This is a genomic window from Chitinophaga niabensis (assembly GCF_900129465.1).
GTDB classification, from domain to species: Bacteria; Bacteroidota; Bacteroidia; order Chitinophagales; family Chitinophagaceae; genus Chitinophaga; species Chitinophaga niabensis.
In genome coordinates, this window is the sequence record NZ_FSRA01000002.1 from 2,705,885 (window position 1) to 2,763,555 (window position 57,671).

A 57,671-nucleotide genomic window follows, 5' to 3' on the forward strand; every position below is an offset into this window, starting at 1 on the left:
GAGTTGGATATCTTTTTTCATGATCTCAAACTCCAGTTCATCATATAAAAAATCTCCACCCCGCGGGCGAATGATCGGATATAAAGCAATGTTCACTTTTTCCCTTGCGAGTGCAATAGTAGCATAACTCGGTGTGGTGCCACCTTCCAGCAGGTTATCACATAACTCTATCCTGTTTGCCCCGCCTTCCTGAGCAGCCATGCAGGAAGCTACCGAGGCTGCACATATTTCCAGTGTGATCTTTTCCATTATTTGAAGTAATGTTTCCCTTTGATGAGTTGTTCCTGCTCAGGTGTTTCGCCTGTTGTAACTGCATAACTGAAACCCTGTTGTAAGCAGAAAGCACCGTGTTCACCTTTCTTGTTTAAGGCAAGGAAACCGATCTGGATCTCTTTTGCTTTTTCCGGTTTCTTTTTCACAATGCGCATCACTGCTTCTTTGCAGGCTGCTTCAGGAGAATAACCCTGGCGCATTAGTTCCACTACCAGGAAACTTCCTACCACGCGGATCACTTCTTCTCCTACACCGGTAGCTGTTGCCGCACCTACTTCATTATCTACATACAAACCGGCGCCAATGATAGGAGAGTCTCCCACACGGCCATGCAGTTTAAAAGCCATACCACTGGTGGTACAGGCACCGGATAAATTACCCTGTGCATCCAAAGCTACCATGCCAATGGTGTCATGATTATAAACGTTGCCCGGTAGCTGTAAAGGATTGAAGGCAGTGGTGCCTTTGCTGTCGTAAGATTTATTTTCGATGTTGATCACGGGTTTGTATTCCGCTTTCTTCAGCCATTCTTTCCATGCTTTTTCTGATTCCGGCGTGAGCAGGTTTTCTTTCTTAAAACCATTTTCCAATGCAAATTGCAATGCGCCATCACCTACTAACATCACGTGCGGTGTTTTCTCCATCACTTTACGGGCTACCGAGATAGGGTGTACGATATGTTCCAGTGCAGCTACAGATCCGCAATTCCCGAATTCATCCATGATGCAGGCATCTAATGTTACACGCCCGTCCCGGTCAGGAAAACCACTGAAACCTACAGTATGATTATTGGGATCAGATTCCGGAACATGTACACCAGCTTCTACTGCATCCAAAGCGCGACCGCCTTTTTTCAATACTTCCCAGGCAGCTTTGTTGGCTGCAATGCCAAAATCCCAGGTGGATACTACGATGGGTTTCTTTACTTTACCGGTTGCTTTTTTGGATTGTGCGATGGCGGATGGCCCATCCAGGGATAATACGGCGGCGCCTAATGCTGCGGTCCTGAGAAAATTGCGTCTGCTACTCATTGTTCACTGTTTTAAAGAAGAAAGTCAATTACAAGATACCAATTTTTACATTCGTACTTCGTAATTGACTTTCACTATACTAAGATAAGAGATCTGTTATGCTTCTTTCATTTCCCAGGCTAATGCGCTGGCGCCTAAAATGGCAGCATCGCTTTCTTTCAGCTCTGAGAAAACGAGTTTTACCTTGTTCTGGAAGATCGGTAAAAGATTAAGTTCCATGTGATGACGTACGGGGCGCATGATCAGATCACCGGCCTGTGTAAGGCCACCAAACAGCACAATGGCTTCAGGACTGGAGAACATCACGAAGTTAGCCAATGCTTCTCCCAATACTTTGCCGGTGTATTCATAGATCTCCATCGCCAGCTTATCCCCTTTGATAGCGGCTTCATAGATCATTTTAGAGTCAATTTCTTCCCTTGTATGGTTACGCAGCAGGCTGGGTTCATCCGGGCGGGCTTCCAGTAACTCAAGGGCTGTGTTGGTTACACCGGTAGCAGAAGCATAAGCTTCCAAAGAGCCACGGGCACCTGTTCCAGGGTGATAACGGCCACCAGGGATAACGATCACATGGCCGAGTTCACCTGCAAATCCATCATGACCATAGATCAACTGTCCGTTGGCAACAATTCCGCTTCCCACACCTGTTCCCAGTGTGATGGTAATGAAATCCTTCATGCCACGGGCGGAGCCGTAAGTCATTTCACCAATAGCAGCTGCATTGGCGTCGTTGGTTAATACGGCCGGGATACCAAAAAGGTCCTGCAGCATCTGTGCTAAGGGTACAATACCTTTCCAGCGCAGATTTGGTGCGTATTCAATATTACCGGTATAAAAGTTCCCATTGGGCGCACCTACACCTATTCCTTTAATGTTCGATATTCCCCCAACCTGGTCTATCAGCTTTGATAAACGCTGATGAAGTTCTTCCAGGAACATCGTTACTTCTTCGTGAGCTTTGGTCGACATCCTGTCCTGGCACAATATATTACCACGACGGTCTACAACTCCAAATTTTGTATTAGTACCTCCAATATCAATGCCCACCGCTAATTGCTGACTCATAGTCTATTCCTTGGGATTTTAAGATTGATTTTACACGAATTGCGAAAAACGCTAAATAAGCAAAACAGATAACCGGCACAATATAAGACATATGAATGCCTATTTCTTCAATATCTACCAAACCACCCTGAACCGGAGGAATTAATGCACCGCCGAGGATCATCATGATGAGGAAGGAAGAAGCCTGACCGGTGTATTTCCCAAGGCCTGCAATAGACAGGGAGAAGATACAAGGCCACATTACAGAACAGAAAAGCCCCCCGCTGATGAAAGCGAAAGTGGCTACCTGGCCTTCGGTGAATAAGCCAATCACCATAGCTGCCGTACCCATGATACCAAAGGTCATCAGGGTTTTTGCAGGTTTGTCCTGGCCATAGAAGAATCCCAGGATCTGGATCACGATGCAGATAGCAAAGGGATACAGTTTGGAAATATCATTGCCTTTAAAATGATTCACGCTTAGGATGACGCCGTAAGCCACAAAAGGTACTATTACAGATAAGATCTGGCGGGTACTTTTAGAGATGTTGAAAACACTGATGGCACCAGTCCACCTGCCTACCATCAATCCTCCCCAGAACAACGCGATGTAAGGATCTATTTCAGATTCCTTCAAACCATCAATGGTAAGGAAGCCCGGTTTCTTTAACAGTTCTCCCATGTTACTGCCCACACTCACTTCCACACCTACATATACAAATATGGCAATCATGCCCATGATCAGCTGTGGATATTTCATAGCGCCCCAGCCTTCTCCGGAAGATTTACGGGCAGAGATCTGAGAGTAGAAGAGGATGCCCAGGATACCAACAATGCCTGCAATGAAGAAAGGCAAAGGTTTTTCCCGGGAGATACCTACTGTGATCAGGATGAACATGGCTGCGATACCGATCAGGGAGCGGGTAGCTTTGGAAGAGTTTTCGAAATGATCATCTTCTGTGCCTTTGGGCATTTTAGTGATGGCAAAGATACCGGCGGCGGCCAGGAATAAACATACCAATACTATATAGAGAACGTTGATCTTACTGATATCTGTATCCCCAGTGCTGGCGGCTGCGTCAGCAGCTCTGCCGAAGAGGAGGATACTGATCACCAATGGGCCGATAGTAGTACCAAAAGAATTTACACCGCCTGCAAAGTTCAGCCTGTGCGATCCTTTGGCGGGGTCTCCCAGCAAAATAGCAAAGGGGTTTGCTGCTGTTTGTTGCAGAGAAAACCCTAAGGCAATAATAAAATAAGCTCCTAGGAAAAGATAGAAAGCACTGGTTTTGTCTTCCATTCCTAAACCAACGTTCACGGCAGCAATGGTGATACCAGCGCCGATACCTGAAAGGAGGAGACCATATATAATACCTTTCTTGAAACCTATCCTGTTCAGGATGTCTACTCCTTTTAAAGCAGACAGCAGGTAGAGGATGAGGGAACCAACAAAGTAAGCACCATAGAATGCAAAGTCAACCAACTGAGATTGGATCTGGGTGAGGTCGAAATGTTTTTTACAGAAGGGAATTAAGATACTGTTAGATGCTGCAACAAATCCCCAAAAGAAGAATACGAGAATGAGTACAAAAAACGTGGGATGGGTGCCTTGCTTAGTTTGCTGAGACATATTCCTGTTAAATTTTGGTTCTAAATGTATAATTTATTTTTTGACAAAAGGATAAAAAACCGAATAAATGTCCTGATTTTTTTCACTGCTCAAACGTTTTAGCTAAAATATTTAAAAAATATGAGAATTGTTGATTAAGTTCGTGGCATTCTTGAACAAATCAACCCTTGCAGCTCATGACAAGTAAAACCGCTACTCTGGCCGCTCCGCAAGAAGGAGGGTATAAGCAGGCTATGATCATTATCGGAGGTTTATTCTTCGTGTTTGGTTTTGTGACCTGGCTTAATGGCGCACTTATTCCATTTCTACAGATTGCCTGTGAACTAACTGTATCCCAGGCCTTAATGGTTACTTTGGCCTTTTACATGGCTTATTTCTTTTTATCTATTCCTTCTTCCTTCATCCTTAACAAAACAGGATTCAAGAACGGGATGGCCCTTGGTTTGGTGGTGATGGCCGTAGGCTCACTTATTTTTATTCCAGCAGCCAATAGCCGTAACTTTACTATGTTCCTGACCGGATTATTTGTTCAGGGAGCAGGACTTTCCTTACTGCAAACGGCTTCCAATCCATATATCAGCGTAGTAGGGCCAATTGAAAGCGCTGCTAAACGTATTAGTATCATGGGGATCTGCAACAAAGTAGCAGGTGCCCTCAGCCCGTTAATCCTCAGTACCATCGTATTGAAAAATGCGAGTGCGTTGGAAGAACAGATCAAGGCTGCAACAGATGCTACTTTAAAAGCACAGTTACTGGACGATCTGGCCGGAAGGGTTATTCCTCCTTACATCGTAATGGCTGTTGTGTTATTGGTACTGGCTTTCTTCCTGAAACGTTCTTCTTTACCTGAGATCAATACAGATGGTGATGATGGCGCTGTTGGTGCAGCTCCTGCAAGAAGCAGCGTGTTTGCTTATCCTTACCTGTTCCTGGGTGTGCTTTGCATCTTTGTATATGTGGGTGTGGAAGTAATGGCGGGTGATGTGATCGGTACTTATGGTAAGGCACTGGGTATGAGCCTGGATAAAACCAAATACTTTACTTCATTCACCCTGGTAGCGATGCTGGTAGGATATATAATAGGTATTGCCACGATTCCTAAGATCATCAGCCAGGATATGGGACTTCGTATCTCTGCTATCCTGGGTGTGATATTCACCTTTGGTGCTTATTTCACTGATGGCAACCTGGCGGTAACTTTCATTGCATTGCTGGGTTTAGCTAACGCATTGATGTGGCCTGCAATCTTCCCGCTGGCAATTGACGGCTTAGGCAAGTATACAAAGATCGGTTCCGCATTCCTGATCATGGGTATTGCGGGAGGAGCTATCCTGCCACAGATCTATACAGGGTTGTTTGACTCTCACGGGATGTTCAACTTCCTGTACAGCAGCAGCATTGATTTCAGACATGCCTTCCTGTATTGCATGGTGCCCTGTTATGTGTACATTTTATTCTTTGCCCTGGCAGGCCATAAAATAGGTAAAGCACGCGCAAAATAATTGTTTTCTATAATGTGAAAAGGCGCTCCGGAAGGAGCGCCTTTTTTTATTAAATTGGGAATACTCCCGCTTTTTTATATTTTTAGGTGTAAAACATACGCTTAAAGATGATCGCGCAAGTTAAGGAACAATTCCACCGTTTATTTGGCAAGGACCCACTGATCGTAAGCTCTCCCGGCAGGATCAACCTGATAGGAGAACATACCGACTATAATGAAGGCTTTGTATTACCCGCCGCTATTGATAAAAAAATAGTGTATGCCATTGCCCTCAACGGCACCAATACCTGTAACGCATATGCCCTTTTCAATGATGAAAAGGTGTCTTTTTCCCTGGAGAACATCAAACCTACGAAGGGTTGGATCAACTACCTGCTGGGTGTTGTTTACCAGCTTCAGCAGCTGGGGCATCAGATAAAAGGTTTTGACTGTGTGATCACAGGCAATATTCCCATCGGCGCAGGCATGAGCAGTTCTGCTGCTGTGGAAGGAGGCCTGGTAGTGGGTTTAGATCATTTACTGGGTTTAGGCATTGACCGGATGGCAATGGCCAGGGTAGGCCAGCTGGCTGAGCATACCTTCCCTGGTGTAAAATGTGGGATCATGGACCAGTTTGCCAACCTGCATGGTCAAAAGGACAGGGTGATGCTCCTGGATTGCCGCAGCCTGGAATTCCAGTATTTCCCCTTTGAGTTTTCCAGGGATTATAAGATCGTGCTGGTGAATTCCATGGTGCACCATTCCCTGGCTTCTTCAGAATATAATGTACGCCGGGCACAATGTGAGGAAGGGGTGAAGGTCCTCCAGGAGTTTTTCCCGGATATCAATAGCCTGCGTAATGTAACGCCGGAGCAGGTGGAGCAGTATAAGCACAAATTATCTCCCAAGGTATACGACCGCTGCCTGTATGTAACCCAGGAGAACGAGCGGGTAACGAAAGCCTGTGCACATCTTCAAAAGAATGAGCTGAAGGAAGCCGGGGCTTTAATGTATGCTTCTCATGAGGGGTTGAGCAAACTGTATGAAGTAAGCTGCCCTGAACTGGATTTCTTAGCCAACCTGGCAAAAGAACGGGAAGAGGTAGCTGGTGCCCGTATGATGGGAGGCGGTTTTGGGGGCTGTACCATTAACCTGGTGAGGATGGATAAGGTGGATGAGTTTATCTCTTTTGTGCAAACCCGCTACCAGGAGCATTATGGCAAGATCCCTGAGGTGTATGTGACTTCCATTGAAGATGGAACGAAAGTTGAAGCATAAGGAATGCTAACATACTAATATAAAGGGCCGTTCTGTGAAGAACGGCCCTTCTTTACTTATAGGAATACCCTATGTTGAGCCTATGTGAAGCCTATGTTTGGTATTAGATGACAGTACTATCATAGAAAGAGGGTGCCCCTTTGAATATGATGTTTTCTGCTAGTATTCCCCGTCCAGCGCAAAGTTTGGCTTACGGTTGATCCACCGGCCTCTTGTGAAATCAGGGATATATTGAACGGTACCACCTTCCTGGATGGATTGTTCACTCAGGGGAGTGATGGCATACCAGGTAGCCAGGTCGTACACATCCATTTGATAAGGAGTGCCGCGTTTGATGGATTCTATGAAGGAGTTGATCACAAACCAGTCCATACCTCCATGGCCTGCGCCGGAAGCGTCGTTGGCATATTTCTTCCAGAGCGGGTGGTCGTATTTAGCCATGTAGCTGCTGGCATCGTTGGGCTCACCGGCTTTTTCCCATGTATGGGCCTTGCTTTTTCCTTCGATGTGAATGGAATCAAAATCATCCATCCAGAGACCGTTGGTGCCCTGTACGCGGAAGTTCAGGGAATAAGGGCGGGGGAGATTGGTGTCGTGAGACAGCAGGATGGTTTCGCCGTTGTTGGTTTTGATGAGGGTGCTCACCACATCGCCGAGCTTGAATTCTACTTTGGCGTTAGGGTGGTTAGGCCCACCCTGCGGATGTTCCACAATATATTTATGCAGGCCGCGGGATTTGGTAGCTACTGACGTGAGGGACAGTAAACGGTTGCCACGGTTTACGTTGATCATATTGTTCACCGGGCCGAGGCCATGGGTGGGATACAGATCGCCATTACGATGTACGGAATGGTTGGTGCGCCATTTGGCTTCAGAGAGGCCTTTTTCGCCAAACTCCACACCACCGCCATAGAGCTGTTTGCCATCGTTGAATTTAACGGCACGGAGGTCGTGCTGATAACCACCCTGCAGGTGCAGCAATTCTCCAAACAGTCCCTGGCGTACCATGTTTAGTACGGCCAGTACATCCCTGCGATAGTTTACATTTTCCATGCCGAATAAGGGAATACCAGTGGCTTCGGAAGTATTCACCAGCTCCCAGCATTCCTGGATGTCTGCAGCGCCGCAAACTTCCACAGCAGGCGTTTTGCCGGCTCTCATGGCGGCAATGGCCTGAATACTGTGCCATTCCCATGGAGAGGCAATGATCACGGCATCGATGTCTGAACGTTTTAACAGGTTGCGGAAATCTTCCGGACCGTTGGTGTATTCTGCCACTTTTCTTTTAGCCCCATAATGTTTCTGGATCAGGTCCCGGCATTTTGGGATGGCATAATCAGTATCCGGGTCTGCAATGGCCACTACGTCCACATCACTGCGGCGGAGACAGAGATCGAGGTGATCAATGCCGCGAGCGCCGACGCCTATCAGGCCAACCCTCACTTTTTCTTTTTTCTCAGCGGCAAAAAGCATGGCAGGCGAATTCAAAAGAGAAAGGCCTACACCTGCTGCTACGCTGTTCCTGATGAACTTTCTACGATGCAAGTGCTTATTCATACGATAACAATATTGAGATTGAGTTAAGAGTAAACTGCTTTAAATGTAGGGCTTTAACTATGTTATCCGCAACCACTTTTTATGAATTTTGACATTTTTGTGATAGATGGGTATTATTTTACCATTCTCTATCCTGATATTACCAAAGTGCGGATAAATAAACGACTGTAACTTATTTTTATGAGTACACGTCGCAATACAGTAACTATGAGAAAAGTAGCTTTATTCCTCCTGTTATGCAGCTTTACAAAAGCATGGGCACAACCAGAGATCAAGCCCTATGGCGCATTACCTTCCGCTGCACAGCTGAAATGGCAAAAGCTGGAGTATTACATGTTCATTCACTTTGGCCCTAACACCTTTACAGATAAGGAATGGGGGCATGGTGATGAAGATCCGAAAGTTTTCAATCCTACCCAACTGGATGCCCGCCAATGGGCCCGCACAGCAAAAAATGCCGGTATGAAAGGTATTATCATCACGGCTAAACACCATGATGGCTTTTGCCTCTGGCCCAGCGAATACAGTAAACATACCGTAAGGGAAAGTGCCTGGAAGAACGGGAAAGGAGATGTGCTGGCTGAATTGTCTGCTGCATGTAAGGAGTATGGACTGCTCTTCGGGGTTTACCTGTCTCCCTGGGACCGGAACCACCCTGCATATGGTACGCCGGAATACAACCAGATCTTCGCTAACCAGTTGAAAGAAGCACATACTAAATACGGGGATGTTTTTGAACAATGGTTTGATGGTGCAAATGGAGAAGGCCCTAACGGCAAAAAGCAAGTGTACGACTGGCCGCTGTTTGAAGGCACGGTTACGAAGATACATCCAAACGTGATCTTCTTTAGCGACGCTGGTCCCGGTTGCCGCTGGATCGGTAATGAGGACGGATTTGCAGGAACTACCATGTGGAGTACGCTCAACAGGAAAGAATTTGCGCCGGGGATGAGTGGTATCCAGGCAAAATTGAATAAAGGACAGGAAGATGGAACAGACTGGGTTCCGGGAGAAGCAGATGTTTCTATCCGGCCGGGATGGTTCTACAGTCCTTCTACAGATGATAAAGTGAAAACATTGCCCTGGCTGCTGGATATCTATTATGGTTCCGTTGGCCGTAATGCCAACCTGCTGCTGAATGTTCCGGTAGATCGCCGCGGGCTGATTCATAAGAACGATTCTTTGCGTTTGATGGAGCTGCGGAAAGTGCTGGATGAATCCTTCAAAACCAACCTGGCAGTGCGGGCGCGTACTTCCGCTACCAACACCCGTCCACTGAGTCCTTTAACCAGTGCGGCTTACCTTACAGACAATAATCCCAATACTTATTGGGCAACTGCTGAAGGTCAATTGCAGGGAGTGATCACGCTGAGCTTTGAAAAGGCAGTTACTTTCAACCGGGTGGAGCTGCAGGAGTTTATTGCGCTGGGCCAGCGGGTAAAGGCTTTCAGCGTGAGCGTACTGGATGGAAAGGAATATCGTGAGATCGCAAATGAAACAACTATTGGTTACAAACGTATCTTAAGATTACCGAATACAACTACTAAAAGTGTACGCATCAGCATCCTGGATGCTAAGGCCAGTCCGGTTATCAGTGAAGTGAAACTCTTCAGGGCACCAGAGTTACTGGCTGATCCCGTTATTAAAAGGGATAAAGCAGGCATGGTAACAATCACCAGCGCTTCCACTGATCCTGTATTTTACTATACACTGAATGGAACAGAGCCTACCACGGCATCTGCCAGATTCACGCAGGCATTTTCTTTCCCGCAAAGCGGCACTATTAAGGCCAAAGCCTTTATTGAGGGAGGAAAGAAGTCCGGCGCTACTGTAACCACCACATTTGATCTGGCACCCGCTTCCTGGACCAGTGAGGCTGCGAAAGCCATAGATGGAGATCCCAGGAGCTTCTGGGTCAGCAAAGAGGGAAGTGCTTATCCGCAGGAAGTGCTGGTGGATATGGGCACAGCTACTAAAGTGAGCGGATTTACCTATACACCAAGGGAAAGAGGTGGCATTATCTATACTTACGAGTTCTATCTGAGCCAGGATGGCAAAAGCTGGGGCAGCCCTGTGGCCAAAGGCAGTTTTGCCAATATCCTGAACAGCCCGGTGAAACAGACTGTGAAGCTTTCCCAGGCAGCGCAGGCCAGATACTTCAAGCTGGTGGCCATCGCTCCGGCTGATGAGAAAGAAACCCGTGCAGCTGTAGCAGAGGTGGGCGTATTCTAAAATTTAACAAAAGCTATGCAGAAGCTGCTTTCAGCCACATTTTAACTGAATAGCAATCACTTCTGGTAAAAGGGAGGAAACACCGGCCGGTTCGGGTTCCTCCCTTTTTTATCTCCTCCAAAAAAAATGATTACCATATTTAAATATGTTATAACTTTGCAGATACTTTAATGGAAAAAGACTGAATTTTTATAACAATTTAACTACGAACTGAAGTTGGAATATCTCACAACCCATACCAACATCTCCGCTTATCATCCTTCTTTTGAAGAGGGTGTGTACGCTATTGGGTTTCCTGTCCTTAGATATCTCTCCCGACGACCTCGTATTTGATAGCGCCGTCACAGACCCGCTATCGCAACCATGATTCCCCATCATTGGTAGTTCCGGCAACGGATTTCAAATTAACTTATTGAATCACAATTTTCAATTTTAACAAGTTGGAAAATAAGGATATAATCGTTAGGGCAGCTACTGCCGGCGATAAGCATTATGCTAAAACCATCACTGACGAAATGGAAGCTTCTGCAAAAGCCCGGGGAACCGGCATTGCAAAACGTTCTCCTGAATATGTGCAGCTGAAGATGGATGAAGGTAAAGCAGTGATTGCACTCACCGCATCTGGCGACTGGGTTGGATTCTGCTATATTGAGGCCTGGGGTCATGAAAAGTTCGTGGCCAACTCCGGTCTTATTGTGAACCCTGCTTTCCGTGGCCATGGCGTTGCCAAAGCTATCAAGGAAAAGATCTTCGAACTCTCCCGTAAGAAGTATCCGGATGCCAAGATCTTTGGTCTTACTACAGGACTTGCTGTAATGAAGATCAACTCCGATCTGGGTTACGAGCCGGTGACCTATTCCGAACTCACAGATGATGAAGAGTTCTGGAAAGGCTGCCAGAGCTGTGTGAACTTTGATGTACTCACCAGTAAAAAACGTACGAACTGCCTTTGTACCGCTATGCTGTATGATCCCGTGGAAAAGGAAAAAGAAGCACAGCAGAAAGCAGAAGCAGAAAAGAACAAACTGGTGGTTACACTAAATGGTAACATACACGAACAACGGAAGAAGCGTAGATTTAAGGAGAATTTTTCGCTGTTTGAAAGATGGCTGCGGTTTAAAAAATATGTACTGTTAAAAGCTGTCAGGAAAAATGGAGGAAGCGGTGCTGCCGGTACTTCTAAAAAGCGGTTTTTCTTTGGATGGTTGTGATCAATAACTGAATTAATTACGAATAACGAATATGAAAAAAGTTGTACTGGGTTTTAGCGGCGGGCTTGATACCTCTTATTGTGTAAAATATCTTTCTGAAGAGAAGGGGTATGAAGTGCATTCCGTGATCGTGAATACGGGTGGTTTTTCTGCTGAAGAATTGCAGGAGATCGAGAAACGCGCCTACAGTCTGGGTGTGAAAAGTCACAAGACAGTAGATGCGGTTCGCTCTTATTATGATAAAGTGATCCGGTACCTCATTTTCGGAAACGTGTTAAAGAACAATACTTATCCGCTGAGCGTAAGTGCTGAACGGATGAGCCAGGCCCTCGCCATTGCAGAATATGTAAAGGAAGTAGGAGCGGATGCCGTAGCACATGGCAGTACCGGTGCCGGTAACGACCAGGTTCGTTTCGATATGATCTTTCATATCATGATCCCCGGGGTAGAGATCATCACCCCGATCCGTGATCTGAAACTGAGCAGGGAAGAAGAGATATCTTATCTCCAATCCAAAGGTGTGCAGGTGAACTTTGAAAAGGCGATGTACTCTATCAACAAAGGTATCTGGGGTACTTCCGTAGGTGGTAAGGAAACACTCACCTCGAACGGTATGTTGCCGGAACATGCATGGCCTACACAATTAACGAAAAATGAACCTGAGCAGGTAGAACTTTCTTTTGAGAAAGGAGAGCTGCTGGGTGTGAACGATAAAAAATTCTCTCATCCCGCAGAAGCGATCCAGTACCTGCAAACACTGGCAGGTGCATTTGCTATCGGCAGGGATATACATGTGGGCGATACTATCATTGGTATTAAAGGCCGTGTTGGTTTTGAAGCCGCAGCACCTATGGTGATCCTGAAAGCACACCATGCGCTTGAAAAACATGTACTCACAAAATGGCAGCTGAGCTGGAAAGATCAGCTGGCACAATTCTATGGTAACTGGATGCATGAAGGCCAGATCCTGGACCCTGTGATGCGCGACATCGAAGCATTCCTGGAAAACAGCCAGCAGCATGTAACCGGTAAAGTATTTGTAACCCTGTTGCCATACCGTTTCCAGGTAACCGGTATCTCTTCTGCCTTTGATCTGATGAGCAGCAAGTTTGGTAAATACGGAGAGATGAACCAGGGCTGGAGCGGAGAAGATGTACGTGGTTTCAGCAAGATCTTTGGTAATCAAACAATGATCTGGAACCAGGTGAACGAAGAAAATAAATAAACTAATGGGAACTTCAAATAAGAAAAGGGCAGGCATTATTGGCGGGGCAGGTTATACAGGCGGAGAAACCATCCGGTTACTGTTGAACCACCCTGATGTGGAACTGGCATTTGTGCACAGCCGCAGTAATGTTGGCAATCCTTTATACGCTGTTCATAGTGACCTGCTGGGTGAAACAGATCTGCAATTCACAGGAGAGGTCCTGGAAGATGTGGATGTGATCTTCCTCTGCCTGGGTCATGGTGAATCTGTGAAGTTCCTCGAAAACAATGATATTCCTGCTGCTGTGAGGATCATCGATCTCAGCCAGGATTTTCGGTTGGGTGAAAGCGTGAAAGGCAGGACCTTTGTATATGGTTTGCCGGAGTGGCACAGGGACGACATCAAAAAAGCATCAAACATTGCTAACCCGGGTTGTTTTGCCACAGGCATTCAATTAGGCCTTTTGCCACTGGCGAAAGCAGGTTTGCTGAATGAAGTACATACTACCGGCATTACCGGTTCCACAGGAGCAGGACAAAGCTTACAATCTACCTCCCACTTTACCTGGAGGGCGAATAATATTTCTACTTACAAAGTGCTCACGCACCAGCATCTGAAGGAGATCCGACGAACCTTGCAGGCGCTCCAGCCTGCCTATTCAGGAGCGCTCAACTTTGTACCCGTACGGGGAGATTTTCCAAGGGGTATCTGGGTCACTTCATATCTGGATTGCGCATTGTCACTGGAAGAGGCTTACGATCTATACACTAAGTATTACGAAGGCCATCCTTTCACACATGTGAGCCTGAAACAAATTGATCTGAAGCAGGTGGTGAATACCAATAAATGCATCATCCAACTGGAAAAAGTGGATGGCAAACTGGTGATCCACACTATTGAGGACAATCTGATAAAAGGTGCATCAGGACAAGCAGTACAGAATATGAACCTGATACTGGGGCTGGAAGAAACAGCCGGGTTGAAGCTCAAATCCATCGTGTTCTAATCTTCTTTTTATCATTCTATCATTTCTCTTTGTATGAAATTATTCGACGTATATCCGGTTAACGATATCACTATTACAAAAGCACAGGGTTCTAACGTATGGGACGATAAAGGCCAGGAGTACCTGGACCTCTATGGTGGTCACGCTGTAATTTCTATTGGTCATACCCATCCTCATTACGTTAAACGGTTAACAGATCAGTTAAGTAAAGTTGGATTCTATTCCAATTCCATTCATATTCCTTTGCAGAAAGAACTGGCGGAAAAGCTGGGCAAGGTTTCCGGTAAGGAAGATTACCAGTTGTTCCTGGTGAACTCCGGTGCGGAAGCTAATGAAAATGCCCTGAAGCTGGCATCGTTCTATAATGGCAGGAAAAAGATCATTGCATTTAAGAAAGCATTCCACGGCAGAACTTCCCTGGCAGTTGCAGCTACGGATAATCCCAAGATCGTAGCACCGGTGAATGAAACGGATAACGTGATCTTTCTACCCTGGGAAGATCAGGCGGCATTGGAAAAAACATTCCAGGAAAACGAAATTTCTTCCGTGATCATTGAAGGTATCCAGGGTGTGGGCGGCATCAATGTTGCCTCTGCAGCTTTCCTGCAAAAGATCAGGAGCCTGTGTGATCAATACAATGCTGTATACATCGCGGATAGCGTGCAGTGTGGTTACGGCAGAAGCGGTAAGTTCTTCTCTCATGACCATGCCGGTGTGAATGCAGATATTTATACCATGGCAAAAGGGATGGGCAATGGTTTCCCGATCGGAGGCATCATCATCGCACCAAAGTTTAAACCCGTGTATGGCATGCTGGGTACCACCTTTGGTGGCAACCACCTGGCTTGTGCGGCAGCACTGGCTGTACTGGAAGTGATAGAGCAGGAAGGCCTGATGGCGAATGCAGCGGCTATCGGTGAATACCTGATCACTGAACTGAAGAAGATACCACAGGTGAAAGAAGTAAGAGGAGTGGGGCTGATGATAGGTATAGACCTGCCTGATGAGTTGGCGCATGTAAAAAAGGAATTGTTATTTAAACATAAAATATTCACCGGCGAAGCGAAACCTAATGTGATCAGGTTATTGCCTTCACTGGCTTTGAATAAGGAACAGGCAGACCATTTTTTAAATGCATTTAAAAAAGAACTAGCAAACTAACGCCGCCGATGAAACAATTTATTTCCGTGGAGGATGTTCCGGGTGTCCCGCAAATCGCGGACATAGCACTGGACTACAAGAAAAATCCTTTTAAAGATAAAGGACTGGGTGAAAACAAAACCCTGGGAATGATCTTCCTGAACCCAAGTTTGCGAACACGTTTAAGTACGCAGGTGGCAGCCAGGAACCTGGGCATGGAAGTAGTGGTGTTTAACATCGACAAAGAAGGCTGGGCGCTGGAAATGAACGATGGTGTGGTGATGAACGGAAGTACTACGGAACATGTGAAAGAAGCAGCAGCAGTGATGGGTCAGTATTTCGATATCATGGCTATCCGTACATTCCCCGGTTTGAAGGATAAGGAAGAAGACTATACGGAGAAATATATTAATCAGTTCATTAAGTATGCAGGCAAGCCGATTGTGAGCCTGGAAAGTGCTACACTGCATCCTTTACAGAGTTTAACAGATGTGATCACCATCAGGGAACGCTGGAACCAGCCGCGTAAACCAAAAGTGGTGATGACCTGGGCTCCTCACGTAAGAGCACTGCCACAGGCTGTGCCTAACTCTTTTGCACAGTGGATGAATGCATGGGGTGAAGTAGATTTTGTGATCACACATCCGGAAGGATATGAGCTGGACCCTAAGTTCAGTGGTAAAGCACCTATCATCCATAACCAGAAGGAAGCATTGGAAGGAGCGGATTTTGTGTATGTAAAGAACTGGTCGTCTTATAAAGATTATGGCAAGATCACCTGCACAGATCAAAGCTGGATGGTGACGAATGAAACATTGAAGGATACAAACAACGCATCTGTGATGCACTGCCTGCCTGTAAGAAGGAATGTGGTGATTGCGGATGAAGTGCTGGACGGACCACAGTCGATTGTGATCCAGGAAGCGGGTAACCGTACCTGGGCTGCGCAGGCGGTGTTAAGCGAAATATTAAAAGCAAGATAAAGGAGACAATGCCCGCTTGCGGGCATTGAGAAACTAAAAGCAAAGCGATAATGATGGTATATGTGATCAAAGTAGGCGGCAATGTGATCGATAATCCTGTTTTACTGGAGCAGTTCCTCGCGGACTTTGCCAAGGTCCAGGGAAAGAAGATATTGATCCATGGCGGCGGAAAGATTGCTACACGCATCGGAGATAAATTAGGCATTACAGCCAATTATGTAGATGGCCGGCGCATTACAGATGCCGCCACAATTGACGTGGTAACGATGGTGTACGGTGGCCTGGTGAATAAACAGATCGTTGCAAAGCTACAGGCTGTTGGCTGTAATGCCATTGGATTAACGGGGGCAGATGCGAATAGCATACCTGCTTCTAAACGCCCTGTGAAAGAGATCGATTATGGATTTGTGGGGGATGTGGTTGCTGAAGAACTGAATATTTCCTCTGTGAAGTTATTGCTGGATGCAGGCCTCACCCCTGTATTCTCTCCACTGACGCATGATGGGAAAGGGCAGATCCTGAATACAAATGCAGATACCATTGCCTCTTCACTGGCTATCGCTCTATCCGGCAGTTACGCAGTACGCCTGATCTATTGTTTTGAGAAGAAGGGCGTGTTGCGAAATGCAGCAGACGATGATTCCGTGATCAACCTTATCAACCGTGATATCTATCAAACGCTACTGGCAGAGGGCGTATTAACAGACGGTATTTTGCCGAAACTGCAGAATGCTTTTAACGCCATTGAAAGTGGTGTGAAAGAAGTACTGATCGGCCATGCTGATGATGTGCGGAAGAATACCACCGATGCTGTAGCGGGTACTTTAATATGCTAACTATATGTGTATCGAAAAACACTATGAAGATGCAGTACAGCTTTTAAAACAACTGATCGCCACGCCTTCCTTTAGTAAGGAGGAGCAGGGCACTGCGAAGATCCTGGGCCAGTTTATGACAGACAAAGGGGTGGCTTACAACCAGCACCTCAACAACATCTGGGCACTGAATAAACATTTTGATCCGGCCAAACCCACTATTCTGCTAAATTCTCATCACGACACTGTTAAACCCAATCCACAATATACCCGCGATCCATTTGCTCCCACCGTGGAAGATGGTAAACTTTTCGGTCTTGGCAGTAATGATGCAGGTGGCTGTTTAGTAAGCCTGCTGGCTGCGTTCCTTCATTTTTATGAAAAGAACGATCTGCCTTATAACATTGTTGTTGCCATCACGGCAGAAGAAGAGATCAGCGGTGTGAATGGTATTGAAAGCATCCTGAACGTATTGCCTGAAATAGACCTGGCCATTGTAGGGGAACCCACAAAAACAGATCTTGCGGTTGCAGAGAAAGGATTGATGGTGCTGGATTGTGTGGCACATGGTAAAGCGGGGCACGCAGCAAGGGACGAAGGGGAGAATGCTTTGTACAATGCCATGGACGATATCAACTGGTTCCGCACTTACCGTTTCCCTAAAGTATCGGAATCCCTGGGCCCTGTGAAAATGAGTGTAACGGTGGTGCAAACTTCCAATAAAGCACATAACGTAGTACCTGCTGAATGTTCCTTTGTTGTGGACATTCGTGCAACAGATCAATATACGCTGGAAGAAATGCTGGAGGTGATCAAACAGCACGTGAAATGTGATGTAACACCCCGCTCCATGCGGATGCGGCCATCCTTTATTCCACGTGATCATGCATTGGTGAAAGCGGGATTATCTTTGGGCAAACAACTGTACGGTTCTCCCACTACATCGGACCAGGCATTGATACCAGCTACTTCCGTAAAGGTAGGCCCTGGTGATTCTGCCCGTTCGCATACAGCAGATGAATTCATTTACCTGGAAGAGATCAGGCAGGGGATAGATACGTACATTAAATTGCTATCCATTGTGAATGGCGTAAATTAGCGGATCATGGATACTTCACCCATACTGGAAAATAAACGTGTGCTATTACGGCCTTTGCAAACATCCGACGTGGATGCATTGCTGGAAGTAGCACTGGAACCTTCTCTCTGGGAAGTGGGCCTTACGCGCGTGAGCAATCGTGAGGAACTGGAACAGTATATAGCTATCGCACTCAAAGAGCGGGAGCTGGGAACAAGTATCCCTTTTGTGGTGATCGATAAAACAACAGGCAAAGTAGCCGGCAGCACACGTTTCTGTGCGCTGGTGCCACAACATAAACGTTCCGAAATAGGGTATACCTGGATCCATCCTTCTTATCAGCGTTCCGGCCTTAACAGGGCCATGAAGTTTGAAATGCTTCGTTACGCATTTGAAGTGATGGGCCTTAACCGGGTAGAACTGAAAACGGACGAACGTAATTTGAAATCGCGCAATGCCATGCTGGCTATTGGCTGCAAGGAAGAAGGTATCTTCCGCCATCATTGCATTACCTGGACCGGCTGGTTGCGTAATTCTGTTTATTTCAGCATGTTGAAAGAAGAATGGCCGGAGATCAAAGAACGTGTATTTGGTAAGTATGATCTTTAAACTGATGCAGTATGAAATTATGGCAAAAAGATAAAGCAGCACTGGCTGCAGTTGAGCAGTTCACCGTTGGCCGGGACCGTGAAATGGATGCCTACCTGGCGCCGTTTGATGTGCAGGGCTCACTGGCACATATTGCCATGCTGGAATCTATCGGCCTGCTGGAAAAAGAAGATCTCAGCGTATTGCAAAAAGAACTGAAGAATATCTACGGTGAAATACTAGACGGGAATTTTGTGCTGGAAGACGGCGTAGAAGATATTCATTCCCAGGTGGAATTATTGCTTACCCGCAGATTGGGTGAGTCCGGTAAAAAGATCCACAGTGGCCGCTCCCGCAATGATCAGGTGCTTGTTGATCTAAAGTTGTTCTTACGGAGTGAGCTGGAATCCATTGTTGCTGAAACTAAACTTTTGTTTGATCTGCTTCAGCAGCAAAGCGAGAAATATAAAACCCATCTTTTACCTGGTTATACCCATCTGCAAATTGCCATGCCTTCCTCTTTCGGATTGTGGTTCGGCGCTTATGCGGAAAGCCTGGTAGATGACCTCACCATGTTGCATGGCGCTTATACCGTAGTGAATAAAAACCCCCTGGGCTCTGCTGCCGGTTATGGTTCTTCCTTTCCCCTGAACCGTACCATGACCACTGAGCTATTAGGTTTTGAAACACTCAGCTATAATGTGGTATATGCACAAATGGGCCGTGGTAAAACGGAAAAACTGGTAGCCTTTGCACTCGCGGGTATTGCCGCTACACTTTCCAAAATGGCCATGGATGCCTGTTTGTTCATGAACCAAAACTTCGGGTTCATTAGCTTCCCGGATGAACTGACTACAGGTTCTTCCATTATGCCGCATAAAAAGAACCCGGACGTATGGGAACTGATCCGTTCGCATACTAATAAACTACAAGCTTTGCCTAATGAGATTGCTATGATGACGGTGAATTTACCTTCCGGTTATCATCGTGATCTGCAATTGCTGAAGGAAAACCTCTTCCCTGCATTTACCACGCTGCGGAATTGTTTACAAATGAGCCGCCTGATGCTGGAGAATATCCGTATCAAAGAAGATATCCTGAAAGATGAAAAGTACCAATACCTTTTCAGTGTGGAAGTAGTGAACAGGTTAGTGCTGGAAGGCACGCCTTTCCGGGAGGCTTATAAACAGGTAGGCCATGATATCGAGAATGGGGTATTTAAACCGGACACGAACATTCAGCATACACATGAAGGGAGTATTGGGAATTTGTGCACTGCAGAGATCAAAGCACAGATGGAGGCGGTTTTAAAGCAGTTCCCCTTTGATAAGGTACATAAAGCTATTGAAGCGCTGGTGAAATGATAGTATTTTAACCAGAACAAAAAAAATCCCTCACCAGGCAACAGGTGAGGGATTTTTAATTTATACTTAATACGGGATTTAAGATTATTTAGCTTTCTTTGTTCTTACATGAAAAGCAGGCCTATAATGAATGAAAGAGAATTGCTGCTGCAGCTCCGGGCTGGAGACACAGGTTCTTTTGCACAATTGTACGGTCTGTATAGCCCCCGGATGTTGGGGTTCCTTCTGAAACTCACAAAGAGGGAAGAAGCTGCCCGGGAAATATTACAGGAGGTATTTATCCGGTTATGGGAAAAGCGCAATACGCTCGACCCCGATAAATCTTTCCGCTCTTACCTTTTCCGTATTGCAGAGAACTGTGTGGTGGATTTCTTCAGAAAAGCCGCACAGGATAAAAAGCTGGGTAAACAGTTGATGGACCTCGCTTCTGAGCGTTACCTGCATGTGGAGGAGAATATCTATGAACGGGAGAAGAGCGCTATCCTGAACCAGGCCATTAACCTTTTACCGCCTCAGCGCAAGCGTGTATTTGAACTTTGCAAGGTGGAAGGGAAGAGTTACAAGGAAGTGAGCCTGATGATGGGGATCTCCGTATCCACCATCAGCGACCATCTCCTGAAAGCTACCCGTGCTATCCGCCAACATATACTCCTTTCCGATCATATTGCCACCCTGCTTTCCTTTTGTATCATTCGTCTTCTCTTTCCCTGAAATATTTTTTTTACAGCAGCAGGGAATAAGGTCAATAACCCCGTATTAGCTATTAAAGCAAAAAATTGGAGGATAAGAACTACCTGGAAGAACTGTTTAAACGGTATCTGAATAATGAATGCTCTCCGGAGGAGATCGCATTTTTATTACAGCACTTTGATTCCAGAAAGGGCGAAAGCGATCTCAGGAGATTGGTGCGTAATGAATTGCTGGCATCCACCACGTCTGACACTGGGCAGGAAGCTATGAAGGATACACTGAAACAGGTATATCAACAGGTGGCAGATAAAACCTTCCTCAAAGAAAAACCTTCAGGCGGCAAGGTAGTTCGTATGCCCAGGCGTACTATTATCACCTTATCCATATGTGCTTCACTGGCGCTATTAGTGACTACGCTTTACCTGGGCCGCGGCTATATGACAGGGATATTTAATCCTGAGATACAAGTATCAACATTAAAAGGAGAAAGGAAACAATTCCAGCTTGCAGATGGTACAAGCATATGGCTTGCACCCGCCAGTAAATTGAACTATCGGGAGAATTCAAGGGAAATAACGCTCCAGGGGGAAGCTTTTTTTGATGTAGCCAAAGATGATGCGCATCCTTTTATTGTACATACAGGTAAAACCAATACTACCGTACTCGGTACCACTTTTAACATACAGGCTTATAACGATCGTGCAGATATTGAAATAGTGTTGCTGACAGGTAAAGTGAAGGTAGATGCGAATCATAACAACGTATTATTATCTCCTTATCAACGAGCTGTTTTTAATTCGGTAAGCGGTATGCTGAAGAAAGAAGATTATCCCGATGCATTTGCAGCACTGGCGCGTAAAGAGGGGAAATTCAAATATGAAGGGGAAGTCTTAAAGAATGTGATAGGCGATATCGAAAGGAGCTATAACACAACTATCAGGCTTAATAAGCAACTTCAGGGAATCACCTACTATGGGGACTTTGATCAGAAAAAAGATAAACTGGAAACGGTACTGCAGCAAATAAGCCTAACATATAATGCGCGTTTAAAACAAACCTCCACGGGATGGGAAATACATAAATAGATCTTTCACTAAAACTATTCCACCATGATAAGATAGCGCCAGATAAAAATCCCGGCGTGACCGGGATCATTATGCATTGACATTAAAAGAATAACTGCTGTACTGTATATACAAGCAGTAATTACTAATTACGTAACGAAATAAAGGTATGAAAAAAAATATACCTAACGCAGGTTTTTTGCTTTCGGGAATGAAAAGCAGGTTACTTCCTGCACTAATTATTATATCGCTTTTTTCCTTTCGTACCGCTTTTGCACAAGATGTATTGAATAATCCTGTTACGATTAACCTGAAACAGGAAACACTGAAAAATGCGTTGGACAAGATTGCCCTGCAGGGAAAAGTTTCATTTACATATGGAGGGAATGTGCTGCAGAACAGGAACAAAGTAAACCTGTCTGCCAGTAACAAACCGCTCAAAAGTGTACTGGATGAATTACTTCGTCCGTTTCCATTAAAATATACTGCACTTGAGAACAAGATCATCATCCGTGAAGATGAAAGCAGAGCGGCATCATCACCTGCGGACAGCCTTTTTAAGATAAACGGACGGGTATTCGATACTGGGGAACCACCCATACCCATACCTGGTGCCACCGTAATTGTAAAAGGAGAGAACCGGGCGACCACTACGGATGATAAGGGAAATTTTGAACTAAGGGTACGTATTGGTGAAGTACTCATCTTTTCCCATACCGGTTACAAACCTTTTGAATATCCCGTTATCAATAACAGGGATAACCTTACCATTGCATTACCGGAAAATGTTTCCACACTGGACCAGGTAGTGGTAACAGGTTATTCCGAACAGAAGATGAAACACCTGGCCAACTCCATCAGCGCCCTGAATGTAAAGTCTAATATAGAGGGGAAACCAATCACGCAATTGTCCCAGGCTTTGCAGGGAGGTATTACAGGACTTACCGTAACACAAAGCTCCGGCCTTCCAGGTGGGGATGCTGCTGCCATAAAAATACGTGGTATATCCACACTCGGTACAACAGCTCCACTGGTGTTGGTAGATGGTGTTCCCACCAATATCAACGATGTGGACCCGGTAACTGTGGAAAGCGTAACGGTATTAAAAGATGCAGCAGCAGCAGCTATCTACGGATCAAGGGCTGCCAATGGTGTGATCATCATTACTACCAAACGTGGTCAGGCAGGGCAGGTACATATTGTGTACGATGCATTTGCCGGTTTTCAGAAAGCAGCATACCTGCCTGAATTTGTAGATGCTCCTACCTATATGGAAATGGTGAATGCCGCGCAGGCCAACATCGGTGGTAATCCCATTTATACAAACGACGTTATCCAGAAAACACGCGATGGTGTAGATCCATTGCTTTATCCCAATACGGACTGGAAAAAACTGGTGCTTAAGAACCAGGCATTTTCCCAGCAACACTCCATTGGTGTAACGGGAGGTAACAGCCAGGCCCGCTTTGCGGTGAATGGTACTTACCTGCAGCAGGATGGCATCATTAATCAAACCTCCGCCGAAAGATATTCCCTGAGAGCAAATACAAGTGTTACCCTGCGGAAGAACTTATCCATGTACCTCGATCTGTCCCTTTCAAGAAAAGAAACTAATCGTCCTATTAACCGCTATACCAATTTCCAGGACGGTGACGGGGCAGGATATATCCTGTACGAAACATTCAGGGTCCCACCGAATATTGTATCTAAATACCCTTTGCGGGCAGATGGCTACCAGGCTTATGGCAACTACGCAGAGATGCTGAATCCTGTAGCTGAACTGGAACAGGGCGGCTTTACCAAATCCCGTGAAGATAATATCTCTATCAATTTCCAACCGCAGTGGGAGGTGCTTCCCGGATTGAAACTAAAAGGACAATACCTGTTCCGTTTATTGAGTACAGGCAACATCACTTCCCGTGATGCCTATAACTTCCTGGATTACTATACCAACGCTTTGCTTTTTCAATATGGTTCCACGCATACTTCCGCTATTTACAAACGGAACTATCAATACATGGCGGCTACGCTTGATTATACCAGGACCTACAATAAACACACGATCTATGCAGTGGGTGGTATTACACGCGAAACGGATAATCCTGATCAGTCCAACCAATTCGCTGAAGCTACGCTGGCTTCCTATTTCGTAAAGGTCAATTATATCTTCAATGATAAATACCTGTTTGAAAGCACCTTGCGGACGGATGGTTCATCTAAGTTCGGGCCAGGCAAAAAGTGGGGATATTTCCCATCTGTAGCAGCTGGCTGGAATGTGCATAAGGAACCATTTATGCAGGGAGTGAAATTCATCAGTAACCTCAAGCTGCGTGCATCTTATGGTCTTTTGGGTAATAACCAGGGCATCGGATTGTACAAATATCAGAGTACTACTAATACCAACGGTACCGAAGCCACTATCGGTAACCCGGACCTCACATGGGAAAGCGTAAAAATGCTGGATGCAGGGGTAGACATCGGGTTGCTGAAGGACAAATTGAACTTTACTTTCGACTGGTACAACAAACTCACAGAAAATATCCTGCTGAACGCTCCGCTTTCTTATTCCTCGGGTATCGGCCCTCAGCCTATCAATGCAGGTAGCGTCCGGAACAAGGGATGGGAGCTTGCACTGAACTATGCTACTAATATCAAAGCAGTTTCCCTCGGCTTTAATGCAGGTTATTCTTATTATAAGAATTCCATCCTGGCCCTTAAAGACGGGCCCTATTACGATAAGAATACTATCCAGAAAGAAGGCTTGCCGATCGGAAGTGCTTATGGATACCGTACTATGGGCCTTTTGCAACAGAAAGACGTGGATGCAGGTGTGCCTATGATAGGATCAAAAACACCTTCAGGACCAACACAAACGGCGGGAGATATCCGGTATATGGACCTGAATAATGATGGCACTATAACAGAAGCAGATCAAACCGTAATAGGTAATACTAATCCGCAGGGTAATTACTTCCTGAACGTACGTGTTGGATTCAAAAATTTTGATGTAGAAACATTGCTGAACGGGTTTACGGCATCGGATGTGTTTTATACCGGCAGATACATTACCCCACTAAACCTCAGTGGTGGTGGCGGAACGCCCATGGTGTGGCAACAGGATACCTGGACACCTGCTAATACAGATGCAGCCTATCCACGCATAACACCCAGCCCTACAGATAATGCACGCTTTTCAGATTACTGGCGTACAAATGGTGCTTTTATACGGGTGCGTTTTATACAGATCGGCTATACCATTAAATCACCACTTTTCACAAGGGCAGGCATTTCTAATGCCCGTATCTATTTCAACACCCAGAATCCTTTCACGATTACAAGTATGAAATATCTTGATCCGGAAACGAAAGGAACAGATAATACTTATCCGCTCATGCGATTCTATACACTAGGGGTGAATATTAAATTATAAAGTAATTTTTTATGAAAAAAACATGGTTACTGTGCCTGTTACTGCTGATCAGTGTTACTTCCTGCGATAAAGATTTTCTTACCAGGGACAACCCAAGCGATACAGTAGACGAAAAATTCTGGCAAACGGATCAACAACTCATCGCGGTAATGCAATTCCTTGCGGGGCAGCTCCCTACCGGTGGCTTTCAATATGGGCCTAACAGCCGGATCTCGATCAGTGCGTTAACGGATGATGCCGTATGGACGGCCAACTTTTTGCCTGAGATCAACCAGTTTGCACTGGGCAATGGCAACTCCAATCCACCATCTTCTGCTTACATGCTGATATTCCCATTTTGGCGGGACGGCTTCCTGAAGATACGCACCTGCAACAGGTTCCTCAAATATGCGGGTAAGGCTTATGTAGATCCGGATAAACTTGCACAGTATATGTTGGAAGTAAGGGCGTACAGGGCATTATTTCACCTGGAACTGTTCATGTATTATGGAGAAATTCCTATCGTAAAAGACGATGTAGCGCCTGCCAATTCTTACCTGAAGAGAAATACCAGAGAGGAGATCATTAACTTTATTACCGCTGAACTTACAGAATGTGCTGCAGGCCTTCCATACAGTTATAGTGGCGACCTCCCTTACCGGGTTACAAAAGGAGCAGCCCTGTCTATTAAAACATTTGCCCTCCTGAACGCATTTAAATACCAGGAAGCAGCAGCAACAGCGAAGGAAGTGGTAGATCTTACTGATCCCGCAGGTGGAAAAATGTACGAATTGTACAAACCCGCGGCTACGGACAATTACCTGAACCTTTTCCTGTATAAAGGGGAATTTAATAGAGAAAGGATACTTTCCAACCAGTTGCAGCAGGGTGTTTATCTGCGGCTTGCACCTCCCAATGCAGCCGGTACTGCCAACGTGAATCCCACACAAAGTTTTGTGGACGAATATGAAACGAGGCAGGGTAAAACAATCTTCGAACTGGGGGCAGACAGTGTAGCAGCCTACAGAAAGGACCCCAATTTTAAAAATAACCGGGATCCCCGCATGGCTGCTACAATTGTTTATCCCGGCGCCACTTTTTATACAGTTGTGAATCCCTTTGCCCCTGCTCCTAATCCATGTGCGATCGGCGCTGTAAACTCATCACGTACCGGATATTTTGTGAGGAAGTACTGCGATGTGTCTATGGACAGAACTAGGCCATCCACCGGAACACTGGATTTTATGATCTTCCGTCTTGCAGACCTCATGCTGATGAGGGTGGAAGCATTGGTAGAAAGTGGTCAATGGAATCATCCTGATGTAATCGATTATCTTAACCAGATCCGTAATCGTTCCAATATGCCTAATGTGGATGCGGCTGTTTACAACAGTGAGGCAAAAATGCGTGAACTGTACAGGCGTGAAAGAAGAATAGAACTGGCCTTTGAAGGAAGCCGCTGGTTTGATATCAGAAGATGGAAAATAGCAGATAAAGTGATGGGTGTAACGGTAATGGGCGCTACTAATCCTGCTACGGGGCAAGCCGTGGTAGTGGAAACCCGCAAGTTTAACAAAGACCGTGATTATGTGTGGCCAATTCCTATCCAGGAAATACAGGGTAATAGTAATATAGTGCAGAATCCCGGATACTAGATTGAATTATTGACAGACCGGCTGCTTTCACCAGGCAGCCGGTTTTGATTTAGGTACTGTTCGTGTTGATGAAATAATATTTATATGTAGTTGGTTGAGATAGTAGTTTAACTGTTGTTGCCCCGGTAGATATTTTACTAATTGGGAAGTAAATACTACATTGTTTTATATTATATAAAAATGAAACCTTCTGTTAAGTTACACTCCTTTGCTATAGCCATTTCAACAGTTATTGTTTTCACAATTTGGGTACAGATAAATGAATTAGGCACAATCAACAATTATTTAAAAATAATTTTGGGTGGTCTTATTTCACTAGGTGTTTATAGAGCTATGGTATCCCTGATCATTACTGCTACAAAAAACTCAACTTGGTTCAAAAAGAAATTCCTTGGTAAATATTACATGGGGGGCACCTGGGTAGGTTTTTATATAGGTTTTTTAGGGAAGGAACGATTTATTATTGAACGCTTTGAACAAGGAATAGATGGTTTGGTGATCAGGGGTAAATCATTTGATGAATTGTCTAAGTACCATGCTGCCTGGTTTTCCACTTCTGTAAATATAGATGTTGAAAAGGGGCGGATAATGTACATGTATGAGTGTCTGCCAATAAATGCACAAACTAATAATGATGGAATAGCCTCTTTTGGATTTATACGTGATGATGAAGATACCGCACCCACGCAAATATCCGGCTTTTCTGCCGATATGCATTTGGGGAAAAGGGTGAGAGCATTTGAGATCAAAGTTTCAGATAGATGTGATTATAAAGAAGATGAGGCTTTAAAACGGGCGAAAGAAGTGTTTCTCGAAAAGAAAGATCTCTTTTAGCAGAGATATTGCATTGTTTCTTAAAAACTGAACCTTATGTGTAGTCTTGACCATTTTGAAAAGATTACATCAATTGTACAGCCTGCAGTTACAGCTTTAATCTATTATAATTGCCGGATGGCATATGGCAGTAAAAACAATTGCCTTCAGGAAAGACAGGAGGCAATTGTTTTTACTAGGCTTTAATCATTTCAATACTTCTTCCAGTTTCTTTTCCAGTTCTTCTCCTCTCAGGTTCTTTGCGAGTATCACGCCATCAGGTCCCAGCAGGTAATTCGCCGGGATAGACCGGATATCATACTGTCGTGAAACAGCATTATCCCACCAGTTCAGATCGGATACATGGGTCCAGGCAAGCCCGTCATCATGAATGGCTTTCAGCCATTTCTCCTTTGCACCGGGTTGATCAAGAGATACGCTAAGAATGGTGAAGTTCTTATCCTTATAGGCATTGAAAGCTTTTACAACGGCAGGGTTTTCCTGGCGGCAGGGTACGCACCAGCTTGCCCAAAAGTCTATCAGCAGGTATTTCCCTTTGAAATCTTTTAAGGAAACGGGTCTGCCAAGGGTATCATTCTGCGTGAAATCAGGGGCCGGTTTGCCGATAGCGGTTGCCTTGGCTGCATCAATGCTATGCTGCATTTTTTTACCCAGTGCATTCTTTCTGGCTGCAGGTTTTAAAGTGTTGAGCTGCTGTTGTAATGCGCTCATATCTTTTTCCCGCAGATAGAAGGAGAGGACCATGGCACTTACAGGAGAGGCCGGATGGTTTTTCACCCAGTCTTTGTACCAGATATTTTTGATGGAATCTACGCGGCCGTATTTTGCTTCTAATGCTTTTAGTTTAATAGTATCCTTTACTCTGTAAGCCTCGTTCATTTCTTTACCCAGTGCACTGGCTTCAATAAAAGCCGGTTCGGTCTTAGTGGCTTTATTAAGGCTGTTCAGATCGCTGGCGTAACTGCTGCCGCTGTATACGGCATCCGTTAATAATGGGCCTTTAGCGGTAACTTTTAAGCTGCCTGGTTCCAGGTAGAAGAAAGTAAGATATCCCGTTGCATTCCTGTCTTTTCCGATCCTGAGCAGGTACATATCCCCTTCTTCCAGGTTAAGGCTGAAACGGAAATTGCCGGCACCTGCAATTACGGAATCTGGTTTTCCGGAAGAGCTCATCTTTGAAAGATAAACGAACGTGCCTTCTTTCAGATCAGGAAGATTACCTTCCAATGTAGTGTTGGATTGTGCAAACAAGGTTGTGCCTGATAATAGCAACGCTATTGATAGCCATGTGTTTTTCATATTACATAATTTATTGACCGAATACTGCTTTTAGTTTTTTGTCCATTTCCGCTTCATCTTTTTCATCCCCCTCATAACGCGCAATCACTTTGCCTTGTGGATCGATCAGTATTTTTGTAGGAAGTGAATAGATGCCATATTTCTTAGAAATATCTCTTTCATTATAGATGCCGGCTCTTAACTTATCCATATCCAGGCCGCGCAGAACATGTTTCCACATACTGATCCCATCTTGTTCTACTGCTTTTTTCCAGGCATCTGGTTTCCTGTCGTCGTCAGAAACGCCGATGATCTCAAGACCTTTATCCTTATATGCAGCATAGAGTTTCTTTAAGTGAGGGTTCCCTTTCCGGCAGGGTAAACACCAGCTTGCCCAGAAATCTATCAGCACATATTTTCCTCTGTAGTCGGAGAGCTTTAGCGGCTGGTCATTGATATCAGGTGCTGAAAAATCGGCCGCTACAGTGCCTTCCACACCCAGTTTCCTTCTTTCCAGTTCTTCATTGATGGTTTTACCGGCGGTTGCTTTTACGTTTTCGGGAAACTGCTTATAATAAGCCGTTAGTTTTTCCGTGCTGATGGAATGGAGATACCCTCTGAGTAAATGAGCGCTCAGGAAAGAAGTTGGGTGTTTGTCGATATAAGCAAAATCGATCTTCTCCATTGCTGCGTAATATGGCTTCAGCCCGCTCTTTGCTTCCTGGAACTTAAAGTTGTCTATCTTGTTCACAGAATCCAGCATTTTGAAAAAAGGTTCCCATTCTTTCTGGATAGGGGCTTTCAGCTTCTTTAATTCATCCATATCTGCCTGGGTGGCGGAGCCTTTGATCCGGCTATTGTTAACTTCATTCTCTTTCACCTCTGCAGTAAGTGTACCTGGTTCCAGGAAGAAAGAATAAAGATTGGGATCTTCACTGCGCCAGGTAACAGGATTACGGTAGAGATAGGCATTTGTTGGACCATTGATTATTCCCTTAAAGGTGAACCCGCCATTTTTAATAACAGTACTATCCAACACATTATTATAACGGAGATAAATATAAGGTGTTGCAGCGCCGGAGAATTTTCCGGACAGGGTGAAATCCTGGGCCATACATGTACTATACATACATCCTGTTAACCCAATGATAGCAAGAGCTTTTCTCATTGTTCGTTCTGTTTAAGATTAGGATTACCGATAATTTCATCTGATGGCAGACGTAATAATATTTTAGGGTTTGTTGCCTGGATGGTCATTGGGCCTGAGCTGTTGGAGGTATAGTTACGTACCATGGGTAGACCATTACGGAAGTAGTCATAGCCCACATGGCCTTCAAAAGCCAATTCAAGCCGCCGTTGTTTTACTATTTCACTAAAGAGTGCTTCGCCGGTGATACCTGTAGTATCACCAATGCCCGCACGGGAACGGATGGCATTCAGACTAATGATGGCTGTATTATTATCACCTGCTTTTACCGCCGCTTCTGCTTTATTCAGGTACATTTCTGCCAGGCGAAGATATCTTGCAGGAGAAGGGCTGTACAATGATACATAGCCCATCATATATTTTATACTGGCCAATGAGTCATTGGGATTACCCGGTGTTACATTCTTAACATAGAATTTGCTGCGCAGGTCCTGTGTTCTTAGCTGACCCAGCAGATCAGGAGAAGGACGGTAAAGCCCTCCGGAATAATTGATCTGCGAAGGCATGGCGTACAGATTACTGATCAATCCATTTTTATACTGCGTGTTCACAGCAAAAATATCTTCCTTATTACCCGGGTTATCTGTGTTGTAATAACTGGTATACGCAGTTCCCTGTAATAAAGCATATCCGCCATTGAGGATAACAGAATCTGCATATTCCTTTGCCTTGGCATTGGCTGCATTATCCGGTTGGGTAAAGGTGCCGCCCATATACAGATATACCCTTGAGAGTAAAGCATAGGCCGGGTACTTTCCTGCGAAGCTGTTGGTCCGGGGCTGCGTCAGGAGCGGAATCGCGGCCAGCAGGTCTTTTGTAACCTGCTCATACACTTCTTTTACCGTAGCCCTCGGCGGTGCAAATCCAAGCCCGTTATTGTCTGTGATGATCAGCATTACACCAGGGCTTGTTGCAGCATCCTGGTAATAGGGTTTCCCATACAGGCGGACCAGGTTGAAGTACACATATGCCCGCAGGAAAAGGGCTTCTCCTTTTGCCTGTAAGATCTCAGGATTGGTTTCTCCATCTTTTACATTTGCCAGGATCTTGTTGATCAGGAGGATGATATTGTAACTTCCCCGCCAGTAGTCGTAAGAATAGGAGAGATCTTTCTCGGCTGAATTGAGGTAGTTGAAGGCGTCTGTATTTTTGTTGATTCCTGCATCAAGGGCTTTGATGGTATTGCCGTGTGCCTCGGAAAGATAAAGCTGCAGGTCGTTGTAGTTGAAAGAACTGGCAACGGCGCTGCCGGCTACGGATGCATACACCCCCCATACTGCTTTTGTGAAACCGGTGGGTGAGGAGAACTGCTGGTCCTCATACGTTACGTTATGCGGGCGTAATTTATCCAGCTCTTTGTTGCAGGCAAACATTCCTGTCAACAGCGTCAGTCCTAGTATATTTATAAGTTTCATCTTCGCTTTTTTAATGATTAGAATGCTACATTAACACCTGCCAGGAAACGCCTGGGGTTGGCAAAACCTGTTCCTACACCACCGTAGGAAGTACTGGTATTGAGTACGGCGCCTTCAGGATCTGCTCCCACAAAATCTTTATGTTTGATCACCGCCAGGTTATCACCACTTACGTAAGCAGTGACATTCTGCAGTTTCCATCGTTGTGTAAGGGCACGTGGCAGATCGTAGGATAATCTTATGTTACGCAACCTGGCATGACTGGCATTTCCCCATAGACGGGAAGAACGGTAAGTAAGTGCAGACCATGCATTGGCGTTGGTACTGAACACATCCGGATAGTTAGCTTCTGTATCACCTGGGCCCTGCCATACATGCTGGTTATCGCCGAATAATACATTGTTCCTGCCCAGCCTTGGTGCGCTGGGAGACTGGAAGTTACTTACAAGGGACATCATCACATAGTTCCCGTACTGGAACCACCATTCCATGCTCAGGGTGAAATTCATATACTTGAAAGTATTGGTGATACCGCCAAAGAATTTCGGAGTAGCAGAACCTACCACCTGCCAGTTGGCCAGGTTAGTGGTATTGCCGATGCCTTCCACATTGGTTACTTTGCCGGAAGCGTCTACATTCTGATGTATCATATTCCCATTAGCCGGATTGATGCCTACAAATTTGATGGCTTTGATCACATTGATATCTTCACCGATCTTGCGGTAATAGGAACCGGAATAGCTATCCCTTAATGAATCCTGGTAAAGTGCGGAGATGTGGTTCTTGTTGAAGCTGATGTTGAAGTTGGTGTACCAGTTAAATTTCCTGCTTTTCACCGTATGGGTATTGAGCATGATCTCCAGCCCTTCATTGATGATCTCTCCAATGTTCTGATATTGACTGAGGGAACCCTGGGCGGATGTTAGTGTTACATTCTGCAACAGACCGGCGCTTCTTTTATGGTATGCATCAACCGTGAGCTCGATCCTGTTCCATACACCCAGATCCAGGCCTACATTGCTGTTATACATGGTTTCCCAGGAAATACCTGGATTAGCCAATTGTGAGATGGTAGAGCCAACATTGGTTTGTGTACCATATCTTAATCCATCTGTATAGAAAGTGGTATTCAGATAACCATCTCCCAGATCACGACCGGAAGTTCCATATACTGCGCGTAATTTCAGGTTATTGATCACGCTGTTCCCTGCCAGGAATGCTTCGTTGGATAACAACCATCCACCGCTGACAGAATAGAACGTACCATATCGTTTATCCCTTCCGAAATTCGTTGTGGCATCTGTACGGATGGCAACGGAAGCGTAATAACGCTGATCATAATTATAGTCAGCCTGTCCGAAAGTGGAAAATGTAGCACGTTCCTGGTAACTACCGGCAGGTGCGTAGGGAGCCGTAGTAGGGGTAATGTAAGCAAGATATACTGCTGTGCCATATCCTTTGGCAGCACCCATATTCCTTTCGCCCGGTAACAGGTTGTACATATCCGTAGTCATTACTTCGGTTGTACGTTTCCCCCATTCCTGACCTACGAGTGCGAATACGGAATGTTTGCCGAAGGATTTGCGGAAGTTCAGCGTATTGGAAGTAAGATAGTCGGTGTACTTCGTGTCTCTGATGGATAAAGTACCGTTAGGGATCACCAGGCTCGCCGCTGTGAACAGGTAAGGATATCCGCCATATTTGCCGGAATAGGAACGAGGGTCGAAATAGGAGTTGAAGGAAGTGCCCATATAGTTCAGCGAGTTTGAACTCTGGATATACAGCCAGGGGAAGATATCATACCTCAACCGAAGTGAGCCCAGGTGATTTTGCACATTGGTAATGGCCGTATTGTCATATTGCGTTTCCGCCAGGAAGTTCTGCGTCCAGGTGGTGTAGGCAGGGCCGTAGTTGTTGGATTGTTTAACGGGAAGGCTATCCGCCAGTTTACCATTTGCGCCGTAGGGGTTCTGGAAAGGCTGGATCATATATAATTCCGGAACACCATTGCGCTTCACTGTTTTGTCCAGGATGGAACTGATGCCAATGCTGGCAGTAAACTTGTCCGAAAGCGTCTGGTCGATGTTCAGGCGAATGCTTTTTCTGTCGAAGGTATTATCATACAATGCGCCGTTTTCTTTATACCAGGCTACACTGCCATAGAACTTCGTTTTATCTGAACCGCTGCTGATGCTCAGCTCTGTGTTGCGGAAATTACCGTTACTGTAGATGGCGTCTTCCCAATTGAAGTTATTATTACGGTCTGCATCTGAATAAGTTCTGCGCTGGTTGATGAAGTCTGCTACGTTAGGGAAGGTTGCCTGGATAGATGGTGTTTGCTCCCAGTAACGTTGCATTTGCTTATCCATAAAGGAGATTAGCTCGGTGGTGTTCATGAAGCGGATATCACGTACCGGTTGCACACTACCATATTGCATGGCCAGGTTCACACCGAGTTTCCCTCTTTTGCCTCGTTTGGTGGTTACAACAATTACACCCTGAGCGGCACGGGAACCATAAATAGCCGTAGAGGATGCGTCTTTAAGTATGGAGATATCTTCCACGTCGGCGGGATTCACGGCATCCTGTAATGATTGATAGTTGGTGATCACACCATCTACAACATACAGTGGGCCATAATAACTATTGGTGGCAGTGGCCATGGAGGATTGGCCGCGTTCTATTACCTGTCCTTTAGCACCGGCTTCGCCGGTTGTTTCCGTAATGTATAAGCCGGTAGTTTTACCTTTCAGCATAGATAATGCATTCGGCGTGCTAACGCTGCTTCTTAACTGATCACCTGTAACTTTCTGAACGGAGCCGGTGAGTTCTTTGGCACTTTTGGCGGTATAACCCGTGATCACCAGTTCGTCCAGCTTCGCGGGAACTATTTCCAGTACTACGTTGTAACGGCCACCGGCTTTCACGGTGATGTTTTTTGACTGGTAACCAATAAAGCTGAATTCCAGGTTGGTGTTATCAGCTACGTTAATCTTGTAATCACCATTCTGATCGGTGTTAACGATCTTTGTTACGCTGGTGGCTTTGTATGCAGTTCTTACAGTAACACCTTCCAGCGGCTGATCTTTTTCATCTGTAACGCGGCCTGTAACTTCAGTTACCCGGGTAGGTGTGGTTGTAGTTACATTTCCTCTATCGCTGATATAACGTTCCCTGTTGATCACAACTATATATTTCTCATCTCTTATATAGTACCGGAGTTCCTGGTTCATGAAGCAATAATCAAGTGCCACTCTCAGTGGTACTTTTTCAACCGTAATGTCTACTGTTTTTGCATTGTCCAGTTGTGTTTTTCCATAGATAAAGGTGAGGCTGGTCTGTTTTTCTATCTCTTTAAAAACTTTAGCAAGCGGTTCATTGTGAAGCTTCAATGTAACCACTTGCGCATGGCCGGCTAACCCGGAAAAAACAAGCAGTAGTAACAGGCCTAATTTTTTGACTTTGGTTGGCAGGCATAAGGTACCTTGCTTCGTTTGGCACCAAGCAGTTAAAATCATACAATTGATTTTGGGTGATTAAAAATTGATATCCCGATCCGGTTTTTCTAAATAACTGATCTGCTCCCGTTAAAGGAAGTCTAATGTCTAATGTTTATAAATGGTTGATCTTTGCCTGATAGTTTATTTATCAGGATGTGACTATTATTCTTTTCCCCTCGATTTTAAAATGTACAAGACCGGTCAGTTCCAGCAATTCCAATACTTTTGATACCGGAACATTCCTTGGAATAGTGCCGTTGAAATATTCTTTTACAGGATTACCTTCGTATACGATCTCTATGTCATACCAGCGGGAAAGCTGTTTCATCACGGTTTCAATTTCCGCATCATTAAATTTGAACACACCTTCTTTCCAGGCCGTTACAGCAGCTATATCTGCGTTCTTTACCAGTTTCAGGGTATTATCATTTTGGCCGGCCAGGCTCTGCTGACCTGGTTGCAATACATTGGCTATTTCCTTATTCTTTACCAGCACAGCGCCTTCCACAAGGGTAGTGGCAATGTTCTTTTCATCGCTGTAGGCATTGACATTGAATTGTGTGCCTAATACCCTTACTTCCACACCATTGTTCAGCATCACATAAAACGGCATGGTGGCGTTTTTCGCTACATCAAAATAACCTTCCCCTTTCAGTTCCACTTTCCTGTCCTTTCCTGTGAAAGCAGTGGGATAGCGGAGGGAGCTACCGGCATTAAGCCAAACGCTGGTGCCATCCGGTAAAGTGATCCGGTATTGTCCGCCAAGCGGTGTGGTCAGTGTATTATATTGGATCTCTTCACCCGGCAGCCCGTTTTTATTATAAGCCAGTTCTCCATCTGCTGATTTGATCACCTGCGAACCTCCCTGTTGTGCAAGGGAGCCTTGCTGAGCATCTTCCAGGCTGATGGTGCTGCCATCACTCAAAGTCAGCATGGCTTTATTTCCTCCTGGTTGCACATCATCCTTATACCGTTTAACGGTTATCCGTTTTTCAGCAGGTGGAATTAAAAGAAAATATCCTCCTATGCCCAGCATTAACAGTACTGCGGCTGCAGCCGCGATCCGGGTAAATGACAGCCGCCTGATATTATCGCTATCACTGGAAACCTCTTTCACATTACGGATCAAACGCTGCATATCAGCCATGTCAACTTCCGCCGGAGCAACTTCCGCAGACAGACCTGTCAGGACCTGCCGGATGGTATCGTTGTTCCGGTCATCCTTCAGATAAAAGGATAACTCTTCTGCATCGGCTTCCGCCAGGTTACCCTTATAATAACGGGTAAGCAGGTCGGAAAGCCTTTCCTGTTGCTGTATGCTCATAGTAGTGGAATAATTGCGCTGTACATATATAACTATCGAACCGGTCTATCGTACTAGTCCGGTTAAAAAAAAATTGTGGTAGTGCGCCGGATAAAGACGCGGATGGACTGAATAGCCTTTACCAGGTGGTTTTTAACGGTATTGGGAGAGAGTTTCAGTCTTTCAGCTATTTCCGGATTGCTCAACCCTTCCTGGCGGCTGAGTTGGTAAATGAGTTGTTGCTGGGGTGGGAGGCGTTGAACCGCCTCGTGGATCAGCAGGCCGCTTTCTTTCCAGTTGAGCCTTTCTTCTGCATCCAATGTGCTCTCTGCCTGGCTGAGTTGTATTAGTTTCAGGAGTTTGCCTTCCAGGGCCGCTCTTTTAATATAGGTAAGGGAAAGATTGGAAGCGATGGTGAATAACCAGGAGCTGAGATTATAAATACGCTCATGCTCATGGCGATGTTGCCAGAGGCGCAGGAATACTTCCTGAACTATTTCTTCGGCTGCGTATTTTGTTTTTGTTATGTTAATAACAAATGGGAGCAGCCGGGGGTAATAATGATGAACGATCTTTTCGAAAGCTCTCTCATCTGCCCGTGCCACACTGGCCAGCAGCTCCCTTTCATTGTTTATCTTTTCGCTCATTCTCCCTCCGGCAGTTGGATTGGTTGATTTTAGACTAAAAGTAGTAAAAAGATCAATTAGTTATGCCTGCCGGAGGGATAGGAACATTGCTTTAGCAATTTCTGGGGCCTTCCCGGACCTTTTAAATGGTAGCGTTGGAACAACAGATTGTTTACGGAATTATTATATGTTATATTAAAGAACAAATTACCTGTATCCGGTGTTTGTCTTTCATATAAGCAATATAAATCCAGGTCTTCATGCATACACTTTTGCCTTTTCTGCTGGCCATGATAGCCGCCATAGTGCTGTTGAATATGTGGGCTGCCAAACTCAAGATTGCTTATCCCATATTATTAGTGGTTGCAGGATTGTTAGTTAGTTTCATTCCCGGCCTGCCAGCAGTTAAAATTAACCCCGATCTTATCTTCCTCATATTTCTTCCACCCTTGTTATTTGCAGCAGCCTGGTCTGTCTCTTTTAAGGAGATGAAGAAATGGTGGCGCATTATCAGCAGTTTTGCTTTCCTTGTAGTATTTTTTACGGCATTCTCTGTAGCATTGGTTACCAGTTACTTCATTCCCGGGTTTACAATGGCCCTGGGGTTTTTATTGGGTGGAATAGTATCCCCACCCGATGCAGTAAGTACGGGAGCCATTACCAGGTTTGTAAAGATCCCTAGATCCACTTCGGCCGTACTGGAAGGGGAAAGCCTGCTAAATGATGCATCTTCACTGATCATTTTCGGTTTTGCATTGGTGGCAGTTAATACCGGGCAGTTTATCTGGTATGAAGCAACGCTTAGCTTTTTATGGATGGTGATTGGTGGTGTAGGTATTGGTTTGCTGTTAGGCTGGGTATTTGTGCAGGCACATAAGCGCCTGCCTACAGATCCACCCTCAGACATAGCACTTACACTCATTGAGCCTTACTTATTGTATTGGATAGCCGAGCAGGTTCACAGTTCTGGTGTATTGGCGGTGGTAAGCGGCGGTTTGTTTATGTCTGGAAGAAGGTTGATCTTTCTGAACAGCGCCAGCCGCATCAAGGGCTATAGCGTGTGGGAAAGTTTTGTATTTATTTTGAACGGTATTGTTTTCCTGATAATAGGGCTGGAGCTTCCGGAAATTGTAGAAGGGCTGCGCTCGAAAGGCATTCCCCTAAGTACCGCCATTGGTTATGGCTTGTTGGTCACAGGCGTGCTGGTTGCAGCCCGGATCCTGAGTTCTTATGCTGCTTTGGTGGCCACACTTGTTTTCCGTCCGGGTGCATTGCCCCGGGCCTCTTCCAGGAGAAGGCAATTGCTGATGCCGTTATTGCTTGGCTGGACGGGTATGCGTGGCGTAGTATCATTGGCTGCGGCATTAGCTATACCGGTGGCTATGGATAACGGTACAGCCTTTCCGCAGAGGAACCTTATATTGTTCATCACTTTTGTTGCGATATTGCTTACACTCGTAGTGCAAGGGCTTACACTTCCCTATTTTTTAACCCGTTCCAGATCATTGAATGGGATATTTGATGATGAAGCAGAAGAAGCAGTCAGGCAGAAAATGAAACAAGGTCTGAAGCAACATGTCTATCAGTTTATTAAAGGTAAATATGATCAGGAACAGATCGATAACGCAGCAGGCCTTGAAAAATTTATGAAGCACTGGGAAGAAAAGGCCAAGGCCGCAGACGATAGCTGGATGAATGAAAGAACGAAGGCCATTTTCTTTGAAGTACTCGAAATCCAACGGCAATACCTTTCAGAACTCAATAAAGATCCGTCGGTTGATGAAGAGATCATCCGCCAGCAATTGTATCAGATTGACCTGGAAGAAGAAAGGTTAAAGATCATGTAACCAAAGCAAATAAAAAACCCGCTGTAGTAGCGGGTTTTAATATTATAAACCGATCCTTATTCCGGCCATAAAATTGAAGCCTGCCATGGGGAAATAAGTGTTCGAAGATTTTACGGTTCCCCCTTCCAGGTAACCATAAGTATAGCCGTTCGGTTCGTACATTTCATTGAACACATTGTTCAGCATCAGTTGCAAACCTAATTCCCTAAAGAGCTTTTGCGGAACGATATAATTGATACGTATGTCGTTTACGAGGAAGGCATCCAGGGTACGTGCTTTATCAGAAGAGTTATCCAGGAACTGGCGGCTCACGTATTTGCCAACCCAGTCAACTGCTAAGCCTGCCAAAGGTTTGAAGCTGGCTGTATAGCCTGCCACCAGGTTAGGGGAGAAGGAAATATCAGATTCTTTATGCGTAACAGGTTTTTGTCCGCCATTGTCCCAATCGTCCAGGAACTCTGTGTAATCGAATACGCGGTTGCGGCTCAAAGCAATGTTCCCTGCCAGAGTGAGCTGGGGGCATAGATTGTAATGCCCATCCAGCTCAAGCCCAAGGCGGTAGCTTTTCGGGATATTGGTTCTGGCGTATGCGCCTACATCGTTGATCTGGCCGGTGAGGACCAGTTGATTGCGGTAGTTCATGTAATATACGTTTGCCTGTATGCCACCTTTCTGGCTGCGAAGCACGTAGCCCGCTTCCAGGTTACGCAGGGTTTCGTGTTTAGGTGCCTGTAATAAGCCTACTTCAAAATCATCCCTGTTTGGCTCTTTATTGCCAATGGCATAGGAAGCATAAAGATGTTGTTTGTCATTCAGCTGGAAGGTAAGGCCTCCTTTAGGATTGAAGAAGTCATAGCGTTCCTTCTGGCGGATCTCCGGATTCTTGCGGAAGCCGTTCAGTTCGTAGACTACATGCCTGTACTGCATGTCTGCAAAGGCTTTCAGTTTTTCTGTGATGGCGTATTCCCCCTTCCAGTAGAAGTTGAGATCTGTTTTGAATGAATTCAGGTTATACCAGCGGTAATCTTTTTCAATGGCTTGTTCTGCCCAGATGATCTTGCCGTAATGTTTGCCGTCATAACGGTTCCAGCCACCGCCTGCACTCCAGTTGAACTTGCCGGTATTGTGATTGACAGAGAATATGCCGCCATAGAAATGATTATCCAGCCATAGCTGACGGATCAGGTCTGTTTCGGTAACAGGGGCACCGTTGATGATGGGTTCCGGCAATCCATAGGTCAGATAGCTCTGGTCCGCAAGATAATTCTCATAATATCCGCGGCCGCGTGTGTAATGCAGGGCTACGTTGAAGTTCAGGTTATTATGAATGGCATGATTAAAGAACAGTTGATAATGGTCCTGCTGGTAGTTATCCGTTTCATTATCATATGGAGTACCTGGTTTTTCGGTACCGCTTGAGTTATATGTTCTGTTAGTTTCCAGGTCTTCTTTTGAAATACCATTCCATGCCTGGTAGGTTTTTTCCTTTCCGGAGAATACGTTCAGGCGGATAGCTGTTTTTTCGGAGATGTATGCAGCAGAGGTATAGAAAGAACGTAAGTCCGATGCAGCTCTGTCAACATACCCGTTAGAGGAGATCTTGGATAAACGCGCATCTACGGTGAAATGCCCGTTGATCAGACCGCTACCGGCTTTCACAGTATGTTTCCAGGTGTCGAAAGAGCCGTAACTGTTATCAATTTCTGCATACGCTTTATCATTGAACTGATTGGTGCTGAGGTTCAGCGAAGCTCCGAAAGCCCCGGCGCCATTGGTAGAAGTACCTACACCGCGTTGCAGTTGTATGCTGTTTACAGAAGAAGCAAAGTCGGGCATATTCACAAAAAAAGTACCCTGGGATTCCGCATCGTTCACCGGAATACCATTAACGGTAACATTGATACGGGTGATGTCGCTGCCACGTACCCGCAATCCTGTGTAACCTACGCCGGCACCTGCATCCGAATTAGTTACTACGGAAGGGAGTTGATTCAGTAGCAGTGGCAGGTCCTGCCCGAGGTTCTGCCTGGTAATATCTTCTTTACTCAGTTCTGATTTGGTAAAGGGAGCATTCCTGCCTGCACGCAAACTGGAGATCTCTACCGGTTTTACAAAGAGGCCTGTTTCCTGCAAAGCAATATTTAACTCCGTTGTTTTCTGTTGTACTTTAATGCTTTCCTGTATAGTAGTGAAGCCCAGGAAGCTTGCCTGCAGTGTATAAGAACCATGCCCGGGAACAGTGATGCGGTATTGCCCTTTGGGATCTGTATGTGTACTGGAGCCGTTGTAAATGGAGATGCTGGCGCCTTCCAGCGGTTTGCCTGATGTTTTGTCTGTTACTACGCCGGTGATAACAACCTGCGCCTGTGTAAATACAGACACGCACAGCAGTACTAAAAGCATGAATTTTTTCATGGTAGATCCTGTTTGTTCAAATAATTCAAAATGATGCATAGCCATAGTAGCACAGTGTGTGCTGCAATGGTCAAACTATCGTAAACAGGTAAGGAAAACGTCACTTACCTTTCCTAAACAGCATTACCTGGTCAGGTTCAACGGGTGTAATCTCAGCCTGATAGTAAGGCACCCCGAGGTGAAAAGGATAAGCAGCGCTTATCCGGTTTCTGCTGCAAAGGTAGACACACAGCAGGAATTCTGCGCAATTTTTTTTTGAAATGTTTTTTTCCATTATCTTCATCCCGTTAATCCAGGAACAGTACTCCCCATATATTTCCAGCAGAGATCATTTTGAGAAACAATTATTGTTAACCGAAACAATCATTTATCAAATGATCAAACTTCAAATCATCGGCCACCTTGGCAAGAATGCTGTGCAGAACACAGTGAACGGAAAACAGGTCCTGAATTTTAATGTCGCACACAACGAAAGGTACAGGAACGCGCAGGGCGTTCAAACAGACCGGACGGTCTGGGTAGATTGTGCCATGTGGTATCCCAATGCGGTGGGACCTTATATGCTGCAGGGTACTTATGTATTCGTGGAAGGCGTTCCTGTGGTGGACACGTATAACAACAATGCAGGAGGGGTAACCGCGGTACTGAAATTAAGGGTTACAGACCTGAAATTACTGCCGGGTGGTTCGAGAACAAATGGAAGCAGAACGGTGGAACCGGAGGTGGAAAATCCGGCAGATGACCTGCCGTTTTAAACAGTGGCCCGACTGTGATCTCTTTACATATTATACTTACTCATTATTACATGTTGTAAAAGACTTCCTTTGTAAGGCCCGGCTGGCAAGCCTCTTCACGGATACGGCTGAATTATTTTTCGCCAAAGGATGAAAAATATTTGGTGAGTATTAAAATTCGTTTACCTTTGCACCCACATTGCGAGGTAGAGCAGAGGTAGCTCGTCGGGCTCATAACCCGAAGGTCAGAGGTTCGAATCCTCTCCTCGCTACAAAAAAGTAAAGAGGAAGGCTGAAACGCCAACGGCGCAAAAAGTTCAATCCTTACAAAAGTAAAAGAGATCACAGTCTCCAAACTTCTAAAAAGTTAAAAAGCCGAAGCAATTCGGCTTTTTTTATTTGTACTAAATTGCACCCACAGCTTAGGTCACACGTAAAAATCAGATAGTATGCATCGTGCTGGATTTGTAAACATCTTCGGTAAACCGAATGCCGGAAAAAGTACCTTGCTCAACGCATTGTTGGGCGAAAAGCTGGCTATTGTAACCCCGAAGGTGCAAACTACCCGGCACAGGATCATGGCTGTGGTAACAGAACCCGGCTACCAGATCGTATTCTCTGATACCCCCGGTATCATTGATCCCAAGTACAAGATGCATGAGAAAATGATGGGTGCCGTACGTTCTGCATTGGAAGATGCGGATGTAGCCCTGCTGATGATGGAGGCAAAAGATAATGTGGAAGAATGCCTGGCGATGTTTGATTCCCTTAAGCTGAAAGCCACCTGCCTGCTGGTGATCAATAAAATGGATGTGCTGGAACAGGCTGAACTGGATGCATTGATCGAACGCTGCAAAGCATGGGGCAAAGCCAAAGCTGTGATCACCATTTCTGCCCTGCAGAAAAAGGGACTGGATGTGCTGTTAAAACAGATCCTCGAATTCCTGCCGGAAAGCGAGGCTTTTTACCCGGAAGACACGCTCACAGATCGTTCTACACGTTTCTTCGTGGGAGAGATCATCCGTGAAAAGATCTTTTTACTCTTCGAAGAAGAGATACCATATCATACGGCAGTGCTGGTAACACAGTTTGAAGAAAAGACCACGCTGACCAAGATCTCCGCAGAGATCATCGTTACCCGCGAAACACAAAAGGGAATCATCCTTGGCGAAAAAGGGAAGTCTATTAAAGAAATAGGTTCCAGGGCAAGGGTGGATATAGAAAAGTTCCTGGACCGTAAAGTGTTCCTGGAATTACATGTGAAGGTGCGCCCCAAATGGCGCGACAACGATCTGTATCTGAAAGAATACGGATTGATTTAAGTACAATTTAAATAGTATAATATGCCTGGTTTTACAGTAGCAATTGTAGGCCGCCCGAACGTAGGGAAATCAACTTTGTTTAACCGTTTGCTGGAGCAGCGGAAAGCTATCGTTGATGACTCCAGTGGGGTAACCCGCGACCGGCAGTACGGGATCGCTGAATGGAACGGTAAGTCCTTCAACGTGATAGACACTGGTGGTTTTGTTGCCAAAAGCGAAGATATATTTGAACGTGAGATACGTAAACAAGTGAAGATCGCCATGGAAGAAGCCAACCTGGTGCTTTTCATGTGTGATGTTACAACCGGTATCACAGACCTGGATGCTGATGTAGCAGATCTGCTGCGCCGCTCCAATAAACCTGTTTTCCTGGCAGTGAATAAAGTAGATAACCATGAGCGCCAGCTGGAGGCATCAGAGTTCTATGGACTGGGCTTTGAACACGTGCATTTCCTTTCTTCCATGAGCGGAAGCGGCACGGGTGAGTTACTGGATGAAATAACCGCGCTGATCAAAGAGGATGATGAACAGGCGGAAGGCCCGGACAGCGATATTCCAAAGATTGCTATCATCGGTCAGCCGAATGTAGGTAAATCCTCCCTGCTGAATGCACTCATAGGAGAGGAGCGGAACATTGTTTCAGACATTGCCGGTACCACCCGCGATACTATTCACACCAGGTATAATCTCTACCAGAAAGAATTTATCCTGATAGATACCGCCGGTATCCGTCGTAAGAATAAAGTGCATGAGGACCTGGAGTTCTATTCCGTGATCCGTGCCGTAAGGGCTTTGGATGAAGCAGATATCTGTATGCTGCTGCTGGATGCCGAAAAGGGCATCACCGCACAGGATATCAGTATCTTCAGCCTGGCCGCCCGTAAAGGAAAGGGCATTGTGATCCTGGTAAATAAATGGGACCTGGTGGAAAAACATACCAATTCCGCCCGCGATTACGAAAAGGAACTTAAAGAACGTATTGCTCCCTTTACGGATGTTCCCATCGTTTTCACCTCCGTACCTGAGAAACAACGGATTTTCAAGGCGATAGAAGTGGCGCTGGACGTGTATGAGAACAGGAAGCGTAAGATCCAGACCTCCAAGCTGAACGAGATAATGCTCAAAGCCATAGATGCGTTCAAACCACCAGTGGTAAGAGGCACCCCTATCAAGATCAAATATGTAACGCAATTACCTACGCATACCCCTGCTTTTGCTTTCTTTGCCAATTTGCCGGACGATATAAAAACGCCCTACAGGAACTACCTGGAGAACAAATTGCGCGAAAACTTTAATTTTCAGGGGGTTCCACTGAAGATTTTCTTTAGAAAGAAGTAGTTCAGTGCATATTATATAAAATTATATTTTGTATAATAAGAATTTTGCATAACTTTGCGGCGATTTAAAACACAAAATCAACATGAAAAAATTATTCGTATTAGCTATCGCTACCGGTATGTTTGTTGCTTGTAACAATGCTTCAACTTCAACTACTGATTCAACTACAACAACAACTGATTCTTCAGCGCTGAACGCAGCTCCTGCTGTTGATTCTGCTGCAACTGTTGATTCTGCTGCTCTGGCTCCGGTTGATTCTGCTGCTGCTCACGCTGATAGCACTCACAAGCACTAAGCTAAGCTTACAGAAAGTATATGGTCCTCCCGGTGCAAACCGGGAGGATTTTTTTTTGGCATACCTCTTGTTTTATGGGAGCAAATTTTACCGTTTGAATGAAAAAGCTCCTGATTACCTTTTTACTGCTGGCTGGTTTCCAGTCTTTTACAACAGCACAGGAAACAGCCCCCGGCCACCCCGACAAAGATTTCAAGTTTCAGTTCCCGGGCACAAACCTGCATGGCCTGGCACAACTTCCCCAGCCGCGCAGGGATAGCATGCTCCTGGCCTTTACTAAATTCGATCCAGCTCAGATCTCCTTTTCCGGTACCGGTATTTCGGAATCCCTGCAAAAGCAGTTCAGGTCCGTGTTATTGGAAATGATGGAAGTGGTGAAGAACGTGATCAAAGAGCCGGCTACCGTATCAGATATGGAAAAGAAGATGAATGCCCTAAGCCGGAAAATGGAGGGCTTACAGGAGGATATGGCGTATGAAATGGAACTGGTTGAACTGAAGAAAGAGTATGAGGAGGATGTAAAACAAAGAATGAAGGAATATGAGGACGGAAAATATGAAACGAAAAAGGAGAAAAAGGTAGCAAAGAGAGAATTGGACCAGGAGCTGCGGGACAGGAAACATGAATTTGAGGAAGACAGGATAAGACTACGCAAAGAGCGATAAAAAAAGCGGGTGCATCGTTTGATACACCCGCTTTTTTTATTTCAGTTTCTTTACTTCTTCTACTGCTTTTAAGATCACCGGATCATCTGTATTACTCACCATATAGAATCCTTCACTTCGCCATAATTGCCTTGCCAGCAGGGCTTTGATCCTTGTTCTTATTTCTGTCTCATCCTTTGCATTCATTTTAGCAGTGCTCACCTTTGCAGCTTCGGCATGTGCCTTGAAGGCATTAAGTAAACTATTATCTACCTGGAATTGCTGATTGAAAGCCGGAGCATCCTTGTATTGTTTGAATGATGCTGCATTGGCAGTATAATATTCATAGATAAAATCACCAAAGATATTACGTGTGTACAGTTCCGTTAGGAAAGGAGAGTAACGTGTAGTATCAAAAGGCAGGAATACATCCGGCATGATCCCTCCGCCTGCATACACTGTTTTACCACCCGCTGTTTCATATTTGATGGTATCTACCGGGCGGATGCTGTCGCGGTTCAGGAATTCACCATGATTAAAGCGGTTGGTGATATCTTCGTCATAAGCTTCGCGGCCGTTCTGGTAGCTCTTTTGAATACTCCTGCCGGAGGGGAGATAATAACGGGCAATGGTCAGGCGCAAAGTGCCGCCATTGCTGAGGTCGAAAGGTTCCTGCACCAGGCCTTTGCCAAAAGTACGGCGTCCGATGATCTCTCCGCGGTCCCAATCCTGGATAGCGCCGGAGAGTACTTCACTTGCAGAGGCTGAACCTTCATCCACGAGGATGGTGAGGCCGCCTTTCTCAAATAAACCGGGTTTGCTGCATTTATAATCCTGCCTGGGTGAGCTTTTGCCCTGGGTGTAAACGATCAGTTTATTACCATCCAGTAGTTCATCTGCTATGCGGGTAGCCGCATCCAGCAAACCACCGCCATTCTGGCGAAGGTCTATGATCAGTTTGTCCATGCCTTCTTTCTGCAACTTGCGCACAGCCTGTACAAACTCTGTGTAAGTGGTAGCGGAGAATTTATTGATCTTGATGTAACCGGTGCCGGGAGCAGTCATATAAGCTGCATCCACGCTGTATAAAGGAATAACCCCTCTCTTGATATTCACGTCCACCTTTTTGCTTCCACGCAGCATGGTAGCTTTCACGATGGAATTACGTGGGCCGCGTAAGAGTTTCCGGATCTTATCGTTGGTTATATTTTTACCTGCAACCTGGATAGTATCGTCCACCAAAAGTATCTTATCTCCGGTGAGCACACCTGCCAGGTCTGAAGGGCCGCCGCTGATCACATTCATGATATTTACCGTGTCGCGGATAATATTGAATTCAACGCCTATCCCTTCAAAATTACCGTCCAGGTCTTCATTCACAGCCTGCACTTTGGCGGGCGGGATATAAATAGAGTGGGGGTCCAGGTGGCTGAGCAATCCTTCAATGGCTTCTTCCTGTGCATCACCAAGGTCCAGCGTATCCACATACTTATACTTCAAAAGGTCCATAACCTCCTGTAATGATCCCCGTTTATTGGCGAAAAAGATGGCGGAATCGCTATTGCGCGCGGCCGGCATCTTATGCCCCAGGTACATACCCAGTGCTAACACCAGGGCAAATAACAACGGCAGGAACACTTTTAACTTTCTATTGTCCGACATATGATTTTTTAAATCGTTGACAGGGAAACCCCTTTTGCTTAACTTGTGACAAAAATAGCACATTCATAAGCAAAACATCTACATCTATTCTTTAATTTCATAAACGATCGGATATGGCTTCTAAAGTTAAGCTGGTAGCGGATAGCGGTTCAACAAAAACGGAATGGTGCCTGATGGACGGTAAGGAACGCCGCACGTTCTTTACACAGGGTATGAGCCCTTATTTCCTGACGAGTTTGCAGATTGAGGAACTCGTACGGGCGGAACTGTTACCACAGCTGGGTGATACCATGCCTGATCTTGTTTTCTATTATGGAACAGGCTGTGGTACGGAACAGAACCGTAAGCTGGTACACAAAAGCCTTCACGGTATATGGCCTCATGCTAAAATAGAAGTGAATCACGACCTGATGGCAGCAGCCCGGGCGCTTTGCGGCCATAACAGTGGAATAGCCAGCATCCTGGGAACCGGTTCCAATTCCTGTTATTACGATGGAAAGGAGATCGTGAAGAACAATCCCGGCCTGGGTTTTATCCTGGGAGATGAAGGCAGTGGCGCATTCCTTGGCAAAAAAGTAGTACAGTACTACCTTTATCAAACCTTTGATGATGAAATGCGTTTCCGCTTTGAGCAGAAATTCAATGTCACGCAGGCAGATATACTGGAGAGTGTTTACCGCCAGCCACTCCCGAACCGTTACCTGGCTTCATTTACCCCTTTTCTCGCAGAGAACCGCGGGCATTATATGATTGAAAATATACTGGAAGACGGATTGAATGAATTCTTCTTCACACATCTTTATAAATACAGTGAAAGCTGGACGAGCCCTTTACATTTCACCGGAAGCATCGCATGGCACTTCCGCGATATCCTGGAAGAACTGTGCCAGTTGTACGAATTGCAGCTGGGCAGGATCCTTAAAAATCCTATGGATGGGCTGGCCGTTTATCACGAGGAATAAAATCAGATATGGCATTTACTAAAGTAACCGAGCAGGCAAGCAATTATCATCACCTGGAAACTATGAGCATCCGGGAAGTATTGACCAACATTAATAGCGAAGACAAAACCGTTCCCCTGGCTGTTGAAAAAGCCATTCCACAGATCACCGAACTTACTTCCGCCATTGCAGACAAAATGCTGGCAGGAGGCCGTTTGTTCTACATGGGTGCCGGTACCAGTGGCCGCCTTGGCATCCTGGATGCTTCCGAATGCCCGCCCACATATGGTGTGCCGCAGGGATTGGTAGTAGGATTGATAGCAGGTGGGGATTCCGCTATCCGCAGAGCAGTAGAGAATGCGGAAGACGACAGGGAACAGGGCTGGAGAGATCTGCAGCAATGGGCCATCAGCGATAAAGATGTAGTGGTAGGCATTGCTGCCAGCGGGAGTACTCCTTATGTACTGGGTGCGCTGGAGGCCTGTCAGAAACATGGTATTATTACAGGCAGCATCAGTTGTAACCCCGGATCGCCCGTATCCCAATTTGCAAATTTTCCCATAGAAGTGGTGGTAGGCCCTGAATTCGTAACCGGCAGCACCCGTATGAAAAGCGGTACGGCGCAAAAGCTGGTATTGAACATGATCTCAACAACCGTAATGATCCAGCTGGGCAGGGTGGAAGACAATAAAATGGTGAACATGCAGCTCAGCAATGAAAAGCTGGTGGACAGAGGGGTAAAAATGGTAATGGAAGAGCTGGAACTGGCTGACTACGATGCTGCTAAAACCTTACTGCTGGAGTTCGGCAGCGTAAAAAGGGCAGTGGATAGCAGACAATAAAAAAATTCCTAAATTGCCCTCCGGTAAACAGCTTTTGAACGATCATGCAGGACATAGAACCATTCTATAACTGGCGGCATTTATATACGGCCGAAGAGGATGAACTCTCTCCATTTTATGGACGGGAGTACAGCGAATTTGAATATTCCAATACCATATATAATTATTACATCCATCCCCAGTGGGATGATTTTGGCGCCCCTAACCTATACATGAAGATCCTGTTTGTAGATTATCAGTTCAACTATGCCATCATAGAATTGATGGGGGAATGGAACGATGCGGTGGAAAATAATATCATGACCCTGAAAAGGGATATTATTGACCTGATGACTGCCCAGGGGATCTATAAGTTCATATTCATAGGGGAGAACGTACTCAATTTCTATTCCTCCGATGATTGTTATTATGAGGAATGGTGGGAAGATATCCGTGATGAAGGTGGCTGGATAGTACTCCTCAATACCCCTCGGCAAACCCGGGATGAGTTCGAGAGCGCCCGGCTTTACAATTACGTACATCTGCTGGATGAGCCCAAGTGGCGAACTTTTTTACCACAGCACTTGTTTAATCTGGTAGATAACAGCATGATGAAGCTACTAGAATAAGCCTTTTTAGTGATAAATATCATTTTGTTTTAATTTTTCATCTATTAAATTTGCCCGACATTTCACTTATTTATTCATACTAAAGGAAGCTTAGAACGTATCTTATGAAATGGTCGCAATTCTTCAATACCTCTATTGGTAAAAAATTGCTGGTAGGTGCTACCGGTTTGTTCCTGTGCTCGTTTGTGATCGTGCACCTGGCCGGAAACATCGCATTGCTCAAAGAAGACGGAGGTGAAGCCTTCAACACGTATGCGGCCTTCATGGGTCATAATCCCTTAATTCAGTTCATCGCATGGGGGTTAAAGATCATCATCATCGTGCACGCATTCCTGGCTATTCAGCTTACTATTCGTAACAGAGCAGCACGCCCAGTTAAATACGCGGTGAAGCCCGGTAACAAAACTTCTTCCTGGTATAGCCGCCAGATGGCTGTCATGGGCAGCATCCTCTTTATCTTCATTGTGATCCACCTTGCTCAGTTCTGGTGGAGGATGCATTATGGGGAAATGAACGTTGCGCTCTATGAGGGCAAAGAGTACGGCAACCTCTACGAGGTGGTGTGGTTTGCTTTTAAAGAATCCTGGATCGTGGCGCTTTATGTGATCGGTATGTTCGCATTGGCTTTCCACCTTATCCACGGCTTTAAAAGTTCCTGCCAGACCTTTGGCCTGAATCACAAAAAGTACAATGGTATCATCAACTTCATCGGGGTTTGGTTATTTGGTGTATTGATCCCGCTTGGTTTTGCTGTTATCCCTGTAGTTATTTACATTAAACAAATCTGATAAAGCTAGGATATATGTTAAACGCAAAGATTCCTGCAGGCCCAATGGAAGCTAAGTGGGCAGACTATAAAAGCCACGTTAAACTGGTGAATCCGGCTAACAAACGTAAGCTGGAGGTAATTATAGTAGGAACCGGTCTTGCCGGAGCCTCTGCTGCTGCTGCTTTGGCTGAACTGGGGTATAAAGTAAAAGCGTTTTGTTTTCAGGATAGCGCCCGCCGTGCACACAGTATTGCTGCACAGGGAGGTATCAATGCTGCAAAGAATTACCAGAACGACGGGGACTCTGTTTTCCGTTTGTTTTATGATACAGTGAAAGGTGGTGACTATCGTGCCCGTGAAGGAAACGTTTATCGCCTGGCGGAAGTGAGTGCTGCCATCATTGACCAATGCGTGGCGCAGGGTGTTCCCTTTGCCCGTGAATATGGCGGATTGCTCAGCAACCGTTCTTTTGGTGGTACACAGGTACAACGTACTTTCTACGCCGCCGGCCAAACAGGTCAGCAATTATTGCTGGGTGCCTATTCTGCACTGCAGCGCCAGGTAGCATTAGGTAACGTGAAATTATACAGCCGCCACGAAATGCTGGATGTGGTAACGATCGACGGAAAAGCCCGTGGTATCATTGCCCGTGATCTGATCAGTGGTAAACTGGAAAGGCATTTCGGCCATGCCGTATTGCTTTGCACAGGTGGTTATGGTAACGTGTTCTACCTGTCTACCAATGCCATGGGTTCAAACGTAACAGCAGCCTGGAAAGCGCACAAACGTGGCGCGTACTTTGGCAACCCCTGCTTCACACAAATTCACCCAACCTGCATACCCGTTTCAGGAGATCATCAGAGTAAACTCACCCTGATGTCTGAATCCCTGCGGAACGACGGACGCATCTGGGTTCCAAAGAAAAAAGACGACAACCGGAAAGCTGTTGATATTCCCGAAGAAGAAAGGGATTACTACCTGGAAAGAAGATACCCTGCGTTTGGTAACCTCGTTCCCCGCGACGTGGCTTCACGTGCAGCAAAAGAAAGATGTGATGCCGGCTATGGTGTAGGTACTTCTAAAATGGCCGTATACCTGGATTATGCAGATGCTATCGTACGTTATGGTCAGATCGAAGCCAGTAAGAAAGGCCAGGATCACGCCAGCAAAGAAGATATCATCACATGGGGTAAAGCAGTAGTAGCCGAGAAATACGGTAACCTGTTCGACATGTACGCCAAGATCACCGGCGAAAACCCATATGAAATGCCCATGCGTATCTACCCTGCGGTACACTATACCATGGGTGGCCTCTGGGTGGATTATGAACTGATGACCACTGTGCCTGGTTTGTATGCACTGGGAGAAGCTAACTTCTCAGATCACGGTGCTAACCGCCTTGGTGCTTCCGCATTGATGCAGGGGCTCGCAGATGGTTACTTCGTAATTCCTTACACTATTGGTAACTACCTCGCTGATGAAATTCATACCAAACCTATTCCGCTGGATCACCCTGCTTTCGTGGAAACAGAGAAAGCTGTACAGGATCAGCTGAACACCCTGATGAACATCAAAGGCGAACATTCCGTAGACCACTTCCACAAAGCCCTCGGCAAGATCATGTGGGACAAATGCGGTATGGCCAGGAATGAAGAAGGACTGAAAGAAGCTATCAAAGAAATACAGGCGCTGAAAGCAGAATTCTGGAAGAACGTAAGGATTCCGGGTAGTCAGCATGAATTCAACCCTGAGTTGGAAAAAGCTGGCCGTGTGGCAGATTTCATTGAACTGGGTGAACTGATGTGCATGGATGCCCTGCAAAGAAGGGAATCCTGCGGTGGTCACTTCCGTGAAGAATCACAGGAAGATGGCGGAGAAGCTTTAAGGGACGATAAGAACTTCCAATTCGTAGCAGCATGGGAGTATAAAGGCCCAAGCAACTTTGAATTGCATAAAGAAGCCCTGGAGTTTGAGATCGTGAAACCAACCCAGCGTAATTACAAATAAGGTTTGATAAGGAAAACATAAATCATTTCATTATGAAGCTCACATTAAAGATTTGGCGTCAGCAAAACACCCAGGCTAAAGGGAAGTTCGAATCCTACGAGGTTTCGGATGTTTCCAAAGACATGTCTTTCCTGGAATTGTTTGATGTGCTGAATGAGCGTTTGATCAACGAAGGCAAAGACCCGGTTGCATTTGATCACGATTGCCGTGAAGGTATCTGTGGCGCATGCTCTATGTATATTAATGGCCGTGCACACGGTCCCTGGAATGAAACAACTACCTGCCAGTTACACATGCGTGCATACAACGATGGCGATACCATTGTTGTAGAACCCTGGCGTGCAGCTGCTTTCCCTGTGATCAAAGACCTGACGGTAGACCGTTCAGCATTTGACCGCATCATCCAGGCTGGTGGTTACATCTCTGTAAACACAGGTAATGCCGTAGACGCCAACGCTATTCCTATTGATAAATATGATGCGGATAATGCATTTGCAGCAGCAGCCTGCATTGGTTGTGGCGCCTGCGTGGCAGCTTGTAAGAACTCTTCTGCGATGCTGTTCACTTCCGCCAAAGTATCTCAACTGGCTTTATTGCCACAAGGGCATCCTGAACGTAAGCAACGTGCTATGGACATGGTAGCCCAGATGGATAAAGAAGGTTTCGGTAGTTGCACCAACACCGGCGCCTGTGAAGCAGAATGCCCCAAAGGTATTTCGCTCACCAACATCGCCCGTTTGAACCGTGAGTTCATCGGAGCCGGTTTGAGCTCAGAAAAGTAATTTGTATCACAAATTCAATATGGTTAAGCAAAAAAAGGCGCCCTCTCAGGAGCGCCTTTTTTATTATCTTGGTACTGAACCCAATAACTTGAACAGAATATGTCAGATAATTCCCGTCGTAAATTTATCAAGCAACTAGGCAGCACAGCAGCATTAATAGGAGCAGGTTCCCTCAGTGGCCTGGCGGCTGATCCTGCAAAGCAATATATCATTCAGCCCACCAAACACAATGTCAGCCCGAATGATAAGATCCGTATCGCAGGTATCGGTATGGGCATCATGGGCTTTGGAGATGTGAGCACAGCCCTGAAAGTACCGGGTGTGGAACTGGTAGCCGTGGCCGACCTGTATGATGGCCACCTGGAAAAAGCTAAAACCGTGTATGGTAATCATATTTTCACCACCCGCGACTATCGTGAGGTACTGGAGCGGAAAGATGTGGATGCCGTGATCATTGCCACACCGGACCATTGGCATGATACCCAGGCTATTGCAGCCATGGAAAAAGGCAAAGCGGTATACTGCGAAAAACCCATGGTGCAGCAGATCGAAGAAGGCCATAAAGTGATTGCAGCACAAAAACGTACCAAAATGGTACTCCAGGTAGGCAGTCAGCGTGTAAGCAGCATTGCCCTGGCAGAAGCCAGGAAACGTTACCTGGCAGGGGATATCGGGCAACTGAACATGGTGGAGGCTAAAATGGACAGGCACAGCGCATTGGGCGCATGGCAATATTCCATTCCTCCGGATGCCTCCCCAAAAACAATTGATTTTGACACATTTCTGAAAGATACGGCCAAGCTGCCCTTTGATCCCGTACGCTTTTTCCGCTGGCGGAATTACAAGGCCTATGGCACCGGTGTTCCGGGAGACCTCTTTGTACATCTCATCACAGGTTTACACTTCATGACAGGCTCCAAAGGCCCTGAGCGCATTTTTGCCAGCGGCAATCTTGTACAATGGAAAGATGGCCGGGATGTACCGGATGTAATGGTAGCCGTATTTGATTACCCCGCCACCAAAGAACACCCTGCCTTCCAGATGACGCTGCGGGTTAATTTTGCCGATGGCAGCGGGGGAGGGGAATATACCCGCCTGATCGGAACGGAAGGAGTGCTGGAAATGGGATGGAACGATTTTAAGCTCAAACAGCATAAAGTACCCAAAGCACCGGGTTATGGTGGCTGGGATACCTATAATACTTTCACCAAGGCCCAGCAGGAGGAATATGTGAAACAATACAATGCCAAATACAGCGCAGCAGATCAGGCTGAACACAAGCCGGAAGAGTCTGTTTATAAGGCCCCTGCGGGTTATGATGATCGTTACGACCACTTTGTGAACTTCTTTGAGTCCATCCGCAACGGTAAACCCGTTGTAGAAGATGCAACCTTTGGTTTACGCGCTGCCGGCCCGGCTTTGGCGGTTAATGAGAGCTATTTTAAGAAGAAGGTGATCAATTGGGACCCGGAGAATATGCGAATTATCTGATTTATCGTTAAATTCAGTGATCCTAAACCTGTATCAATATGAAGCATTATGTTTTCCCGCTACTTGCCGTTACAACCATAATGGCTTGTAACACCACCGAAAAAAAGAAAGAGCAAATGAATGTGACGCCGCCGACAGTTGAAAAGATCAAAAAGGAATTAACGACTAACGGAGATACCCGTATCGATAATTATTACTGGCTCAATGAACGCGAGAACCCAAAAGTGATCGCATACCTCACTGCAGAGAATAAATACCTGGACACGATGCTGTCTCCCGTGAAGGAATTCAGGGGAAAGCTGTATGAAGAAATGAAAGGCCGCATCAAGGAAAAAGATGAAAGTGTGCCTTATTTCGAAAACGGTTACCTGTATTACACCCGCTTTGAAGAAGGAAAGGAGTATCCTATTCACTGCCGCAAAAAAGGCAGCAGCAGCGCTCCTGAAGAAATAATGCTGAATGTGAATGATATGGCAAAAGGCCATGAATTCTTCAACGTGTCAGGCCTGAATGTTAGTACTGATAACAAGCTGCTCGCTTATGGCGTGGATACAGTCAGCCGTAGGAAATACACCCTGTATGTAAAGAACCTGGAAACAGGTGAACTACTGAAAGATGTGATTGCCGAAACAACCGGTGGTTCCACCTGGGCGAACGATAACAAAACATTGTTCTATACCCGTAAGAACCCCACCACGCTTCGTTCTGAAAGGATTTTAAAACACCTGCTGGGAACAGAAGCAGCTGCTGATAAAGAAGTATACTTTGAAAAGGATGAAACGTACAACACCTACGTGTATAAGACCAAATCAAAGAAATACCTCGTGATCGGCAGCGGCAGTACGCTTTCTTCCGAATACCGTATCCTGGATGCGGATAAACCAGAGGGAACATTCAAAGTATTTCATCCCCGTGAAAAGGATATGTTGTACGACATTGATCACAGAGGGGATAAATTCTTTATCGTTACCAACTGGGAAGCAAAGAATTTCCGTTTGATGGAATCCCCGCTGGATAAAACTTCCAAAGAGAACTGGAAAGAAGTGATCCCTCACCGCAGCGATGTATTACTGCAGGGCCTGGACCTCTTTACAGATCATATGGTACTCAGCGAACGTAAGAATGGATTGTCCCAGCTGCGGATCATCAACACTACCACCAAACAGGAACACTATCTTGATTTTGGCGAACCGGCATACGTAGCCTACAGTGGTGCCAATCCGGAAATGGATTCTAAAATACTGCGTTACGGATACACTTCCCTCACTACGCCCAGCTCCACTTTTGATTACAACATGGATACAAAAGAAAAAGAGCTGAAGAAACAACAGGAAGTGATCGGCGGATATGATCCGAAGAATTATGTAACAGAAAGACTGATGGCGAAAGCTACAGACGGCACAATGGTACCCATCTCCCTGGTCTATAAAAAAGGATTTGAGAAGAACGGACAGAAACCCTTGCTGCTCTATGGTTACGGTTCTTACGGTAACTCCATTGAACCAACCTTTTCTTCCAACCGTATCAGCCTGCTGGACCGTGGATTTTGTTATGCTATTGCACACATCAGAGGCGGACAGGAAATGGGAAGGCAATGGTATGAAGATGGAAAGATGTTTAAAAAGAAGAACACTTTTACGGACTTCATTGATTGCGCAGAATACCTGATCGCACAGAAATTTACCAGCAAAGAACATCTCTATGCCATGGGCGGAAGCGCAGGCGGATTACTGATGGGTGCTGTGGTAAATATGCGGCCTGATCTCTGGCATGGCGTGGTAGCTGCTGTACCTTTCGTAGATGTGGTAACCACTATGCTGGATGAAAGCATTCCTTTAACAACCGGTGAGTTTGACGAATGGGGTAATCCAAAGAACAAAGATTCTTACGATTACATGAAGTCTTATTCTCCTTATGATAATGTAGAAAAGAAAGCATATCCTAATATGCTGGTAACAACCGGCCTGCATGATTCCCAGGTGCAATATTTTGAACCTGCCAAATGGGTGGCCAAGTTGCGTGAACTAAAAACAGATAATAACCTGTTACTGATGGAAACCAATATGGAAGCCGGCCACGGCGGTGCTTCCGGAAGGTTTAAAGCCATTAAGGATGTTGCATTGCAATATGCCTTCCTGCTTCACCTGGAAGGGATCGACAAATAACCTTGAGTTTGCGTAGGGATGTACATCATTCCTACGCAAATTTCTTTAGCCTTGCACCTACCGTGATCAGAAAGATCCCAAAGAACAGAGCGTAGATGCCCAGCCACCAGGAAATAACAACCACACCTGCCAGTGGCTGCATAAACAGTAACACCCCAAAGATGATAGAGAAAACACCCGCCACCACAAGCATCCATTCATGCTGAATTTCTTTCCGCAGGCGTACAGCCAGTATAATTTCAAGGATACCGGTCACTACAGACCAGAGCGCTATGAGCCCAACCATAAAAACCAGGGTAATACCGGGCATGGATAAACAAACAATGCCAGCCACAATACCCAGCAGGCCTTCCAGTACTAAAACCCACCAATGCGTATCCGTTTTCCGGATCCTGAAACCATGAGCGAGGGAGAAGATCCCATCCACCAAAAAATAAGCACCAAGGAATACTACAAGGATAGAAAGGGTAATGGATGGCCAGACAAAAGCCATTACAGCAAAAAGTATCGCCAGTACGCCCCGCAGGACCATTAACCACCAGTATTTAGCAAGTTCACGGATCATAAAAGCTTTTTGATTATTCATAGTAAACAGGTGCCACCAAAAATTGTTCGATGTGGTTTCCTGCTGTCAATGGGTAGTTATTAACAAAAAATCACATGCGAACAGCCATTCAGGATTCTAAAAAGATATCCCCGATATTTCGTAACTTTGCGGCTTCAAAATTTCAATTAGTCAGCACAATGATCAGTGTAAAAAACGTCACGCTCTCTTTCGGTAAAAGGGTATTGTTCGATGAGGTGAACCTCAACTTTACGAAGGGAAACTGCTATGGTGTTATCGGCGCCAACGGAGCGGGGAAATCTACTTTCCTCAAGATACTGTCCGGCGAGATAGAGCCTAATAAGGG

46 protein-coding genes, 1 tRNA gene and 1 riboswitch (2 of these 48 running past the window's edge) are annotated in these 57,671 nt (G+C 45.6%); of the genes, 33 read left to right on the top strand and 14 right to left on the bottom strand.

What is annotated here, in order from left to right; translation table 11 throughout:
- The 4 genes from BUR42_RS28390 to BUR42_RS28405 all read right to left on the bottom strand — a co-directional run.
- Nucleotides 1-249 carry the beginning of a copper homeostasis protein CutC gene (locus BUR42_RS28390; protein ID WP_074242900.1) on the bottom strand. 513 nt of this gene lie to the left of the window's left edge, so only the first 249 of its 762 coding nucleotides appear in the window; it begins with the start codon at nt 247-249; its stop codon lies beyond the left edge, outside the window.
- Nucleotides 249-1,304 (bottom strand): glycosylasparaginase, encoded by a 1,056-nt coding sequence (locus BUR42_RS28395; protein ID WP_074242901.1) that lies wholly within the window; start codon nt 1,302-1,304, stop codon nt 249-251. The genes BUR42_RS28390 and BUR42_RS28395 overlap by 1 nt, the downstream gene beginning before the upstream one ends.
- 96 nt (nt 1,305-1,400) lie before the next feature.
- Entirely contained in the window at nt 1,401-2,369 is a 969-nt protein-coding gene (locus BUR42_RS28400) for an ROK family protein (protein WP_074242902.1), read from the bottom strand.
- Nucleotides 2,341-3,978, bottom strand: a complete 1,638-nt coding sequence (locus BUR42_RS28405; protein ID WP_074242903.1) for an MFS transporter — start codon at nt 3,976-3,978, stop codon at nt 2,341-2,343. Before BUR42_RS28405 ends, BUR42_RS28400 begins: the two co-directional genes overlap by 29 nt.
- Nucleotides 3,979-4,154: 176 nt before the next feature.
- Between BUR42_RS28405 and BUR42_RS28410 the strand changes: the two genes are divergently transcribed.
- Together BUR42_RS28410 and galK are read left to right on the top strand one after the other, a co-directional pair.
- Nucleotides 4,155-5,480: a sugar MFS transporter gene (locus BUR42_RS28410; RefSeq protein WP_074242904.1), complete on the top strand. Its 1,326-nt coding sequence runs from the start codon at nt 4,155-4,157 to the stop codon at nt 5,478-5,480.
- 107 nt (nt 5,481-5,587) lie between these two features.
- Complete coding sequence (gene galK, locus BUR42_RS28415) at nt 5,588-6,736, top strand: galactokinase (RefSeq protein ID WP_074242905.1); 1,149 nt, start codon at nt 5,588-5,590, stop codon at nt 6,734-6,736.
- Between the two features lie 159 nt (nt 6,737-6,895).
- Here the strand turns inward: galK and BUR42_RS28420 are convergent, their stop codons facing one another.
- Complete coding sequence (locus tag BUR42_RS28420; protein ID WP_200798381.1) at nt 6,896-8,293, bottom strand: Gfo/Idh/MocA family protein; 1,398 nt, start codon at nt 8,291-8,293, stop codon at nt 6,896-6,898.
- Between the two features lie 180 nt (nt 8,294-8,473).
- Between BUR42_RS28420 and BUR42_RS28425 the strand changes: the two genes are divergently transcribed.
- The 15 genes from BUR42_RS28425 to BUR42_RS28495 all read left to right on the top strand — a co-directional run bounded on the left by BUR42_RS28425 (nt 8,474) and on the right by BUR42_RS28495 (nt 27,569).
- Nucleotides 8,474-10,525, top strand: a complete 2,052-nt coding sequence (locus BUR42_RS28425; protein WP_234979820.1) for an alpha-L-fucosidase — start codon at nt 8,474-8,476, stop codon at nt 10,523-10,525.
- A 440-nt stretch (nt 10,526-10,965) separates the two neighbouring features.
- Nucleotides 10,966-11,736 (top strand): GNAT family N-acetyltransferase, encoded by a 771-nt coding sequence (locus BUR42_RS28430; RefSeq protein ID WP_074242907.1) that lies wholly within the window; start codon nt 10,966-10,968, stop codon nt 11,734-11,736.
- A gap of 31 nt (nt 11,737-11,767) precedes the next feature.
- On the top strand, nt 11,768-12,961 hold the full coding sequence (gene argG / locus BUR42_RS28435) for an argininosuccinate synthase (protein WP_074242908.1): 1,194 nt from the start codon (nt 11,768-11,770) through the stop codon (nt 12,959-12,961).
- 4 nt (nt 12,962-12,965) lie between these two features.
- Nucleotides 12,966-13,949 carry an N-acetyl-gamma-glutamyl-phosphate reductase gene (gene argC, locus BUR42_RS28440; protein ID WP_074242909.1) on the top strand — a complete coding sequence of 328 codons (984 nt, stop codon included), beginning with the start codon at nt 12,966-12,968 and terminating at the stop codon, nt 13,947-13,949.
- Between the two features lie 33 nt (nt 13,950-13,982).
- Nucleotides 13,983-15,110, top strand: coding sequence for an aspartate aminotransferase family protein (locus BUR42_RS28445; protein WP_074242910.1), 1,128 nt, complete (start codon nt 13,983-13,985; stop codon nt 15,108-15,110).
- 8 nt (nt 15,111-15,118) lie between these two features.
- On the top strand, nt 15,119-16,072 hold the full coding sequence (locus tag BUR42_RS28450; protein ID WP_074242911.1) for a Rossmann-fold NAD(P)-binding domain-containing protein: 954 nt from the start codon (nt 15,119-15,121) through the stop codon (nt 16,070-16,072).
- Between the two features lie 50 nt (nt 16,073-16,122).
- Nucleotides 16,123-16,908, top strand: a complete 786-nt coding sequence (gene argB, locus BUR42_RS28455) for an acetylglutamate kinase (protein WP_074242912.1) — start codon at nt 16,123-16,125, stop codon at nt 16,906-16,908.
- Between the two features lie 4 nt (nt 16,909-16,912).
- The gene (locus tag BUR42_RS28460; RefSeq protein ID WP_143197622.1) at nt 16,913-17,986 is read left to right on the top strand and encodes a M20 family metallo-hydrolase; all 1,074 of its coding nucleotides are present in this window, start codon (nt 16,913-16,915) and stop codon (nt 17,984-17,986) included.
- 6 nt (nt 17,987-17,992) lie between these two features.
- Nucleotides 17,993-18,574 carry a GNAT family N-acetyltransferase gene (locus tag BUR42_RS28465; protein WP_074242913.1) on the top strand — a complete coding sequence of 194 codons (582 nt, stop codon included), beginning with the start codon at nt 17,993-17,995 and terminating at the stop codon, nt 18,572-18,574.
- 11 nt (nt 18,575-18,585) lie between these two features.
- A complete protein-coding gene (gene argH, locus BUR42_RS28470; RefSeq protein ID WP_074242914.1) occupies nt 18,586-19,917 on the top strand; it encodes an argininosuccinate lyase in 1,332 nt (443 codons plus the stop codon).
- Nucleotides 19,918-20,043: 126 nt separating this feature from the next.
- Nucleotides 20,044-20,628, top strand: coding sequence for an RNA polymerase sigma factor (locus BUR42_RS28475; RefSeq protein ID WP_200798382.1), 585 nt, complete (start codon nt 20,044-20,046; stop codon nt 20,626-20,628).
- Nucleotides 20,629-20,693: 65 nt separating this feature from the next.
- Nucleotides 20,694-21,692 (top strand): FecR family protein, encoded by a 999-nt coding sequence (locus tag BUR42_RS28480; RefSeq protein WP_074242916.1) that lies wholly within the window; start codon nt 20,694-20,696, stop codon nt 21,690-21,692.
- Nucleotides 21,693-21,840: 148 nt separating this feature from the next.
- A complete protein-coding gene (locus tag BUR42_RS28485; RefSeq protein WP_074242917.1) occupies nt 21,841-25,101 on the top strand; it encodes a TonB-dependent receptor in 3,261 nt (1,086 codons plus the stop codon).
- Nucleotides 25,102-25,112: 11 nt separating this feature from the next.
- Nucleotides 25,113-26,735, top strand: coding sequence for a RagB/SusD family nutrient uptake outer membrane protein (locus tag BUR42_RS28490; protein ID WP_074242918.1), 1,623 nt, complete (start codon nt 25,113-25,115; stop codon nt 26,733-26,735).
- A gap of 180 nt (nt 26,736-26,915) precedes the next feature.
- Complete coding sequence (locus BUR42_RS28495) at nt 26,916-27,569, top strand: hypothetical protein (protein WP_074242919.1); 654 nt, start codon at nt 26,916-26,918, stop codon at nt 27,567-27,569.
- A 186-nt stretch (nt 27,570-27,755) separates the two neighbouring features.
- On the opposite strand, the gene BUR42_RS28500 is transcribed toward BUR42_RS28495, so the two are convergent.
- The 6 genes from BUR42_RS28500 to BUR42_RS28525 all read right to left on the bottom strand — a co-directional run bounded on the left by BUR42_RS28500 (nt 27,756) and on the right by BUR42_RS28525 (nt 36,919).
- Nucleotides 27,756-28,868, bottom strand: a complete 1,113-nt coding sequence (locus BUR42_RS28500) for a TlpA disulfide reductase family protein (RefSeq protein ID WP_074242920.1) — start codon at nt 28,866-28,868, stop codon at nt 27,756-27,758.
- A 10-nt stretch (nt 28,869-28,878) separates the two neighbouring features.
- A complete protein-coding gene (locus BUR42_RS28505) occupies nt 28,879-30,015 on the bottom strand; it encodes a TlpA disulfide reductase family protein (protein WP_084185872.1) in 1,137 nt (378 codons plus the stop codon).
- Nucleotides 30,012-31,469 carry a RagB/SusD family nutrient uptake outer membrane protein gene (locus BUR42_RS28510; RefSeq protein ID WP_084185873.1) on the bottom strand — a complete coding sequence of 486 codons (1,458 nt, stop codon included), beginning with the start codon at nt 31,467-31,469 and terminating at the stop codon, nt 30,012-30,014. The genes BUR42_RS28505 and BUR42_RS28510 overlap by 4 nt, the downstream gene beginning before the upstream one ends.
- A 17-nt stretch (nt 31,470-31,486) precedes the next feature.
- Entirely contained in the window at nt 31,487-34,987 is a 3,501-nt protein-coding gene (locus BUR42_RS28515; RefSeq protein WP_074242922.1) for a SusC/RagA family TonB-linked outer membrane protein, read from the bottom strand.
- A 130-nt stretch (nt 34,988-35,117) separates the two neighbouring features.
- Entirely contained in the window at nt 35,118-36,293 is a 1,176-nt protein-coding gene (locus BUR42_RS28520; protein WP_074242923.1) for a FecR family protein, read from the bottom strand.
- Nucleotides 36,294-36,355: 62 nt separating this feature from the next.
- The gene (locus BUR42_RS28525; RefSeq protein ID WP_074242924.1) at nt 36,356-36,919 is read right to left on the bottom strand and encodes an RNA polymerase sigma-70 factor; all 564 of its coding nucleotides are present in this window, start codon (nt 36,917-36,919) and stop codon (nt 36,356-36,358) included.
- A 239-nt stretch (nt 36,920-37,158) separates the two neighbouring features.
- Between BUR42_RS28525 and BUR42_RS28530 the strand changes: the two genes are divergently transcribed.
- Nucleotides 37,159-38,745 (top strand): Na+/H+ antiporter, encoded by a 1,587-nt coding sequence (locus BUR42_RS28530; RefSeq protein ID WP_074242925.1) that lies wholly within the window; start codon nt 37,159-37,161, stop codon nt 38,743-38,745.
- Nucleotides 38,746-38,787: 42 nt separating this feature from the next.
- On the opposite strand, the gene BUR42_RS28535 is transcribed toward BUR42_RS28530, so the two are convergent.
- A complete protein-coding gene (locus tag BUR42_RS28535; protein WP_074243275.1) occupies nt 38,788-41,160 on the bottom strand; it encodes a TonB-dependent receptor in 2,373 nt (790 codons plus the stop codon).
- A 93-nt stretch (nt 41,161-41,253) separates the two neighbouring features.
- Nucleotides 41,254-41,346, bottom strand: a riboswitch (TPP riboswitch).
- Nucleotides 41,347-41,534: 188 nt separating this feature from the next.
- Between BUR42_RS28535 and BUR42_RS28540 the strand changes: the two genes are divergently transcribed.
- The 6 genes from BUR42_RS28540 to BUR42_RS28565 all read left to right on the top strand — a co-directional run bounded on the left by BUR42_RS28540 (nt 41,535) and on the right by BUR42_RS28565 (nt 45,514).
- Nucleotides 41,535-41,915: a single-stranded DNA-binding protein gene (locus tag BUR42_RS28540; RefSeq protein ID WP_159442363.1), complete on the top strand. Its 381-nt coding sequence runs from the start codon at nt 41,535-41,537 to the stop codon at nt 41,913-41,915.
- A gap of 179 nt (nt 41,916-42,094) precedes the next feature.
- Nucleotides 42,095-42,166: transfer RNA gene (locus BUR42_RS28545), tRNA-Met, on the top strand.
- 177 nt (nt 42,167-42,343) lie between these two features.
- The gene (gene era / locus BUR42_RS28550) at nt 42,344-43,216 is read left to right on the top strand and encodes a GTPase Era (RefSeq protein ID WP_074242927.1); all 873 of its coding nucleotides are present in this window, start codon (nt 42,344-42,346) and stop codon (nt 43,214-43,216) included.
- A 21-nt stretch (nt 43,217-43,237) separates the two neighbouring features.
- Nucleotides 43,238-44,554 carry a ribosome biogenesis GTPase Der gene (gene der / locus BUR42_RS28555; protein WP_074242928.1) on the top strand — a complete coding sequence of 439 codons (1,317 nt, stop codon included), beginning with the start codon at nt 43,238-43,240 and terminating at the stop codon, nt 44,552-44,554.
- Between the two features lie 82 nt (nt 44,555-44,636).
- Nucleotides 44,637-44,849, top strand: a complete 213-nt coding sequence (locus BUR42_RS28560; protein WP_074242929.1) for a hypothetical protein — start codon at nt 44,637-44,639, stop codon at nt 44,847-44,849.
- A 98-nt stretch (nt 44,850-44,947) separates the two neighbouring features.
- Nucleotides 44,948-45,514: a hypothetical protein gene (locus BUR42_RS28565; protein WP_074242930.1), complete on the top strand. Its 567-nt coding sequence runs from the start codon at nt 44,948-44,950 to the stop codon at nt 45,512-45,514.
- Nucleotides 45,515-45,550: 36 nt separating this feature from the next.
- Here the strand turns inward: BUR42_RS28565 and BUR42_RS28570 are convergent, their stop codons facing one another.
- Nucleotides 45,551-47,155, bottom strand: coding sequence for a S41 family peptidase (locus tag BUR42_RS28570; protein ID WP_074242931.1), 1,605 nt, complete (start codon nt 47,153-47,155; stop codon nt 45,551-45,553).
- 113 nt (nt 47,156-47,268) lie between these two features.
- Between BUR42_RS28570 and BUR42_RS28575 the strand changes: the two genes are divergently transcribed.
- The 8 genes from BUR42_RS28575 to BUR42_RS28610 all read left to right on the top strand — a co-directional run bounded on the left by BUR42_RS28575 (nt 47,269) and on the right by BUR42_RS28610 (nt 56,760).
- Nucleotides 47,269-48,117, top strand: coding sequence for an N-acetylglucosamine kinase (locus tag BUR42_RS28575; RefSeq protein ID WP_074242932.1), 849 nt, complete (start codon nt 47,269-47,271; stop codon nt 48,115-48,117).
- A gap of 8 nt (nt 48,118-48,125) precedes the next feature.
- Nucleotides 48,126-48,938 carry an N-acetylmuramic acid 6-phosphate etherase gene (gene murQ, locus BUR42_RS28580; protein WP_074242933.1) on the top strand — a complete coding sequence of 271 codons (813 nt, stop codon included), beginning with the start codon at nt 48,126-48,128 and terminating at the stop codon, nt 48,936-48,938.
- Between the two features lie 44 nt (nt 48,939-48,982).
- The gene (locus tag BUR42_RS28585; RefSeq protein ID WP_074242934.1) at nt 48,983-49,546 is read left to right on the top strand and encodes a hypothetical protein; all 564 of its coding nucleotides are present in this window, start codon (nt 48,983-48,985) and stop codon (nt 49,544-49,546) included.
- A gap of 104 nt (nt 49,547-49,650) precedes the next feature.
- Nucleotides 49,651-50,334, top strand: a complete 684-nt coding sequence (locus tag BUR42_RS28590) for a succinate dehydrogenase cytochrome b subunit (protein ID WP_074242935.1) — start codon at nt 49,651-49,653, stop codon at nt 50,332-50,334.
- Between the two features lie 14 nt (nt 50,335-50,348).
- On the top strand, nt 50,349-52,322 hold the full coding sequence (locus BUR42_RS28595; protein ID WP_074242936.1) for a fumarate reductase/succinate dehydrogenase flavoprotein subunit: 1,974 nt from the start codon (nt 50,349-50,351) through the stop codon (nt 52,320-52,322).
- A gap of 32 nt (nt 52,323-52,354) precedes the next feature.
- Nucleotides 52,355-53,104, top strand: a complete 750-nt coding sequence (locus BUR42_RS28600) for a succinate dehydrogenase/fumarate reductase iron-sulfur subunit (RefSeq protein ID WP_200798383.1) — start codon at nt 52,355-52,357, stop codon at nt 53,102-53,104.
- Between the two features lie 99 nt (nt 53,105-53,203).
- On the top strand, nt 53,204-54,595 hold the full coding sequence (locus BUR42_RS28605) for a Gfo/Idh/MocA family oxidoreductase (protein WP_074242938.1): 1,392 nt from the start codon (nt 53,204-53,206) through the stop codon (nt 54,593-54,595).
- 38 nt (nt 54,596-54,633) lie between these two features.
- A complete protein-coding gene (locus BUR42_RS28610) occupies nt 54,634-56,760 on the top strand; it encodes a S9 family peptidase (protein ID WP_074242939.1) in 2,127 nt (708 codons plus the stop codon).
- Between the two features lie 31 nt (nt 56,761-56,791).
- Here the strand turns inward: BUR42_RS28610 and BUR42_RS28615 are convergent, their stop codons facing one another.
- Nucleotides 56,792-57,325 (bottom strand): HdeD family acid-resistance protein, encoded by a 534-nt coding sequence (locus BUR42_RS28615; protein ID WP_159442364.1) that lies wholly within the window; start codon nt 57,323-57,325, stop codon nt 56,792-56,794.
- A 179-nt stretch (nt 57,326-57,504) separates the two neighbouring features.
- Between BUR42_RS28615 and BUR42_RS28620 the strand changes: the two genes are divergently transcribed.
- Nucleotides 57,505-57,671: the 5' end (the start) of an ABC-F family ATP-binding cassette domain-containing protein gene (locus BUR42_RS28620; RefSeq protein WP_074242941.1), read on the top strand. Its footprint extends 1,477 nt past the window's final position; only the first 167 of its 1,644 coding nucleotides appear in the window; the start codon lies at nt 57,505-57,507; the stop codon falls past the right edge of the window.

What these genes read in the sequence shown, in the direction of transcription:
- BUR42_RS28395 (WP_074242901.1), bottom strand. Translation starts at nt 1,304, where the DNA reads ATGAGTAGCAGACGCAATTTTCTCAGGACCGCAGCATTAGGCGCCGCC.
- BUR42_RS28400 (WP_074242902.1), bottom strand. Translation starts at nt 2,369, where the DNA reads ATGAGTCAGCAATTAGCGGTGGGCATTGATATTGGAGGTACTAATACA.
- BUR42_RS28405 (WP_074242903.1), bottom strand. Translation starts at nt 3,978, where the DNA reads ATGTCTCAGCAAACTAAGCAAGGCACCCATCCCACGTTTTTTGTACTC.
- BUR42_RS28410 (WP_074242904.1), top strand. Translation starts at nt 4,155, where the DNA reads ATGACAAGTAAAACCGCTACTCTGGCCGCTCCGCAAGAAGGAGGGTAT.
- galK (WP_074242905.1), top strand. Translation starts at nt 5,588, where the DNA reads ATGATCGCGCAAGTTAAGGAACAATTCCACCGTTTATTTGGCAAGGAC.
- BUR42_RS28420 (WP_200798381.1), bottom strand. Translation starts at nt 8,293, where the DNA reads ATGAATAAGCACTTGCATCGTAGAAAGTTCATCAGGAACAGCGTAGCA.
- BUR42_RS28425 (WP_234979820.1), top strand. Translation starts at nt 8,474, where the DNA reads ATGAGTACACGTCGCAATACAGTAACTATGAGAAAAGTAGCTTTATTC.
- argG (WP_074242908.1), top strand. Translation starts at nt 11,768, where the DNA reads ATGAAAAAAGTTGTACTGGGTTTTAGCGGCGGGCTTGATACCTCTTAT.
- argC (WP_074242909.1), top strand. Translation starts at nt 12,966, where the DNA reads ATGGGAACTTCAAATAAGAAAAGGGCAGGCATTATTGGCGGGGCAGGT.
- BUR42_RS28445 (WP_074242910.1), top strand. Translation starts at nt 13,983, where the DNA reads ATGAAATTATTCGACGTATATCCGGTTAACGATATCACTATTACAAAA.
- BUR42_RS28450 (WP_074242911.1), top strand. Translation starts at nt 15,119, where the DNA reads ATGAAACAATTTATTTCCGTGGAGGATGTTCCGGGTGTCCCGCAAATC.
- argB (WP_074242912.1), top strand. Translation starts at nt 16,123, where the DNA reads ATGATGGTATATGTGATCAAAGTAGGCGGCAATGTGATCGATAATCCT.
- BUR42_RS28460 (WP_143197622.1), top strand. Translation starts at nt 16,913, where the DNA reads ATGTGTATCGAAAAACACTATGAAGATGCAGTACAGCTTTTAAAACAA.
- BUR42_RS28465 (WP_074242913.1), top strand. Translation starts at nt 17,993, where the DNA reads ATGGATACTTCACCCATACTGGAAAATAAACGTGTGCTATTACGGCCT.
- argH (WP_074242914.1), top strand. Translation starts at nt 18,586, where the DNA reads ATGAAATTATGGCAAAAAGATAAAGCAGCACTGGCTGCAGTTGAGCAG.
- BUR42_RS28475 (WP_200798382.1), top strand. Translation starts at nt 20,044, where the DNA reads ATGAATGAAAGAGAATTGCTGCTGCAGCTCCGGGCTGGAGACACAGGT.
- BUR42_RS28485 (WP_074242917.1), top strand. Translation starts at nt 21,841, where the DNA reads ATGAAAAAAAATATACCTAACGCAGGTTTTTTGCTTTCGGGAATGAAA.
- BUR42_RS28490 (WP_074242918.1), top strand. Translation starts at nt 25,113, where the DNA reads ATGAAAAAAACATGGTTACTGTGCCTGTTACTGCTGATCAGTGTTACT.
- BUR42_RS28495 (WP_074242919.1), top strand. Translation starts at nt 26,916, where the DNA reads ATGAAACCTTCTGTTAAGTTACACTCCTTTGCTATAGCCATTTCAACA.
- BUR42_RS28500 (WP_074242920.1), bottom strand. Translation starts at nt 28,868, where the DNA reads ATGAAAAACACATGGCTATCAATAGCGTTGCTATTATCAGGCACAACC.
- BUR42_RS28505 (WP_084185872.1), bottom strand. Translation starts at nt 30,015, where the DNA reads ATGAGAAAAGCTCTTGCTATCATTGGGTTAACAGGATGTATGTATAGT.
- BUR42_RS28510 (WP_084185873.1), bottom strand. Translation starts at nt 31,469, where the DNA reads ATGAAACTTATAAATATACTAGGACTGACGCTGTTGACAGGAATGTTT.
- BUR42_RS28515 (WP_074242922.1), bottom strand. Translation starts at nt 34,987, where the DNA reads ATGATTTTAACTGCTTGGTGCCAAACGAAGCAAGGTACCTTATGCCTG.
- BUR42_RS28520 (WP_074242923.1), bottom strand. Translation starts at nt 36,293, where the DNA reads ATGAGCATACAGCAACAGGAAAGGCTTTCCGACCTGCTTACCCGTTAT.
- BUR42_RS28525 (WP_074242924.1), bottom strand. Translation starts at nt 36,919, where the DNA reads ATGAGCGAAAAGATAAACAATGAAAGGGAGCTGCTGGCCAGTGTGGCA.
- BUR42_RS28530 (WP_074242925.1), top strand. Translation starts at nt 37,159, where the DNA reads ATGCATACACTTTTGCCTTTTCTGCTGGCCATGATAGCCGCCATAGTG.
- BUR42_RS28535 (WP_074243275.1), bottom strand. Translation starts at nt 41,160, where the DNA reads ATGAAAAAATTCATGCTTTTAGTACTGCTGTGCGTGTCTGTATTTACA.
- BUR42_RS28540 (WP_159442363.1), top strand. Translation starts at nt 41,535, where the DNA reads ATGATCAAACTTCAAATCATCGGCCACCTTGGCAAGAATGCTGTGCAG.
- era (WP_074242927.1), top strand. Translation starts at nt 42,344, where the DNA reads ATGCATCGTGCTGGATTTGTAAACATCTTCGGTAAACCGAATGCCGGA.
- der (WP_074242928.1), top strand. Translation starts at nt 43,238, where the DNA reads ATGCCTGGTTTTACAGTAGCAATTGTAGGCCGCCCGAACGTAGGGAAA.
- BUR42_RS28560 (WP_074242929.1), top strand. Translation starts at nt 44,637, where the DNA reads ATGAAAAAATTATTCGTATTAGCTATCGCTACCGGTATGTTTGTTGCT.
- BUR42_RS28565 (WP_074242930.1), top strand. Translation starts at nt 44,948, where the DNA reads ATGAAAAAGCTCCTGATTACCTTTTTACTGCTGGCTGGTTTCCAGTCT.
- BUR42_RS28570 (WP_074242931.1), bottom strand. Translation starts at nt 47,155, where the DNA reads ATGTCGGACAATAGAAAGTTAAAAGTGTTCCTGCCGTTGTTATTTGCC.
- BUR42_RS28575 (WP_074242932.1), top strand. Translation starts at nt 47,269, where the DNA reads ATGGCTTCTAAAGTTAAGCTGGTAGCGGATAGCGGTTCAACAAAAACG.
- murQ (WP_074242933.1), top strand. Translation starts at nt 48,126, where the DNA reads ATGGCATTTACTAAAGTAACCGAGCAGGCAAGCAATTATCATCACCTG.
- BUR42_RS28585 (WP_074242934.1), top strand. Translation starts at nt 48,983, where the DNA reads ATGCAGGACATAGAACCATTCTATAACTGGCGGCATTTATATACGGCC.
- BUR42_RS28590 (WP_074242935.1), top strand. Translation starts at nt 49,651, where the DNA reads ATGAAATGGTCGCAATTCTTCAATACCTCTATTGGTAAAAAATTGCTG.
- BUR42_RS28595 (WP_074242936.1), top strand. Translation starts at nt 50,349, where the DNA reads ATGTTAAACGCAAAGATTCCTGCAGGCCCAATGGAAGCTAAGTGGGCA.
- BUR42_RS28600 (WP_200798383.1), top strand. Translation starts at nt 52,355, where the DNA reads ATGAAGCTCACATTAAAGATTTGGCGTCAGCAAAACACCCAGGCTAAA.
- BUR42_RS28605 (WP_074242938.1), top strand. Translation starts at nt 53,204, where the DNA reads ATGTCAGATAATTCCCGTCGTAAATTTATCAAGCAACTAGGCAGCACA.
- BUR42_RS28610 (WP_074242939.1), top strand. Translation starts at nt 54,634, where the DNA reads ATGAAGCATTATGTTTTCCCGCTACTTGCCGTTACAACCATAATGGCT.
- BUR42_RS28615 (WP_159442364.1), bottom strand. Translation starts at nt 57,325, where the DNA reads ATGATCCGTGAACTTGCTAAATACTGGTGGTTAATGGTCCTGCGGGGC.